Annotated in this window: 56 protein-coding genes and 1 pseudogene (2 of these 57 running past the window's edge); 31 read left to right on the forward strand and 26 right to left on the reverse strand. The window is 63.9% G+C overall.

Annotation, left to right across the window (positions count from 1 at the left end; genetic code table 11):
* From L0977_RS00280 to L0977_RS00315, 8 genes are all read right to left on the reverse strand, one after another.
* Positions 1–1,217, reverse strand: partial view of an HlyD family secretion protein gene (locus L0977_RS00280; RefSeq protein WP_234262726.1) — the 5' portion only. The gene continues 67 nt to the left of window position 1, outside the view; 1,217 of the gene's 1,284 nt are visible here — the first part of the coding sequence; it begins with the start codon at positions 1,215–1,217; its stop codon lies beyond the left edge, outside the window.
* 458 nt (positions 1,218–1,675) lie between these two features.
* Positions 1,676–2,584 carry a LysR family transcriptional regulator gene (locus tag L0977_RS00285; protein WP_020226663.1) on the reverse strand — a complete coding sequence of 303 codons (909 nt, stop codon included), beginning with the start codon at positions 2,582–2,584 and terminating at the stop codon, positions 1,676–1,678.
* A 148-nt stretch (positions 2,585–2,732) separates the two neighbouring features.
* Positions 2,733–3,092 (reverse strand): rhodanese-like domain-containing protein, encoded by a 360-nt coding sequence (locus tag L0977_RS00290; RefSeq protein ID WP_198363187.1) that lies wholly within the window; start codon positions 3,090–3,092, stop codon positions 2,733–2,735.
* A gap of 17 nt (positions 3,093–3,109) precedes the next feature.
* The gene (locus tag L0977_RS00295) at positions 3,110–4,522 is read right to left on the reverse strand and encodes a TolC family protein (protein WP_234262727.1); all 1,413 of its coding nucleotides are present in this window, start codon (positions 4,520–4,522) and stop codon (positions 3,110–3,112) included.
* The gene (gene trxA / locus L0977_RS00300) at positions 4,519–4,950 is read right to left on the reverse strand and encodes a thioredoxin (RefSeq protein ID WP_034398873.1); all 432 of its coding nucleotides are present in this window, start codon (positions 4,948–4,950) and stop codon (positions 4,519–4,521) included. The genes L0977_RS00295 and trxA overlap by 4 nt, the downstream gene beginning before the upstream one ends.
* Before the next feature lie 2 nt (positions 4,951–4,952).
* Positions 4,953–5,162, reverse strand: a complete 210-nt coding sequence (locus L0977_RS00305) for a YgaP family membrane protein (RefSeq protein ID WP_034398876.1) — start codon at positions 5,160–5,162, stop codon at positions 4,953–4,955.
* Entirely contained in the window at positions 5,159–8,491 is a 3,333-nt protein-coding gene (locus L0977_RS00310; protein ID WP_096450786.1) for an efflux RND transporter permease subunit, read from the reverse strand. Before L0977_RS00310 ends, L0977_RS00305 begins: the two co-directional genes overlap by 4 nt.
* A gap of 8 nt (positions 8,492–8,499) precedes the next feature.
* Entirely contained in the window at positions 8,500–9,567 is a 1,068-nt protein-coding gene (locus L0977_RS00315; protein ID WP_096450783.1) for an efflux RND transporter periplasmic adaptor subunit, read from the reverse strand.
* A gap of 162 nt (positions 9,568–9,729) precedes the next feature.
* Here L0977_RS00315 and L0977_RS00320 point away from each other — a divergent pair, with 162 nt between their 5' ends.
* From L0977_RS00320 to L0977_RS00345, 6 genes are all read left to right on the forward strand, one after another.
* Positions 9,730–10,089: an ArsR/SmtB family transcription factor gene (locus tag L0977_RS00320; RefSeq protein WP_020226656.1), complete on the forward strand. Its 360-nt coding sequence runs from the start codon at positions 9,730–9,732 to the stop codon at positions 10,087–10,089.
* Between the two features lie 329 nt (positions 10,090–10,418).
* The gene (locus L0977_RS00325; RefSeq protein ID WP_020226655.1) at positions 10,419–11,063 is read left to right on the forward strand and encodes a peroxiredoxin; all 645 of its coding nucleotides are present in this window, start codon (positions 10,419–10,421) and stop codon (positions 11,061–11,063) included.
* Positions 11,064–11,290: 227 nt separating this feature from the next.
* Positions 11,291–11,896, forward strand: a complete 606-nt coding sequence (petA, locus tag L0977_RS00330; protein ID WP_020226654.1) for a ubiquinol-cytochrome c reductase iron-sulfur subunit — start codon at positions 11,291–11,293, stop codon at positions 11,894–11,896.
* A gap of 106 nt (positions 11,897–12,002) precedes the next feature.
* Positions 12,003–13,148: an NAD(P)/FAD-dependent oxidoreductase gene (locus L0977_RS00335; protein ID WP_024000745.1), complete on the forward strand. Its 1,146-nt coding sequence runs from the start codon at positions 12,003–12,005 to the stop codon at positions 13,146–13,148.
* The gene (locus L0977_RS00340; RefSeq protein WP_020226652.1) at positions 13,145–13,690 is read left to right on the forward strand and encodes a hypothetical protein; all 546 of its coding nucleotides are present in this window, start codon (positions 13,145–13,147) and stop codon (positions 13,688–13,690) included. The genes L0977_RS00335 and L0977_RS00340 overlap by 4 nt, the downstream gene beginning before the upstream one ends.
* Positions 13,691–13,732: 42 nt before the next feature.
* On the forward strand, positions 13,733–14,155 hold the full coding sequence (locus L0977_RS00345; RefSeq protein WP_020226651.1) for a hypothetical protein: 423 nt from the start codon (positions 13,733–13,735) through the stop codon (positions 14,153–14,155).
* 40 nt (positions 14,156–14,195) lie between these two features.
* Here the strand turns inward: L0977_RS00345 and L0977_RS00350 are convergent.
* The 3 genes and pseudogenes from L0977_RS00350 to lysA all read right to left on the reverse strand — a co-directional run bounded on the left by L0977_RS00350 (position 14,196) and on the right by lysA (position 19,248).
* Positions 14,196–17,169, reverse strand: a pseudogene (locus tag L0977_RS00350) (Tn3 family transposase).
* 2 nt (positions 17,170–17,171) lie between these two features.
* Positions 17,172–17,729 carry a recombinase family protein gene (locus L0977_RS00355; protein WP_001162010.1) on the reverse strand — a complete coding sequence of 186 codons (558 nt, stop codon included), beginning with the start codon at positions 17,727–17,729 and terminating at the stop codon, positions 17,172–17,174.
* Between the two features lie 268 nt (positions 17,730–17,997).
* Positions 17,998–19,248, reverse strand: a complete 1,251-nt coding sequence (gene lysA / locus L0977_RS00360) for a diaminopimelate decarboxylase (RefSeq protein ID WP_094865109.1) — start codon at positions 19,246–19,248, stop codon at positions 17,998–18,000.
* Between the two features lie 18 nt (positions 19,249–19,266).
* Here lysA and L0977_RS00365 point away from each other — a divergent pair, with 18 nt between their 5' ends.
* Positions 19,267–20,226, forward strand: coding sequence for a LysR family transcriptional regulator (locus tag L0977_RS00365; protein WP_222116174.1), 960 nt, complete (start codon positions 19,267–19,269; stop codon positions 20,224–20,226).
* A gap of 45 nt (positions 20,227–20,271) precedes the next feature.
* On the opposite strand, the gene L0977_RS00370 is transcribed toward L0977_RS00365, so the two are convergent.
* From L0977_RS00370 to L0977_RS00435, 14 genes are all read right to left on the reverse strand, one after another.
* Positions 20,272–20,886, reverse strand: a complete 615-nt coding sequence (locus L0977_RS00370) for a recombinase family protein (protein ID WP_094865111.1) — start codon at positions 20,884–20,886, stop codon at positions 20,272–20,274.
* Between the two features lie 60 nt (positions 20,887–20,946).
* Positions 20,947–22,164, reverse strand: coding sequence for a TniQ family protein (locus tag L0977_RS00375; protein ID WP_054485448.1), 1,218 nt, complete (start codon positions 22,162–22,164; stop codon positions 20,947–20,949).
* A complete protein-coding gene (locus L0977_RS00380; protein WP_234262728.1) occupies positions 22,161–23,069 on the reverse strand; it encodes a TniB family NTP-binding protein in 909 nt (302 codons plus the stop codon). Before L0977_RS00380 ends, L0977_RS00375 begins: the two co-directional genes overlap by 4 nt.
* Before the next feature lie 2 nt (positions 23,070–23,071).
* On the reverse strand, positions 23,072–24,751 hold the full coding sequence (locus tag L0977_RS00385) for a Mu transposase C-terminal domain-containing protein (protein ID WP_141351555.1): 1,680 nt from the start codon (positions 24,749–24,751) through the stop codon (positions 23,072–23,074).
* A gap of 161 nt (positions 24,752–24,912) precedes the next feature.
* Positions 24,913–26,400: an efflux transporter outer membrane subunit gene (locus L0977_RS00390; protein WP_003056103.1), complete on the reverse strand. Its 1,488-nt coding sequence runs from the start codon at positions 26,398–26,400 to the stop codon at positions 24,913–24,915.
* Complete coding sequence (locus L0977_RS00395; protein ID WP_003056106.1) at positions 26,387–26,860, reverse strand: cytochrome c; 474 nt, start codon at positions 26,858–26,860, stop codon at positions 26,387–26,389. The genes L0977_RS00390 and L0977_RS00395 overlap by 14 nt, the downstream gene beginning before the upstream one ends.
* A 28-nt stretch (positions 26,861–26,888) precedes the next feature.
* Positions 26,889–27,599 carry an ABC transporter ATP-binding protein gene (locus L0977_RS00400; protein ID WP_003056107.1) on the reverse strand — a complete coding sequence of 237 codons (711 nt, stop codon included), beginning with the start codon at positions 27,597–27,599 and terminating at the stop codon, positions 26,889–26,891.
* A 1-nt stretch (position 27,600) separates the two neighbouring features.
* On the reverse strand, positions 27,601–28,806 hold the full coding sequence (locus L0977_RS00405) for an ABC transporter permease (protein ID WP_003056108.1): 1,206 nt from the start codon (positions 28,804–28,806) through the stop codon (positions 27,601–27,603).
* Positions 28,803–29,954 (reverse strand): efflux RND transporter periplasmic adaptor subunit, encoded by a 1,152-nt coding sequence (locus L0977_RS00410; RefSeq protein ID WP_234262729.1) that lies wholly within the window; start codon positions 29,952–29,954, stop codon positions 28,803–28,805. Before L0977_RS00410 ends, L0977_RS00405 begins: the two co-directional genes overlap by 4 nt.
* Positions 29,951–30,559, reverse strand: a complete 609-nt coding sequence (locus L0977_RS00415; protein WP_004393990.1) for a TetR/AcrR family transcriptional regulator — start codon at positions 30,557–30,559, stop codon at positions 29,951–29,953. The genes L0977_RS00410 and L0977_RS00415 overlap by 4 nt, the downstream gene beginning before the upstream one ends.
* A gap of 345 nt (positions 30,560–30,904) precedes the next feature.
* A complete protein-coding gene (locus L0977_RS00420; protein ID WP_232516686.1) occupies positions 30,905–31,249 on the reverse strand; it encodes a YidH family protein in 345 nt (114 codons plus the stop codon).
* Between the two features lie 40 nt (positions 31,250–31,289).
* Positions 31,290–31,982 (reverse strand): class I SAM-dependent methyltransferase, encoded by a 693-nt coding sequence (locus L0977_RS00425; RefSeq protein ID WP_198363184.1) that lies wholly within the window; start codon positions 31,980–31,982, stop codon positions 31,290–31,292.
* Positions 31,983–32,333: 351 nt separating this feature from the next.
* Positions 32,334–32,534: a YgaP family membrane protein gene (locus L0977_RS00430; protein WP_020226641.1), complete on the reverse strand. Its 201-nt coding sequence runs from the start codon at positions 32,532–32,534 to the stop codon at positions 32,334–32,336.
* 113 nt (positions 32,535–32,647) lie between these two features.
* Positions 32,648–32,899, reverse strand: coding sequence for an ArsR/SmtB family transcription factor (locus tag L0977_RS00435; protein ID WP_020226640.1), 252 nt, complete (start codon positions 32,897–32,899; stop codon positions 32,648–32,650).
* A gap of 144 nt (positions 32,900–33,043) precedes the next feature.
* Here L0977_RS00435 and L0977_RS00440 point away from each other — a divergent pair, with 144 nt between their 5' ends.
* The 8 genes from L0977_RS00440 to L0977_RS00475 all read left to right on the forward strand — a co-directional run bounded on the left by L0977_RS00440 (position 33,044) and on the right by L0977_RS00475 (position 42,476).
* Positions 33,044–33,913, forward strand: coding sequence for an MBL fold metallo-hydrolase (locus tag L0977_RS00440; protein ID WP_020226639.1), 870 nt, complete (start codon positions 33,044–33,046; stop codon positions 33,911–33,913).
* Between the two features lie 32 nt (positions 33,914–33,945).
* Positions 33,946–35,691: a thiol reductant ABC exporter subunit CydD gene (gene cydD, locus L0977_RS00445; RefSeq protein ID WP_020226638.1), complete on the forward strand. Its 1,746-nt coding sequence runs from the start codon at positions 33,946–33,948 to the stop codon at positions 35,689–35,691.
* Complete coding sequence (cydC, locus tag L0977_RS00450; protein ID WP_034689643.1) at positions 35,681–37,396, forward strand: thiol reductant ABC exporter subunit CydC; 1,716 nt, start codon at positions 35,681–35,683, stop codon at positions 37,394–37,396. Before cydD ends, cydC begins: the two co-directional genes overlap by 11 nt.
* A gap of 43 nt (positions 37,397–37,439) precedes the next feature.
* Positions 37,440–39,026 (forward strand): cytochrome ubiquinol oxidase subunit I, encoded by a 1,587-nt coding sequence (locus L0977_RS00455; protein WP_020226636.1) that lies wholly within the window; start codon positions 37,440–37,442, stop codon positions 39,024–39,026.
* A 20-nt stretch (positions 39,027–39,046) separates the two neighbouring features.
* Positions 39,047–40,201, forward strand: coding sequence for a cytochrome d ubiquinol oxidase subunit II (gene cydB, locus L0977_RS00460; RefSeq protein ID WP_096450773.1), 1,155 nt, complete (start codon positions 39,047–39,049; stop codon positions 40,199–40,201).
* Between the two features lie 33 nt (positions 40,202–40,234).
* Complete coding sequence (gene cydX, locus L0977_RS00465) at positions 40,235–40,363, forward strand: cytochrome bd-I oxidase subunit CydX (RefSeq protein ID WP_096450771.1); 129 nt, start codon at positions 40,235–40,237, stop codon at positions 40,361–40,363.
* Positions 40,364–40,395: 32 nt separating this feature from the next.
* Positions 40,396–41,634, forward strand: coding sequence for an MFS transporter (locus L0977_RS00470; RefSeq protein ID WP_096450768.1), 1,239 nt, complete (start codon positions 40,396–40,398; stop codon positions 41,632–41,634).
* Positions 41,635–41,861: 227 nt separating this feature from the next.
* Positions 41,862–42,476, forward strand: a complete 615-nt coding sequence (locus L0977_RS00475; protein ID WP_096450766.1) for a class I SAM-dependent methyltransferase — start codon at positions 41,862–41,864, stop codon at positions 42,474–42,476.
* A gap of 38 nt (positions 42,477–42,514) precedes the next feature.
* Here L0977_RS00475 and L0977_RS00480 read toward each other — a convergent pair whose 3' ends face one another.
* Positions 42,515–44,161 carry a SulP family inorganic anion transporter gene (locus tag L0977_RS00480; protein WP_234262730.1) on the reverse strand — a complete coding sequence of 549 codons (1,647 nt, stop codon included), beginning with the start codon at positions 44,159–44,161 and terminating at the stop codon, positions 42,515–42,517.
* Between the two features lie 239 nt (positions 44,162–44,400).
* Here L0977_RS00480 and L0977_RS00485 point away from each other — a divergent pair, with 239 nt between their 5' ends.
* The 16 genes from L0977_RS00485 to L0977_RS00560 form a co-directional block, all read left to right on the forward strand.
* Positions 44,401–44,727, forward strand: coding sequence for an ArsR/SmtB family transcription factor (locus L0977_RS00485; RefSeq protein ID WP_096450762.1), 327 nt, complete (start codon positions 44,401–44,403; stop codon positions 44,725–44,727).
* Positions 44,728–44,781: 54 nt separating this feature from the next.
* Complete coding sequence (locus L0977_RS00490; RefSeq protein WP_198363370.1) at positions 44,782–46,098, forward strand: NAD(P)/FAD-dependent oxidoreductase; 1,317 nt, start codon at positions 44,782–44,784, stop codon at positions 46,096–46,098.
* Between the two features lie 12 nt (positions 46,099–46,110).
* Entirely contained in the window at positions 46,111–46,482 is a 372-nt protein-coding gene (locus L0977_RS00495; protein WP_009521537.1) for a DUF5368 domain-containing protein, read from the forward strand.
* A gap of 15 nt (positions 46,483–46,497) precedes the next feature.
* On the forward strand, positions 46,498–46,875 hold the full coding sequence (locus L0977_RS00500) for a carboxymuconolactone decarboxylase family protein (RefSeq protein WP_009521538.1): 378 nt from the start codon (positions 46,498–46,500) through the stop codon (positions 46,873–46,875).
* A 9-nt stretch (positions 46,876–46,884) separates the two neighbouring features.
* Positions 46,885–47,310 carry a hypothetical protein gene (locus L0977_RS00505; protein WP_009521539.1) on the forward strand — a complete coding sequence of 142 codons (426 nt, stop codon included), beginning with the start codon at positions 46,885–46,887 and terminating at the stop codon, positions 47,308–47,310.
* Between the two features lies 1 nt (position 47,311).
* On the forward strand, positions 47,312–48,697 hold the full coding sequence (locus L0977_RS00510) for a dihydrolipoyl dehydrogenase (protein ID WP_096450758.1): 1,386 nt from the start codon (positions 47,312–47,314) through the stop codon (positions 48,695–48,697).
* Positions 48,698–48,776: 79 nt separating this feature from the next.
* On the forward strand, positions 48,777–49,148 hold the full coding sequence (locus L0977_RS00515; protein WP_009521541.1) for a DsrE family protein: 372 nt from the start codon (positions 48,777–48,779) through the stop codon (positions 49,146–49,148).
* Positions 49,149–49,263: 115 nt separating this feature from the next.
* Positions 49,264–50,097: a TlpA disulfide reductase family protein gene (locus tag L0977_RS00520; protein WP_096450756.1), complete on the forward strand. Its 834-nt coding sequence runs from the start codon at positions 49,264–49,266 to the stop codon at positions 50,095–50,097.
* Between the two features lie 264 nt (positions 50,098–50,361).
* Positions 50,362–51,276, forward strand: coding sequence for a LysR family transcriptional regulator (locus L0977_RS00525; protein ID WP_009521543.1), 915 nt, complete (start codon positions 50,362–50,364; stop codon positions 51,274–51,276).
* Between the two features lie 292 nt (positions 51,277–51,568).
* A complete protein-coding gene (locus tag L0977_RS00530; RefSeq protein ID WP_442786597.1) occupies positions 51,569–52,567 on the forward strand; it encodes an ATP-binding protein in 999 nt (332 codons plus the stop codon).
* Positions 52,568–52,695: 128 nt separating this feature from the next.
* Positions 52,696–52,914 carry an AlpA family transcriptional regulator gene (locus L0977_RS00535; protein ID WP_009521545.1) on the forward strand — a complete coding sequence of 73 codons (219 nt, stop codon included), beginning with the start codon at positions 52,696–52,698 and terminating at the stop codon, positions 52,912–52,914.
* A gap of 39 nt (positions 52,915–52,953) precedes the next feature.
* A complete protein-coding gene (locus L0977_RS00540; protein ID WP_009521546.1) occupies positions 52,954–53,820 on the forward strand; it encodes a ParA family protein in 867 nt (288 codons plus the stop codon).
* Positions 53,804–54,061: a hypothetical protein gene (locus L0977_RS00545; protein WP_009521547.1), complete on the forward strand. Its 258-nt coding sequence runs from the start codon at positions 53,804–53,806 to the stop codon at positions 54,059–54,061. Before L0977_RS00540 ends, L0977_RS00545 begins: the two co-directional genes overlap by 17 nt.
* Positions 54,054–55,724, forward strand: coding sequence for a ParB family protein (locus L0977_RS00550; protein ID WP_234262731.1), 1,671 nt, complete (start codon positions 54,054–54,056; stop codon positions 55,722–55,724). The genes L0977_RS00545 and L0977_RS00550 overlap by 8 nt, the downstream gene beginning before the upstream one ends.
* A 13-nt stretch (positions 55,725–55,737) precedes the next feature.
* Positions 55,738–56,298 carry a DUF2857 domain-containing protein gene (locus L0977_RS00555; protein WP_096450754.1) on the forward strand — a complete coding sequence of 187 codons (561 nt, stop codon included), beginning with the start codon at positions 55,738–55,740 and terminating at the stop codon, positions 56,296–56,298.
* 3 nt (positions 56,299–56,301) lie between these two features.
* Positions 56,302–56,812 carry the 5' end (the start) of an STY4528 family pathogenicity island replication protein gene (locus tag L0977_RS00560; protein WP_096450752.1) on the forward strand. It continues 740 nt past the right edge of the window, so only the first 511 of its 1,251 coding nucleotides appear in the window; it begins with the start codon at positions 56,302–56,304; its stop codon lies off the right edge, out of view.

Below are 56,812 nucleotides of genomic sequence, written 5' to 3' on the forward strand. Positions count from 1 at the left end.
TCCTGCAGGATGTCGGCGTCGAGCAGCATGCCGGCCTGCAGCGGGCGCGGCTGGCCGTTGGCCTGGACCTGGCCCGTTTTGAGCCGCACCTGGATGGCGAACACCGGCTCGCCCGGGGCCAGGCCGGTGGCCGGCAAGGTGGCCAGTTCGGCGGGCCCCACGGCCGAGCTCGACACCGACTCCACCACGCCTTCGTGCTGCCCGAACTTCTGGTACGGGAACGCCTGGTAGCGCAGCAGCACCGTGTCGCCCGGCTGCACGAAGCCGATGCTGCTGCTCGGGGCGTACAGCCGGGCCCGCAGTTCGCCGTGCAGCGGCACCAGCGTGACCAGCGCCTGGGTGGTTTCGGCCACCTGGCCGATTTCGGCCTGCACCAGCGTGGCTCGGCCGGCTTCCGGTGCCGTCACCAGCACGCGGCGGCGCGCCTGCACTTCGGTCAGTTGTTCTTCGGTGCTGGAGACCTCGCGCTGAATCTGCGCGAGCTGGTTTTCATGGCGCCAGCGGGCGGAGTCGAGATCCTGGCGGACCTGCGCGGTTTCGCGCTGCACACCGAGGGCATCGCGTTCCAGACCGCGCAGCCGCGAGCGCTGTTCGCTCAGATCGATCTGCTTTTGCAGCAGCTCTTCGCGCGCGATGTAGTCCTGGTCGGCCAGGCCGCGGTAGCGGCGCTCGGTGTCTTCGGCGATGCGCACGCGGTCTTTCTGCTGTTCGATCTGGGCGGCGATCGCCGCCGTTTCGGCCCGCAGCGTGTCCAGCCGGCGTTGCAGGCCGGCGGTTTCATCGGCCTGCACCTGGCGCGAGCGGCGGATGTCGTCTTCCAGCGACTGCTTGCGCGCGCCCACGGCGCGGGCGATGTCGGCCTGCACCTCGCGCGCGCCGTCACCCAGCCGGTCGCTGCTGAGCACGTAGAGCAGTTCACCCTTGTTCACGGCCTGGCCGTCGGTCACGTGTTTTTCCAACACCACGCCGGCCTGGGGGGTGTGCACGCGGATCACCCCGGCGGCGGGCACCAACTGGCCATTGACGGTCACGCGCCGCGTGTAGCTGCCGAAGATCATGAAAGCGACCACCGCGACGGCCATCAGGGCGGCCAGCAGGCTGACCCAGAAGCTCGACAGGCGCGGGGTGAGCACGATGCGGCCCACGGTGGACGCGCGTTGGGCGTCCAGGGCTTCGTCACGGAACAGGCGCGCGGAGCGCTCGGCGTCTGCTGGCATGGTGGTGATGGGATGGGGCCGGGATGTCCGGAAGGCCGGGAAGGAGTACCAATTGATACAAATTGGCCGGTCCGAGTGTACGGCTTTCATACCCGCATCCGGCGTCGCAACCGGGCAGGGTGCCAAGGATTGCACGCGGTGAGGCTGCACCGATGAGCCAGCGGCATCGGTCCAGCGCGGCCGGGATCATGTCGCGCCGGGCGAAAAGAAAAGGGCACCGCCGTGAGGGGGTGCCCTTTCGATGGGGACGCGCGGCGCCCGATCAGGTGGTGCGCCGCAGCCAGATGTCTGGAGCGGGTGAAGGGAACAAGTCCAATCAACCAACCCATTGATTAATAACGGGTTTTTCCTGTTAGCTCCACAGGAAATGACCACATATTGTACCAGCGGCGCACGCTAGTCACCGCGCGGCGTCCATCGGTGTCTGCCCGCGACCAACAACAGCCGACAAGGATCGCTCAGGCCCCGCCCTCGTCAGGTGTCGGGGCGTTCAAGCGTTTCACTCGACTGATGAACCGCTTCAACGGCTCGGAGGGCTCGCCCCCACGGCGCACCAGGTAGGTCGAGAGCATCGGTGGCGTGCCCGCTAGCGGCCGTGTCGCAATGTCCGGCCGGTTCAGCGCCTCCACCTGCGAGGCAATCGCAAAGCCGATCCCGTATCCTGCCCCAACCAGCGTGAGCATCACGCCCAAGCTGGTGACATGATCGACCACCTTCAGCGGCAGCGCCGCACCATCGAGCACCGCCTGGATCTGGTCGTGGCAGCCCGAGGCTGCGTCCGGGTGGCACAACACCACCGGAAACTTCAGCGCGTCGGCGAGCTTGACCTCCTTGTGGACCAACAGCGGGTGGCGCGCCGACACGATCACCGAAAGTGGATCGGTCCACACCGGTTCGGCCACTAGGCCGCCATTGACCGAACCCGACAACGCGAAGCCCACGTCCAGTAGATCGGTGTGCAGGCCCTTGAGCTGCTGCGATAACGGAAGCTCGAAGATGCGAATTTCCAGTTCCGGCTCTTCCTCGCGGTTGCGAGCGAGCAACGCGGCGATCCTGGGCTGGGCCAGGCTGTCGCAGATCGCGATGCGAAGGTAGCTCTGGTACCCCTGCGCGGCGCCCTTGGTAGCCTGGATCGCCTGGTCCAGCGTAGCGAGAACGCGCCGGCACTCCACCAGCAGCACTTGGCCGGCCCAGGTCAGGCGCGTCTGCCGGCTACTGCGGTCGAATAGCGCCACACCCAGCCCTTGTTCGAGATCGCGCATCGCGCGCGACAGTGGCGACTGATCGATGCCCAGCCGATCGGCTGCGCGCGCCAGGTGCAGTTCCTCGGCCACTGCCACGAAGTAGCGCAGCAATCTCAGTTCCATTGCGTGCTCCTTGTTCGTCTTGTTCTGGTTCGGCCGATCCGACCCGCCGGATTCAAATCGATGCCCGCTACTGTTCTCTTGGTCGCCTCCTACCAAAGCTCGATACCTGGCTCCTCTCGTCAGCCTACCCGTTCGTGAATGAACAGCGTCACGGCCCACCAACGACCGGCCGGTTCAATAACTTCGAAAGTGCGCCCACCCCGCCTCCGTTGATCGCATGGCTATATCCCATCTGCTCAACGATTTTGCAGGCACGTTGGGAGCGCGCGCCCGAGCGGCAATACAGGATCAAAGGCTGGGTCCGAGTGGGCACAGCGGTCGCAACGTCTAAGTGGATACGGTCAAGCGGTAGCCACAGCGCTCCTTCGATGTGCCCTGCAGCGAACTCCCCGGCGGAGCGGACGTCAACCAAGACGGCGCCGGCCGACAGCATTTCGGCGGCCGATTTACCCGCCGATCGACCAAAACGGGAACAAGAAGCCCCAAGAATCTTCGCTAACCAACTCATGCGATCAATTTCCAGTGTCAGTTCAAAGGTGACGCAGCAAGTTCGCCATCGGCTACTTGCAAAGCAGCCTCATCCAGGCGGCCGATCAGCGCGGCCAGTCGCAGCCGGTCCATCAACAGACCGATGCGAGCTTGCGCAAGCGCAAGGCTGGATGTGGCGGATTCGTTTTCGGCATTGAGAAGGTCCAGCGTGGTGCGCTGGCCGACCTCGCGTCCCAGGCGCGTGGCGTCGAGCCTTGCCAGGCTGGCACTGAGCGCCTGTTCCAGCGCCCTGACACGTTCGGCGCCAACGCTCAGCCCCAGCCAGGCCAAGCGCACCTGCTGCGCGACTTGCTCTCGCGTGCGCTCTACCTCGGCTGCGGCCTTTTCCGCCAGTCGCAGCGCCTCTTCTTCCTTGGCGCTGCGGTATCCGCCGGTGAAAAGCGGCATCGAGAACTGGATGCCGATCATCCAGTTCGTGCCCGTGTTGCTGGCCGACCCAAAATCGCCACTGCCGCTCAGTCGATCACGTCCCACCTGGGCGACGAGATCGACGGTGGCGGACGAACTCCGGCCGTACTTCGTCGCCTCTTGCCTCGCGACATCGGCTGCCAGCAACTGGGTGCGAATTTCAGGGTTGCGCGACTGCGCCTCATCCAGCCAGAACTCCAGCGGCTGGAGCGATGACGTCTGGCCTGCGCTGGGGCCAGGAAGACGGGCCGCCAGAGAACCGGGAGGCAATCCCGTGGTGTTCGCCAGCAGGTTGCGCTTGACCAGCACGTCGCTCTCGGCCGCCAGTACCTGCGCGCGAAGTGCTGCCAGGCGTGCGCCTGCCTCATGGGTATCGGTAATGGGGACGTCCCCGAGCTTGAAGCGGTCTTGCGCTTCGACCGCCGCCTTCTCGACGGCATCGAGTTGCTGTCTATGCACGCGCACGGTTTCCTCGGCAAGGGCGAGATCGAGATAGCGCTCCACCGTGCGGAGCATCAGCGTCTGTCCTGCTGCCTGCCATTGAAGGTCTGCCAGGTCGGCTGAGGTGGAAAGCTGCTGCTGCTCGGCGCGCCGCTTCGGGTTGTAGAGCGGCTGCGTCGCTGCCACGGCCCAGCGCGAGGCGGTGCCGTTGGTCACGGAGGTGCTGAAGCCTACGCCACTGGATTGTCCGAACCCAGGGGCGCTGAACTGCGCACCTCGCGTTTCGGACTCGTTCGTGGCTACCCCCACCGAGCCGACCACGCCGACAGTCGGTCGCCACAGCGCCGCGGCCTGGTCACGGCGCGGCTGGGCTGCTGCATGGGCCGCGCGGGCGACAGCGTATTCCTTGTCGTTCTGCGTCGCCGCTTGCCAAGCCTCCATGAGCCCTGCGGCCATCGCCACTTGCGTCTGGCAATACAGGGGCGCAGCCAGCAACGAGATCCACAAAGCCTTTGACATGCGCTTCTTCATGGACTTCATCCCTTCTGCGTGAGGTTTTTGCGGACCCAGCGCACCAGGTCGCCTGCGACCATCGCCCCCGAGTGGCGCGCCAGCTCCTTGCCGGCGCGGTACAGGATGAGCGTTGGGACGCTGCGAATGGCGCTGGCCGCCACGGCCTGCGGATTGGCATCGATGTCGAGCTTGGCGAAACGGACCTCGGGGAGCTTCGCAGCCGCATCGTCGAAATGCGGCGCCATCATCTTGCAGGGGCCGCACCAACTGGCCCAGAAGTCCACCAGCACCGGCGGATCGGTGCGCGTGATGTAGCGCTCGAAGGTCGCATCGCTTAGCGATGCGGGCTTGGCCGCCATCAGTTCAGCGCCGCAACGACCACAGACCGGCTCGCCGGACGGGCGTTCGTCGGGGACGCGATTGATCGTCCCGCAGGCGGGGCAGCCGACATGCATGATCAGGCTCCCTGGCGCACGCCGAGCTTGCGCAGAATGGATTCCATCAGGCACCACTTGGTCAGCCCGCTTTGCAGCAGGTTCACCCCGACGAAGGCGGTGAAGGCCAGCCACCATTGATTGACGAAGATCGGGCTGCCAGGGATGCCCAGGGCCAGCGACAGCAGGATGAAGGTGCCTGCGATGACGCGAACGAGTTGCCAGGAAGTCATGGTGTTTCTCCTTGAGTGGACAGGGTTGCAGGGGTTGGCGTGAGGGGTTCCTCGGGCTCTTCGCGGCCCGCGATCGCGTCCAGCCGGTTCCGGTACGCGATGAAGTAGAGGATCGGAATTACGACCAGCGTCAGCACGGTCGAGACGAAGATGCCGAAGATCAGCGAGATCGCCAGGCCGTTGAAGATCGGGTCGTCGAGGATGAAGAAGGCGCCCAACATGGCAGCCAGCCCGGTCAGCACGATGGGCTGCGCGCGCGTGATGGCGGAGCGCACGATGGCCTGCTTGAACTCCACGCCTTCGCGCACCTGCAGGTTGATGAAGTCCACCAGCAGGATGGAGTTGCGCACGATGATGCCGGCGAGCGCGATCATTCCGATCATGCTGGTGGCGGTGTACTGCGCGCCCAGCACGGCGTGGCCTGGCATCACGCCGATGATGGTCAAGGGGATCGGCGCCATGATGATCAACGGTGTTAGGTAGGACCCGAACTGCGCCACCACCAGCAGGTAGATCAGCACGAGGCCAACGCCATAGGCCAGGCCCATGTCGCGGAATGTTTCGTAGGTCACCTGCCACTCGCCATCCCACTTCAGCGCGTAGTCGCGGTAAGCGTCATCAGGCTGGCGGATGAAATACTCCTGCAGCGTCCCACCGCCGGGCGTGGCGATCTTGGTGAGTTCCCCACGCATCTGGAACATGCCGTAGAGCGGGCTGTCGAGCGCGCCGGCCATGTCGGCCACGACGAAGTTCACCGGCAACAGATCCTTGTGGTAAATCGGCTGCTCGCTCACCTGGTCGCTGAGGGTGACGAGTTCCCGGATCGGCACCAGTTTCCCATCGGCGCTGCGCACCGTGAGCTGCAGCAGGGCGTTCAGGTCGCCGTGCTGCTCGGGCGGCAATTGCAGCACCGCGGCCGCCGGGTACTTGGTCTCGTCATGCAGAAAGGCCGTGGCCTCGCCGGCCAGTCCGGCGCGCAGCGTGGTGACGATGGCCTGCTGCGGCACGCCGAGCATGGAGGCCTTCTGCCGGTCCACCAGCAGCATCGTCTTCGGTGCCGCAGCGATGCTGCTGTCGTCCACGTCCACCACGCCAGGCGTGCGCTCGAACACGGCGCGCACGGCCTTGGCGACCTGATGCCGACCGGCCGCATCCGGGCCATAGATCTCCGCCACGATGGGAGAGAGCACCGGCGGGCCCGGCGGCACTTCGACCACCTTGACGTTGGCGTCGAAGCGCTCACCGATCTTCTGCAGTTCTGGCCGCACGCGGGTTGCGATGGCATGGCTCTGGTCCTTGCGCGCGGTCTTGTCCACCAGATTGACCTGCAGGTCGCCGACGTTGCCGCCGGCACGCAAATAGTATTGGCGCACCAGGCCGTTGAAGTTGATCGGCGCCGCGGTACCGGCATAGGCCTGGTAGTCGGTGACTTCGGGCACTGTCGCCAGGTAGCTGCCCAGCTCGTGCAGGACTGCGGCCGTCTGCTCCACCGGCGTGCCGGCGGGCATGTCAACGATGACCTGGAACTCCGACTTGTTGTCGAAGGGCAGCATCTTCAGCAGCACCAGGCCGGTGGCCGGCAGCGCCAGCGATGCAGCGATCAGCAGCGCGACCCCCAGGGCCAGCAGGCTGCGGTTGCGCGAGCCACGCCGCTCGTCCAGCAGTGGGCGGAAGATCCGCTCAAAGACCGGCGCGATCTTCGCGGCCAGGCCGGAGTGGGTCGCCGTGTGCGGCCCGCCGTCGCCATGCGCAGCAGCCGGTACCGCCTTCATCCACAGCCGAGCCAGCCAGGGCGTGACGACGAAGGCGATGGCCAGGGACAACAGCATGCCCATGCTGGCATTGATCGGGATCGGGCTCATGTACGGGCCCATCAAGCCCGTCACGAAGGCCATGGGCAGCAGCGCGGCGATCACGGTCAGCGTCGCCAGGATGGTCGGCCCCCCCACTTCGTCCACGGCACCCGGGATGATCGCCGCCAGCGACTTGCCGGGGTAGAGCTGCTGGTGCCGATGGATGTTCTCGACCACGACGATGGCGTCGTCCACCAGGATGCCGATCGAGAAGATCAGCGCGAACAGCGATACGCGGTTGAGCGTGAAACCCCAGGCCCAGGACGCGAACAAGGTCACCGTCAGCGTCAGCACCACCGCGCTGCCGACGATGGCCGCCTCGCGCCGGCCGAGCGCGAAGAAAACCAGCGCCACCACCGACGCGGTGGCGAACAGCAGCTTCTTCATCAGCGTCTGCGCCTTGTCGTTGGCGGAGGCGCCGTAGTTGCGCGTTTCCGCCACCTGGACATCGCCGGGGATGACGGTGTTGCGCAGACCTTCCACCCGCTTCATCACGGCGTTGGCCACGTCGATGGCGTTCTCACCCGCCTTCTTCGTCACCGCGACCGTGACCGCCGGATACTCGGCCGGCGCGGCGCCGTCCTTGCCGGCAACGCCATGCCAGACATAGCGGCTGGGTGGAAGCGGACCGTCACGAACCTGTGCCACCTCCCGCAGAAAGACCGGCTTGCCGGCCCGCACGCCGACCACCAGATCGGCTACCTCGTGGGCGTGGCGCAGGAAAGGCCCGGACTCGATGGCCACCGAACGGTTGCCTGCGATCAGCTCACCCACAGGAAGCCCCAGATTGGCCGACAGCAGCGCCTGCCGCACCTCCGGCACCGTGACGCCGACGCCGCTCATGCGCACCGGGTCGATTTGCACCATCACCGCTCGGCCCGGGCCACCGATCGTGGTCACTTCGCGGGTGCCGGGCACACGCTTGAGGTCCGCCTCGACACTGTGCGCGACACGCTCCAGGTCGAATGCGCCGGTCTGCGCGTTCTCGCTGAACAGCGTCAACGTAACGATTGGCACATCATCGATGCCCTTGGGCTTGATGATCGGTTCGAGCACACCAAGCCCCTTGGGCAGCCAGTCGGCGTTCGAATTCACCGTGTCGTACAGCCGCACCAGCGCCTCGGTGCGGGTCACGCCGACCTTGAACTGGACGGTCAGCACGGCCAGACCAGGACGGGACACCGACATCACATGCTCGACGTCCAGGATCTGGCTCAGCACCTGCTCTGCCGGCACGGCCACCATCTGTTCCACGTCGCGCACCGCAGCCCCCGGGAAGGGGATCAGCACATTCGCCATCGTGACGTTGATCTGCGGCTCCTCTTCGCGTGGGGTCACGCCCACGGCGAACAGGCCGAGCAACAGCGCGAGCAGTGCCAGCAGTGGCGTAATCTGTGCCCGCTGGAAAAAGGCGGCGATGCGGCCCGAAACGCCCATGGCAGGCGCGCCGGTAGTGGTGGATCGTGTTTTCGTCATGACCGGCCTCAACGCACGCGCGCGGCGGATTGCGGATCGGTCACGACCTGCTCACCGGGCATCAGTCCGGACAGGATCTCGACGCGGCCATCGGTGGCCCGCCCGAGGCGGACTTGGCGCAGCACGGGCTTGCCCTGCGGATTCAGTACATACAAGCCGGTGAGTTCGGCGCGACGCACGATGGCTTCCACGGGCACGGACAGGAGAGCGCCTGGCGCTGTACCGGGGGCATCGCTGCGTGCCAGCGGCAGCCACAGCCGCGCGAACATGCCAGGCGCGACGGTAGCGTCCACGCCACCAGGCAGTTCGGCACGCAACTGCACAGTGTGCGTCGCTGCATCGACGGTGGGCAGCAGTTGGACCTTTCCAGGGACCACCCATGCACTCGCCGCCGACAGGCCGGGCAGTTCGATGCGCAGCTTCGGATCGGCCGGCATGCGCGCCGTCACCGACTGCGGCACAGCCGCCGTGACGCGCAGAGCCGTCGGGTCATACAGGGTGAGCAGAGGCCGGCCAGGCATGGCCATGTCGCCCAGGGATACCGGCACTTCGGACACCACACCCGCGAAGGGTGCGCGCACGACGTAGTAGCCGCTCTGCGTGCGCGACGCACTGGCCTGCGCGAGCAGCGCATTGGCCTGGGCTTGGGCCGACTTGTAAGCCGACTCGGCGCGCTCCATGGCCGCCTGGCTGATGTAGTTCTTCTGGAACAGCCGCTGCTGACGCTCAAAGTCCTTCGTCGCCAGATCCAGGGATGACCGTGCTGCCTGCACCTGGGCATCGCTGGCGGCGGCATTCTGCTCAGCCGCCCGGGCGTCGATGCGCAGCAGCACCTGGCCCGCTTTCACACGATCGCCTACTTTGACATCCAACTGGATGACCGCACCGGGCACCTGCGCCGCGATCACCGTCTGGCGAACAGCTTCGACGACGCCATCGAAGGCCGAAGTCGTCGTGCCCGCAGTGGCCACTGCCGCGGTAGCCTTCAACGGCTGGGGCGGCGTCTGGGCGGAGGCAGTCAGGCTCGCCATCAAGGCGAAAGCCGCGATGCAAAGGGTGTAGCTGGTGTGGCGCATGGAGGGCACTTTCTGTTAGGAGCGCTGTCGAGTGCGAAGAAATTTCAGTCATTATTTGCGCACATAGCTAAATAGTCAAGTACCATGATGCTCACAGACAAGCAGATCATCAAGATCCGAGGCATCATGTCTACCCATCTATCCTTGGCATGCTCAACACATATGGAAGACCTTCCCGACGAGGCGCTGGAACAGGTGGCGGCGTACTTCCAGGCGCTGTCCGAGCCAACGCGGCTGCAGATCCTCAACCTGCTGCGCAAGCAGGAGCGCAGCGTGGGCGAACTCGCCCAGTTGTGTGGCTACAGCTCGGCCAACATCTCGCGGCACTTGACGCTGCTGACCCAGCACGGTCTGGTGGCACGCGAAAGCCGCGGAAACAGCGCCATCTACAGCATCGCGGACAAGTCCGTTTATTCCTTGTGCGACCTGGTCTGCGGCAACATCGCCAGGCAGTTCGAGCGCAAGGCGAAGGCGCAGGCCGCCTTCGCCGGAGCCCCACACAGGCGAACCAAAGCGCACTGAGCTGGGTCTGCCGCCATCGATCGCAGACCGCCCGCGCGGGTGAACGGAGGAGACTGCCGCAGCCCAGGCCTAGACAGGTTTCATCCTGCTTGTCACCGCACGTCAACATGCCGAGGTCTCCTCGGCGCTTGGCCGGCCGTGCTGCCGCCCCTACTCGGTCCTGCGCCCCCAGGCTTGGTGTGCACTCCTGGCTGTCTGCCCGCTACATCGTTGCTCCTTGATAGGCGACAACAATGACTTCAATACTTTTATTTCAATATCTTCTAATTTAGAATCAACTAATATATGATGGTCACTTCGACACACAACCTTCAACTGAAGAGGTCATCATGCAAGACATCGCACCTGTCGCCTTCCCCCGTCTCAACGAACCTGCCCCGGACTTCAAGGCCAAGACCACCCACGGCGAGCGCAGCCTGGCGGACTACAAGGGCAAGTGGTTGATCCTGTTCTCGCACCCGGCTGACTTCACGCCGGTCTGCACCACCGAGTTCATCGGCTTCCAGAAGGCCGCCGACACGTTCCGCGGCATGAACTGCGAACTGATCGGCCTGTCCATCGACAGCCTGTACTCGCACCTGGCCTGGACGCAGAACATCCAGGAGAAGTTCGGCGTCGAGATCAGCTTCCCGATCATCGAGGACATCAAGATGGACGTGGCCCGTGCCTATGGAATGGTGCACCCGGGCGCAGCCGACACGCAGGCCGTGCGCGCGACGTTCTTCATCGATCCGAACGGCATCCTGCGCGCCATGGTGTATTACCCCATGAGCAACGGCCGCTCGATCGACGAGTTCGTGCGCCTGCTCACGGCCATGCAAACGAGCGACGCCAACCAGGTGGCGACCCCCGAGGGGTGGACGCCGGGATGCGATGTGATCGTTCCCCCACCCAAGAGTCCCGACGCCATCAAGCAGCGTATGGGCGAAGGCTACAAGACCACGGACTGGTACTTCTCGACGAAGAGCCTTTAAGTCCGCCGCTGCGACCGAAAGGCCGCAGCCCCGCGCCGTGGGATCTGGGCTGCCGGAGGAGGCTGGGCGCGTCATCTGCGCTCTCGCGTCGAACCGCCGTCCAGCCTGCGGCCGGTGTCCGGTGTCCGGTTCAGCCTGTGCCGCGCAAGCGCTTTGGCGCACCGGCCACCGGACCAGCCCTCAGCCCCTATGCGGTTGCATCGTCAGCCGCGCACCAGGAGCCCGACATGAGCGACCTTGCCCTTCCTCCTTCCAGCGCCATGGATCCTGAGCGCCGCGCATGGCTGATCGCCACGACTGCGGCCGGCGGTGTTGCGGCCGCGGCGACCGCCATCCCCTTCGTCTCTAGTTTCGCGCCCAGTGAACGGGCAAGAGCAGCGGGCGCGGCGGTCGAAGTCGACCTGGCGGACATCCCGCCCGGCGGATTGAAGACGGTCGAATGGCGGGGCAAGCCCGTATGGATCATGCGACGCACGCCGGAAATGATCGCCGCACTCAGCGGGCAGGACGACAAGCTCGCCGACCCCAACTCCAGCAAGGATGCCTTGCCGGAAGCCCTGCGCAATCCCGGCCGCTCCGAGCGACAAGACCTATTCGTTGCCATCGGGATCTGCACCCATCTCGGGTGTTCTCCCAGCGCGGTGGCTGCGGGCACTTCCAACCCGAGCGTTGGCGAAGACTGGCAAGGGGGGTTCTTCTGCCCCTGCCACGGCTCGACCTTCGACCTCGCCGGTCGGGTGTTCAAGAACAAGCCGGCACCCACCAATCTAGAAATCCCGCCACACCGTTTTCTGAGCGACGCACGTATCGTCATCGGCGACGAGTCGGCCTGAGAGGGAATCCAACCGTGTCGCAATCCATATCCCTGTCCGGCGCGAGGTTCACCGCGTTGCCCCCGGTGCCTGCTGATCTTGCAGGGGACGCCTCGAACGCACTGCCATGACGACCGCGCAGAATCCCCGACACATTGTGGTCCTGGGTGCGGGCTTTGCCGGCCTGTCGACGATCCGCGAACTGCGGCGCCGTGATCCCGCGGCGCAGATCACGCTGGTCGCACCGCGCCCGGAACTGCACTACCTTCCAGGCATCATCTGGATCCCGAGCGGCTTGCGCCGCCGTGAGGATCTGATCGTGCCGTTGGACGGCTTTCTGCAGCGCCAGCGCGTGCGCTTTGTCCCGGCCGAAGTCACGGGCCTCGCCGATAACGGCCGCACCGTGCAGACGAGCACCGGCGATGTCGTCAACGACGGCCTGGTTCTCGCCACCGGCGGGCGCTTCATCAAGAAGCTGCCCGGCATCGAGCATGCCATCACACCCTGCGAAGGCATCTCAGCGGCAGAACGCATCCGCGATCGACTGCGCGAAATGACCGGCGGCACGATCGCCGTCGGCTTCGCGGGAAATCCGAATGAGCCCAGTGCGGTGCGCGGCGGCCCGATGTTCGAGTTCCTGTTCGGCATCGATGAGCAGCTCAAACGGGAGGGCCGGCGCCAGCACTTCGATCTCGTTTTCTTCAACCCGTCCTCCGAGCCCGGCAACCGTCTCGGCATGAAGACGGTGAAGCACCTGCTCCGAGAAATGGAACGGCGAGGCATCCGGACCCACCTGGGCCACAAGCTGGTGCGGTTCGAGGCTGACCAGGTTGTGACGGAAGGCGGATCGTTCGCAGCGGACCTGATCCTCTTCATGCCCGGCATGACCGGCAACACCTGGTTTGATGCAACGACGCTCCCTCGGTCCCCAGGCGGCCTGGTGCAGGCCGATGCGCATTGCCGGGTGCCTGGCTTCGAGCGCGTGGTCGTGGTCGGCGACTCGGGCAGCTTCCCTGGCCCGGACTGGATGCCCAAGCAGGCCCACATGGCGGACCTGCAGGCGAAGGCCGCGGCAGCCAATCTGATTGCCGACCTGGACGGCCGCCCATCGAGCGAGACGTTCCGTGTCGAGCTGATCTGCATCGTGGATGCGATCGATCATGGAACTCTGGTGTGGCGCACCCCGCAGCGCAATGTACTGCTGCCTTCGACCCGTTTATTCCATTGGGCCAAGCGTGGCTTCGAGTGGAACTATCTCAGGCAGTACCGATGAATCCCCAAACCATCCCCTATGCACACAGACCGCTGGCGAAGGCCAACAGAGGTATCGCCCGCCGGCGGATCTCGCTGATCCTGCTCGCAGTGGTCGTTGGAGGCGCCTCCACCCCACTATTGGCAGCGCCCTTGGCTCCGGGAAGTCTCTTGCCAGCCCTGAGCGTTGTGGACAAGCACGAGCGCCAAGTGAGCATCGAGGCGTCCACTCGTTTTGTCGTTTTTGCGGCCGACAAGACGGCCAGCGACATCGTGAGCGGTGCGTTGCGTCCGCACCCATCCATTTTCGCTGAGCGTCGGCTCGTCTATATCGCGGACATCAGTGCCATGCCTGCGATGGTGACCCGCATGTTTGCGCTTCCCAAGATGCGTGATTTGCCCTTCCAAGTCGGCTTGGTCCAGAACTCCGAAATCACGAGTCATCTGCCCCGAAAGCCTAAGGAGGTCACGCTGATTGCGCTGGAGCAACAGCGTGTCCAAACCATCGAATACCTGCCCGACGCGGCATCGCTGCGCCGCAGCCTGGGCATTGCCCCGCCTTGACGGGGTGCCCGTGCGTGTTTCTTCCAACCAAGGAGCCTTCCTATGAAAAAGTCCATCGCACTCGCCCTCGCGCTCGCCTGCGCGGCCACAGCCGCCCAAGCCGAGGAACTCTTTGTGTCGATCCATTCATCAAGTCCCATGGCCCAGGGAGCCGGCCTGGTGCTGGCAGGTCAGGCCCTCGAACAGAAAGCATCGGTACGGGTGTTGCTCTGTGACGCGGCCGGCGACATCGCCTTGAGCAGCCAAGACGGCAAAGCTCAGCCAACCCTCAAGCCCCGCAACGTCACGCCGCAGCAAATGCTGCAAGGGATTATCAAAGGTGGCGCGAAGGTGGAAGTCTGCGCGCTGTACCTGCCCAACACCGGCAAGCAGCCGACGGACCTGCTGGCGGGTGTCACGGCAGCCAAACCTGCAGATGTGGCAGCCCATCTGCTCAAGCCCGGCGTGAAGACATTGGCGTTCTGACCTGCTAGAGGTCGTCTCAGAAAACGGAAAATAAAGCACGCTAAGCCGGTGGCAGCGGTCGCAATGGCCTGAACTTCCCCGCACCGACCTTGGCACTGCTGCGCCATAGGTAATCGCCGGTCAGGTTGATATGCTCCCACCCCAGCGGTGACAGATATTGCAGCAACGTGTCGTCCAGCGCCTTGCCGTGGGCACGCAAAGCACTGGTGGCACGCTCCAGATAGACCGTGTTCCACAACACGATGGCCGCCGTCACCAGATTGAGGCCGCTGGCCCGGTAGCGCTGCTGCTCAAAACTGCGGTCGCGGATTTCACCCAATCGGTAGAAGAAGACCGCCCTGGCCAGCGCGTTGCGCGCCTCGCCCTTATTCAGCCCCGCATGGACGCGGCGGCGCAGCTCCACGCTTTGCAGCCAATCCAGAATGAACAGCGTGCGCTCGATGCGCCCCAGCTCGCGCAGGGCGACGGCCAAGCCGTTTTGGCGCGGATAGCTGCCGAGCTTGCGCAGCATCAGCGAGGCACGTCACCGTGCCCTGCTTGATCGAAGTGGCCAGCCGTAGGATTTCATCCCAATGAGCGCGAATAGCCTTGATGTTCAGCCTGTCGCTGCTAATCATCGGCTTGAGTGCATCGTAGGCAGTATCGCCCTTGGGAATGAACAGCTTGGTGTCGCCCAGGTCGCGGATGCGCGGCGCGAACCGGAATCCCAGAAAGTGCATCAGGCCGAACACATGATCGGTGAAGCCCGCCGTGTCGGTGTAGTGTTCCTCGATACGCAAGTCAGACTCGTGGTACAGCAGGCCATCGAGCACATAGGTCGAGTCGCGCAAGCCGACGTTGACCACCTTAGCGCTGAAGGGCGCGTATTGGTCGGAGATATGGGTATAGAACGTCAGCCCAGGGCTACTTCCATACTTCGGATTGATATGCCCGGTGCTCTCTGCCTTGCTGCCGGTTCGGAAGTTCTGGCCGTCCGACGATGACGTGGTGCCGTCGCCCCAGTTTCCGGCGAAGGGTTGTCGAAACTGTGCGTTCACCAGCTCGGCCAGCGCCGTCGAATAGGTTTCGTCGCGAACGTGCCAGGCTTGCAGCCAAGACAGCTTGGCGTAGGTGGTGCCAGGGCAGGACTCGGCCATCTTGGTGAGCCCAAGATTGATACCATCAGCCAGAATCGTCGTCATCAGCAAGGTTTTGTCCTTGGCCGTGTCGCCGGTCTTCAGGTGTGTGAAGTGGCGCGTGAAGCCCGTCCATTCATCGACCTCCATCAGCAACTCGGTGATCTTGAGGTGCGGCAGCAACATCGCCGACTGGTCAATCAAGGCTTGCGCGGCGTCTGGCACCGCTGCGTCCAGCGGCGTGATCTTCAGGCCCGATGCAGTGGTGATGATGGCATCCGGTAAGTCGTTGGTCGCCGCCATGCGGTTGACTGTGGCGAGTTGCGCCTCCAATAATTCCAGTCGGTCATGCAGATATTGGTCGCAGTCGGTGGCCACGGCCAGTGGCAATTCGCTGGCCAGCTTCAGGGTGGCGAACTTCTCGATCGGCACCAGGTATTCGTCGAAGTCCTTGAACTGGCGCGAACCCTGCACCCAAACATCACCAGAGCGCAGTGCGTTCTTCAGCTCCGACAGGGCGCATAACTCGTAGTAACGCCGGTCAATACCCTCGTCGGTCAGAACCAGCTTTGCCCAGCGCGGCTTGATGAATGCGGTTGGCGCATCGGCGGGCACCTTGCGCGCGCTGTCGCTGTTCATGCCGCGCAGCACGTCGATGGCATCGAGCACACCCTTGGCGGTGGGCGCGGCGCGCAGTTTGAGCACGTCCAGGAACTGCGGCGCATAGCGGCGCAGCGTGGCGTAACTCTCGCCGATATGGTGCAGGAAATCAAAATCGGCAGGCCGCGCCAGCGTTTGCGCCTCGGTGACGCTGGCGGCGAAGGTGTCCCACGGCATGACCGCTTCGATGGCGGCGAACGGATCGCCGCCGCTTTGTTTGGCTTCAATCAGCGCCTGACCGATGCGCCCATACATCCGCACCTTGTCGTTGATCGCCTTGCCGGAAGCCTGGAACTGCTGTTGATGCTTGTTCTTGGCCGCATTGAACAGCTTGCCGATGATGCGGTCGTGAAGGTCGATGATTTCATCAGTGACGGTGGCCATGCCCTCGATGGCCAGTGCTACCAAGGTGGCGTAACGCCGCTGCGACTCGAACTTGGCCAGGTCGGCGGGCGTCATCTGGCCGCCCTCGCGGGCGATCTTGAGCAAGCGGTTTTGGTGTACCTGCCGTTCGATGCCAGCAGGTAAGTCAAGCGCCTGCCAGGCTTTGAGGCGTTCGATGTGTTCAAGCATGTGGCGCGAGTTCGGCTTGGCGGGCGATTGGCGCAGCCACGCTAGCCACGTCATTTTGCTACCATCCTTGCGCTTGAGCAGTTCGTCCAGGCGCTGGCGATGGACAGGTATCAAGGAATCGGCCAATGCCGCATGGATGCTCCGGTTGGCACGGGTAATGGCCTCGGCGCTTGCGCGCTCGATGGCATTCATGGCGGGTAGGATGATGCTCTGCCGCCGCAGGTTTTCAACAAGGGTGCTGGCCAGCACAATGCCTTTGTCTGTTTACAAGGCCAGTTCGGTCAATGTATGCACTGCTTGCCGGTAGTGACTCATGGTGAAGGGCTTGAATCCAAACACCGTTTGCAGCTCGACCAAGTGCTCCCGCCGTGTCTGCTCGCGCTGGCCGTAATCGTTCCAGCTTTCCACCGGCACCTTGAGTTGTGCGGCCACCATGCGCAGCAGGGGCGGAAATGGAGGTTCATCGACGCCCAAGAAGATGCCAGGGAATCGCAAGTAGCAAAGCTGCACGGCGAAGCCCAATCGATTCGCGGCGCCGCGACGCTGACGGATCACCGACAGGTCGGTTTCGTTGAACGTGTAGTGCCGTATCAGTTCGTCTTTGGCATCTGGCAGTGCCAGCAGACTTTCGCGCTCGGTGGCGGACAGGATTGAGCGGCGTGGCATGGTCAGTCTTCCCGCAGGTACTGATACAAGGTTTCGCGGCTGATGCCGAAGTCACGGGCCACCAAGGTTTTTTGGTCGCCTGCCGCAACTCGCCGTTTCAACTCGGCAATTTGTTCGCTGTTCAGCGATTTCTTTCGTCCCCGGTAGGCACCGCGCTGCTTGGCCAGCACGATTCCCTCGCGCTGACGTTCGCGGATCAGGGCGCGCTCGAACTCAGCAAAGGCTCCCATGACCGACAGCATCAGATTGGCCATCGGTGAGTCCTCGCCGGTGAACGTCAGCCCTTCTTTGACGAACTCCATGCGCACGCCCCGTTGTGTCAGCCCTTGGACGATGCGGCGCAGGTCATCAAGGTTGCGTGCCAACCTGTCCATGCTATGCACCACCACGGTGTCGCCCTCGCGGACGAAGGCCAGCAGCCTTTCAAGTTCGGGACGTTGTGTGTCCTTGCCTGAAGCCTTATCGGTGAATACCTTGCCGACTTCTATTTGTTCCAGTTGTCGATCAGGATTCTGGTCGAAGCTGCTGACGCGGACGTAGCCGATACGTTGACCTTGCAAGATGCCTCCAAAGGTAAAAATGTCAGGATGAAATCTATTACCCTTGGCTGAATGTGTCAATAAATATAAATTCACACTCTACTCTGACGTTGTTTGTGCTCAACATCTGACATCAGGTGTCGTTTTCAGAAGACGACTGCACGTAAGTTTAGAAGTGGGCTGCACTAACAATGCCGCATGTGAAGATGGCGCCAAGAACCATGTCGCAATCAGTCAAAACGTTCTACCGCCGCCTCAGGTTACGTTGCCAAGGCCATTGTGTGCTGCCTTACACCGCCTCCAGCACGAGCAGCTCAGCCACCGTCTGCCTTCGTCGAATAAGCCGGGGCTCACCATTTTCCATCAGCACTTCGGCAATCAGCGGGCGCGCGTTGTAGTTCGATGACATGGAGGCGCCATACGCACCGGTGTCGTGCAACACCAGAAGATCTCCCACCTGCGCCTGCGGCAAGGACCGGTGCAACACCACGCCACCTTCTCCCTGCGTAAACACATCTCCCGACTCGCACAGAGGTCCGGCAACCACCGTGTCAAACTGCAGGCCATTAACCGCTGTGCCATCAGAGTGGATCAACTCCATGCCGTGGTAGGCGCCGTATAGGGCCGGGCGAGCCAGATCACTGAAGCCGGCGTCCACCATCACAAAATGGTTGGCGCCCTGTTGCTTCGTGGCGCGTACCTCGGTGACCAGCACGCCGGACTCCGCCATTAAATAACGGCCCGGTTCTATTTCCAGTTTCACTGGGTGCTCCAGCAGCCGTTCCACGGCATGGCGCGCTGCATCCCATAATGAAAAGTAGTGCGCCGTATCAATCGTGGGTTCACCGGCCTGGTAGGGAACGGACAGACCGCCGCCCGCGGAGATGGCGTGCAGGTCCAAACCCTGCGTATTCACTACCTCTACCAGCTTCAGCATGGCACCGCACACTTCCTGCAAGTGCGCGTAGTCCACGCCTGAGCCGATGTGCATGTGCAGGCCCTGCAAGGCCAGGCCGTTGGACTTGATCTTTTCGCAGGCGCGTACCAGGTCGCCATGCCAGATGCCATGCTTGCTATGCTCGCCACCGGTATTTGTTTTCTTGGAATGGCCATGCCCGAAACCTGGGTTGATGCGTAGCCACACCGGGTGCCCTGGGTTGACCGCACCCAATTGGTCCAGCATGTCCATGGAGCCACAGTTCACGGGAATATTGAGTTCCACCACGCGCGCAAGCGTAGCGCGGTCCAGCAGATCGGCCGTGAACACGATGTCTGCGTGCCCGTTGTGCAAGCCCGGCGTAAAACCACCAGCCAACGCGCGTTCGATTTCACCCAAAGACACCGAGTCCACTACTGCGCCCTGTCGTTTCATGAGGCGAAGGATGTGTGTATTGGAGTTGGCTTTCTGAGCGAAACGCACTACGTCAAACAACCGCAGAGCGGCAATCTGGCGCGTAATGGTGTCGGCATCATAGATCCACAGCGGGGTACCGAACTGCTGGGCCAAAGGAGCGATGGTAGCGGGAGTAAAAGGGTTCATGGATGGATGATCCCCTTCATGGTCAATTCAATCAATGCTATTCTTGTCTGGCATCTATCCAATATTGATATGAATTTAACTCATCGCCAGCTGACAATGTTTCGCGCCATCATGCTGCACGGCAACCTGGGGCGTGCGGCTGACGCGTGCGCGTCAAGCCAGCCCACTTTGAGTCGCGAGCTGGGTCGTCTGGAGCAGTTACTGGGGTTTAACCTTTTTGACCGGGTGCGGGGCCGATTACGACCTACCGTGCGGGCACTTGCGCTGATGCAGGAAGTAGAACGCTCGTTTATAGGCTTGGAACAGATCGCAGCGCGCGCCAGCGAATTGCGCACGCAATCGACAGGTCGCTTGCGCATTGCGTGTTTGCCGGCATTGGCCCATGCCTTGGTACCCCGCGCACTGGTATATCTCTCACAGGCACATCCTGAACTAGGGGTCAGCGTGCATCCCTTAGAGTCGCCCTGGCTGGAGCAAGCCATGAGTGAACAGCGTTTTGACCTGGGACTGAGTGAGACCCAAGAGGCACCTGCGGGAGTTGCCTTGCAGCCCTTACTGAAAGTCAATGAAGTGGCTGTTTTGCCACGTGATCACAGCCTGTGCCGCAAGGCGCGACTGCAACCACTCGAATTTACAGGCGAGCGCTTCATCAGTCTCGCGGTTGGCGACCCGTATCGAACCGCCATTGATGCGATGTTCGAGGACGCTAAAGTACATCGCGCAACCCTGTTTGAAACCACGAGCGCAGTGGCTGTCTGCGCCATGGTGCGTCAGGGCCTGGGTGTTGCCATCGTAAACCCGTTCACCGCACTGGAACTCAGCGGACCGGACCTAGTAGTGCGGCCGCTTAGCGTTGCCATCGGTTACCAGGTGAATATGCTTCTTCCGGACATCGCAGCTCCGCACCCCCTGCAGGGCGTTCTCGCAGACACCGTCCGCAAAGCTTGTGCCGCCTTGAACCACCATCTCTCGCTATGAGTTCCATAGCTGGTCGGCCTTATGATTTCTTGTGGATGATGATGGCTAGGTTCGCGACAGCAACTTCGCTCCATCGGGGCGCAAGTCCCCCTTGGGTGAAATATGCCGGTACAGAGTCTGCCGGGTGATGCCGAGTTCCCGACATAGATCGCCGACCTTGGTTTCCGGCTGCCCCATCGCAGCCATCGCCAGACGCAGTTTGGCGGCGGTCATTTTGAACGGCCGGCCGCCTTTTCGACCGCGCGCCCGTGCCGACGCCAAGCCTGCAATGGTGCGCTCGGCGATCAACTCGCGCTCGAACTCTGCCAACGCCGCAAAGATGCCGAAAACCAGCTTGCCGGCGGCCGTCGTGGTGTCGATGGCCGCGCCGTGGCCGGTCAATACCTTGAGGCCAATGCCGCGTGCGGTAAGGTCGTGCACTGTGTTGATGAGGTGGCGCAAGTCACGCCCGAGCCGGTCCAGTTTCCACACCACCAGCGTGTCGCCTGGTCGGAGCGCCTTCAGGCAGCTCACCAAGCCTGGCCGGTCCTCGCGCTTGCCTGATGCTTGGTCTTCATAAAAATGTACCGGATCGACTCCGGCGGCAACCAGCGCATCGCGCTGCAAGTCAGTCGCCTGGGAGCCGTCCGCTTTCGATACCCGCATGTAGCCAATCAGCATGTCGCACTTGTCAAATATACGTTCGATTATGTGACAGTGTGATCCAGAAAGTTATGGCCGTCAAAAATTGTCACTTAACCCGTCATTCTGTCTAAGGCATGCAAAGGGTCCGTCAGGCATATAATGTGACAGAAATTCTGGAGGGATGCCCTCCTTTACAAACGTGACGCGCAAGCGCTCCAGCGACTCGGGGTCATGCCGTCCATAGGATGCGAGCGCGAACAGTGAGCGGGCGGTTTCGGGGTTGTGTCGCGCCTCGACAATGGCATCGCCGATTGCTTTGACGGCTTGCTGCCAATGATTGATCGGCTCGGTTTTCTGCACAACCGCTGGCAGGCCATTGGTGAACCCGGTCAACGGCTCTGGCAGGAACAGCACAGCCTGTTCCCCGCGCGGACTCAGCACCTTCGATTCGATCAGGTCGATGGCGATGGCCGCCGCCTCCAGCATCTGCAACTGTATCGTCGGGTCCAGAATCTCGTAGGGATGCCAAAGACTTTGCCCGGCGCGTAGCGGATGGCCGCAGCGCTCCCAGATATAGCGAATACTGCCGGCGCAAGTCCCGCAATGCGAGAGCGGGGTATTCAGCTCATCAAGCAGGGTGCGCAGCAACCGAAACCAGAGGCCGGCATGGATGCGTCGACGCGGCAATTCCACATACCCCAGCGTCAGCGCCTGCCAGGTACGCCGGTCCATCGTCGCGATGGCGTCGTTGGCTGGGCGCGGCGAAGCGTCGGCGTTCTCCCAGCCGAGAAAACGCCCCGGTACGCCCCAATAGGATTCCAGCCAGCAGCCATGCAGCGGACAGCTCAGCATCAGGGGCAGCTTCCAGGCGAGTAACACAGCTTGATCCGTTGGGTTATTCAGACAGAGCGGGCAGGCCCGATGGATTGACCGGCCGGGCAGCCACGCGCGCCAGCTCGTGATCGATCTCGTCTTGCGCTTGCGCTTCGGCAGCAATACCGAGAACTGGAACGCATAGGTTTCCAGGGCGGCCGGAGCACGGTCGTCGAGGCTGTCCAGCAGCCACGGCACCCAGCCGGCGACGCTCATGCCGCGCAGCCGGTCCAGCTCGATGCCGCTTCGCTGGGAGAGCATCGTCAGCAGCGCCAGTGGTGGTGCGGTGTCCAGATCATCGGCCTGGCCGTGCCCGAGATCGTGTTCCAGCAGGTCGAGCATATCCATCTGATAGCAGGCGGCGACGCGATTGAGCCATGAGGACAGGGCTTCGCCTTCTCTGGGAGCTGGATGCAGCGGCCAGCGTGGAGCCGATTTCACATCAGTTCCTGCTCGAACTGCCGACGCCGCTCGCTGGGGCCGGTGTAATCGGCCATGCTCAGCGTGCGATGGTTGATCGCTTCCTCGCCGCTCTCCACGGCGGCGAGGGCTGCCGCCATCAGCAAGTGCGTCAGTTCGCCGATGGTGCCTTCGCTGCGTGTGAGCAGGTAGCGGGCCATGTCCAGCGTGGCAATCGACGAGGGGCGCCGCAGTGGAAGCGAAGCGGCGAAGCTGGCGAGCAGTGAGCAGCAATCGTCGTTGGCCTCCCACACCGGCAGCATCATCGGCTCGAACCGATTTTCCAACTGGTCATCCGAGCGAATGGCGAGGTAGGCGTCGCGCGTGCCGACCCCGACCAGCGGGATACGTAGTTCGTTGCCGAGGAAGCGCAGCAGGTTGAGGAATTCCCGGCGGTTGACGCTGTTGCCGGCCAGGACGTTGTGCAGCTCGTCGATCACCAGCATGCGCACGCCGACCTTGCGCAGCAAGGCCAGCGCCAGTTGCTCCATTTCCGGCAGCCGTGGGCGCGGGCGCAGTGGCGCGCCCATCGCGGCGAGCAGTGCGACGTAGAAGCGGATCACCGACGGCTCGGACGGCATCTGCACGACCAGCACCGGGATGTGCTCCTGGTCGGCATCAGCACTGGCCGGATGTGTGCGCCGGAATTTCTCGACGATCATCGACTTGCCGTTGTTGGTTGGGCCGACCAGCAGCAAGTTGGGCATGCGTTGCTTATTCGGCCACGCATACAGGGTTTCCAGCCGGTTCAATGCCTCGATTGCGCGTGGATAGCCAATCCAGCGGTCGGCGCGAAAGCGCTGGATGCGCTCGTCCGCCGGCAGCCGAGCCAGCCCCTGCGCTGCCGACAGGAGGTGGGACAGGTCGATGATGGGATATTCGTCCACGGCTACCATTCCTCGATCTGGTCGAACGGTTTGGCCGGTGTCAGGTTATCTGCCTGCGGGTCGGCAACGTCCGTTTCCGGTGGAGTCGGCTTGTCCGGCGGAACCGACACCTTGAGGTGCTGGCGGCGATCCGCATCACGCCGCGCCTTGCGCGTGGCTTTCTGTGCGCTGGTCACGATCTCGCGCATCTGCCCGATCATGCGGAACAGCGCCGATTCATCCACCTGTTCGCGCCCTTGCTGCCGCAATTTCGCCAGCGCCTGCCGTTGTTCCCAGAGGGTGACTGCCGGGTGCGACAAGGTACGGTAGGGGATTTCCAGATAATGCTGCCCCTCCGGTTCCAGCACCCAGATACGGCTGATGTCACGCGGGTCGCGCCGAATCAGGAAGGCCGGCCAGCGCTCGCGCCGCGCGATCCACGGTTTGAGCGCATCGGCGTAATAGTGGATGTGGTCGAGGACGAAGCCGGTGCGGGTCAGGGTGCGGCGAATGATGGGCAGGAAATCGACCAGGAAAGCCGTAGCGCGGGTGACGACAGCCGGTACACCGACAAGCCCCACCGCCTCGGCCCAGCGCGCCGCCGGCGGCTGAAGCAGGCCGTTGTGCACAGAGCCGTGATAGGTGCCCACCGCCAACGTGAGCCAGCGCTCCAGCTCATGCAATGTCAGAGCGGCCTTGTTTTCGGAATCGTAGTCCCCGCGCTGGTCAGGGTTGGAGAAGGTCGTCCCTGGCAATTCATCGTGGATCATCTGCATCGCCGTGCCGATGATCCGTTCCACGATGCCGCCATAGTGCGGCTGCCCTGGGGGACGATAGTCCAACCGGATGCCGTGCTGTTCGCAGCCACGGCGCAGCGCCTCACTTTTGAACTCGGCCGCGTTGTCCAGGTAGAGCAGCCTGGGCTTGCCGCTCATCGGCCAATCCATTTCTATATTCAGACCCTCCAGCCAGGGACGCTTGTCGCAGGCAACATGCACAAGGCACAGGCCGACCGAAACGGATGACGGCGCTTCCAATGTGACCACCATGCCGAGCACGCAGCGGGTGAACACGTCGATGGCGAGGGTGAGGTACGGCCGGCGAATCGGTTGCCGGTCGCGCTCGTCCACCACGATCAGGTCGATGACTGTGTGATCGATCTGCACTTGTTCCAGTGGCGCGGTCATGGCGGGGGGCTCACCACCGACACCTTGCAGGCTGCGTGACGCATCCTGACCTTCCCGGCGGCGAGCGGCCTTGAGCGGATCGAGGCCGGCGATCCGCAGGGCCACAGTGTTGCGCGCTGGCACCCGTAGCTTTTGTGCTTTACAAGCCTGCGCGACCTCGCGGTGGAACGCCGCCAAGCTACGCTTCTGCTTGGTCAGGAAGCGCTTTTGCAGCAACTCGCGGATGATGCGCTCGACCGATTCCGGCAAGCGTCCCTTGCCTTTTCCGCCGCCGGATTGGCTGCGAGCCAAGTCAGTCACAAGCCCCGAGCCTTGCCGGGCACGGCGGATCAGGACATACACCTGCCGCCTGGACAGGCTAAGCGCGTGAGCAGCGGCATCGGCGGCTTCATGCCCGACCACATCAAGGGCTGCCAGCGGCCCGATGAATTCCGCCCGTTGCCGGGCCTGCGCCCATGCCGCATCGGGCAGGGTGGCCACGCCTTGCTCGGCAATCAATGATGTGTCTGACGGCATGCTCACACCTCGCTTTGGTGCACACGAGTATTGAGCATAGTCGAGATTGGTGAAGATGACTTCTGATATTTGGCTATCAGGAGCTGACTGCACTCCGGACGTTACGTCCAGTTAATTGGTGCAATCGTCTTCTGAAAACGACATCAGGTTAGGGCATAGCCTTAACTGACACCACCTCCCAGGGCCTGATATAAAGCAACACTATCGACTAGGCGTTGTGCCTGGGCCGCAACCATATTGATCCGGATTGACTGTGCCTGTTGCTGCGCGATGAGCAGTTGCAGGTAGCTGGCCGCGCCCAGCCGGTATTGCCGCTCGACCGACTGCAAGGAGGCCTGTGCAGCCATATCAGCGGCAGCGAGGGCAGTCAAAGTTTGTGCATCGCTTTCCACCGCGCGCAGGGTGTCGGCGACGTTACGCAAAGACTCCAATACGACGCTCTGGTAATTGGCTGCGGCGGCATCAAAAGCGGCGAGCGCCGCTCTTTTTTCAGCGGGTAGCCCTGGATTAAAAAGAGGCTGGGTGAGCTGCGCAACCAGGCCCCACACTGCCGAGCCACCACCGAACAGGGTACCGGTGGTCAGCGCTTGAGAGCCAAGGTTGGCGCTCAGGTTGATCTGTGGGTAGAGCTTGGCGACAGCCACACCATAGTCTGCATTGGCCGCATGCAACAGCGCCTCTGACGCCTGGATATCCGGTCGGCGGCGCACCAGTTCTGAGGGCACGACGAGCGGCATCTCGACGGGCAGAGTGAAATCGGCCAGAGTGAAGGCCGGGATGCCACCCGTGCCTGGGGCACGACCGGCTAGCACCGCCAGTAGATGTTCGGTTTGTTGCAGTTGTTTACGCAGCGCAGGCAGTTCTGCCCGCGTTTGCTCCGCCTGAGCTTGTAGGCTCAACGCTTCATCAGGTGAGGCCTGACCGATACGCACGCGTTCATGGGCTAGGCGCAGTTGCTCATCCTGCACGCGCAAAATGGCAGTAGTGGCTTCTAGTTGCGCGGCGAGGCGTGCTCGGGTAATGGCAGCGGTTGCCATGTTGCCGGCAAGGGCCAGGCGCGCAGCATTCAGTTCGAAGCGACGGTAGTCGGCGCGAGCAGCCAAGGCTTCGAGTGCGCGCCGGTTGCCGCCAGCCAGATCGAGGTTGTAATGCACGCCAACGCTGGCGTTGTAGAGGCTGAATTGACGTGCGTCTCCGCTCAACCCTTGGCTACTGGGACTCATTTGCTGGCGCTGAGATCCCAGTGCGACATCTACCTGTGGATATTGCGTCGAGCCCGCCTGTGCGGCAAGAAGCTCCTGCGCCTGTCGCAAATTGGCGCTGATGCTCGCCAGCGTCGGGCTGACATGGAAAGCTTCGTTGATCAGTCCGTCGAGTGTGGATGAACCCAAGCTTTGCCACCATTGCGTTTCGATCGGAAGCCCTTCGACTAGACGTTGTGTTTCGCCGAACTGCGTGGGAGCGGACGCGGTTCTATCAGCCACCGGTGTTGCAGTGTAGCGAGCCACATCGGGTGCGGTGGGACGCTGAAAATCAGGGCCGGCGGCGCAACCGGCCAGACCGGCGGTGACCAGACCAGCTACCAGGTAAGTTGCCGCAAGCCGTCTTTCGAGGCTGATGGGGCGCTGGCATGTTTTAGCGTGCTCCATAAAAATGCTCCACGAAAGGTTTACGGAAAGCTTGGTGGCAGCCCAAGCAGCTTTCCTGCACGTGGGCGAATGATTGGATCACCGCCTTGCCGTCGCTGCTCGCAGCAGCCAGCTTCATGGCCAGCGCCGCCTCGTGAGTCTGCGCGTCAAAGTTTCTGAACTTGGTCGCATCAGCGCCGAGGTAAGCAAGGATGCGCATTTTTTCAGTAAGCGGTGGCTCGGGGTGTGCAGCAACTTTTGGGGCGAGCTGAACGACCTGAACCCATTCCTCCTGCGAAATCGCACCGGTAATAGCCTGCATGTTGCGCCCGAGTTCCTGCATGATCTTGCGTAGCGCCAGTGGCTCAACCTGGGTAGCGTCACCAGCCCAAGCTGGCAACTGAAAACCCCATAAAAGCAGGCAGGCCGTAACGGTCAGGGTGATAGTTCCAAATGCGTGGCTGTGTTTGCGGTGGGTCATGAAATTCTCCTGTAATTCAATCGTTCTCTCATTCGAACTCCCGCCCTTCGCCAGCTTCCTCATGGGTCACACCGTCGCGGATGTGGTAGATGCGCTTGAAAGTGGGGATGATCTTTTCGTCATGGGTGACGACGATGATGGCGGTCTCGAACTTCCGAGCCATGTCATTGAGGATGCGGATTACAGCCATGGCGCGCTCACTGTCTAGTGGAGCTGTGGGCTCATCAGCCAGGATCACCGGAGGGCGATTGACCAAACCTCGCGCAATGGCGACCCGTTGCTGCTCGCCACCGGAGAGTTGCGAGGGCATGGCGCGAGCCCGGTGTTGCACATCGAGCGCGGTGAGCAGTTCCAGTGCCTTCGCGCGCGACTCCCCATTCGCGACGCCTGCGAGCATCGGCAGTAGCGCCACGTTGTCGGTGACATCGAGAAACGGAATCAGGTATGGTGCCTGGAAAACGAAACCGATCTTGTCGCGCCGCAAGGCGCGCAAGTCGCGGACTTTCCAGCCATCGTCGTAGATCACTTCATCGCCCAGCGTCATGCGACCGGCGGTCGGATCAATCACCGCGCCCAGACATTTGAGCAGCGTGCTCTTGCCGGACCCGGAAGGGCCAATCAGGCCCACCACCTCGCCGGGTGCCACCTGCATGTCCACGCCTTTCAAGGCATTGACCGCGGTATCGCCCTCGCCATAACGTTTTCTCAAACCTTCGATGCGAATGCCTTTGCCACTCATCTCAACCTCCAATGGCTTCGGCCGGGTCGACCTTGAGTGCCATGCGAATGGCGACGATGCTGGCTAGAACGCAGATCACGAGCACGGCGAAAAAACCGGCGATGGAGTCGAACGGCATCAGCAGTACGTACTTGGGAAACAGGGGCGCTGAGAAAGTGGCTGTGATCTTGCCGACCACGAAACCAATCACGCCCAGGGCGAGCGCCTGCTGCATGATCATCGCGGCGATGGTTCGGTTGCGTGTGCCGATGAGCTTCAACACCGCGATCTCGCGGATTTTGTCCATCGTCAGCGAATAGATGATGAAGGCAACGATGGCCGCGCTAACGATGGCCAGAATCACCAAGAACATGCCGATCTGCTTGGCCGACGTGGCGATCAACTTGCCGACGAGGATGTCTTCCATCTGTGCCCGTGTGTAGACCGTCAAACGTTTCCAGCGCCGGATGGATTCGGCAACCTCGTCCGGCGCATGACCAGGTTTCAGAGTGACCAGCACTGCATTGACGAACGCGTTGGTGCTCTGTGAAGCAATCACGGCATCCAGCAAACCAGTAACACCGGGTCGATTGAAGGCCGGGTTGGCTTCGGTGCGACGCCGGCTTTGCCAAATGGCGTCGTTGTCCTTGAGGAACTGAGCCTCTTGGGCATCCTTGAGCGGAATGAATACCATCGGGTCGCCGCTGGACGACACCATGCGCCGTGTCAGCCCCACGACGGTGTAATGATTTCGGCGAATGGCAAGACGATCTCCCAGTTTGAAGCCGGTGGCGATGTCGGCCACCGCCTCGTAGTGACCGCGCGTGATCTGGCGTCCAGCGACGAGATAAGGAGGCCATCCGGGTGTAGCCCCCAACGCACCGGGCGCGATGCCGACCACCATGGTGCGTACATCACTCTCGCCCTTGCGTACCTGCATGGTCAGGTAGGTCACGTTCGCTGCCTGTGAGACTCCCGGCATGGCGAGAATGGCGCGATACACGTCATCGTTGAGGCTGGACGACTCCGCATAAGGACCCAGAGTATCCTTTTGCACCACCCAAAGGTCAGCGCCACTGTTGTCGAGCAACGCCTTGCCGTCGTCCACCATGCCTCGGTACACCCCAGCCATGACCAGGGTGACGCCGATCAGCAGACCCAGACCGATGCCGGTGAAGACGAATTTTCCCCAGGCATGGAGAATGTCGCGGCCGGCCAGGCTGATCATCGTGACACTCCTGGGATATGGTCGACCACATGGATGCGGCTGCGCGCCGTCAGTGCCTTTTCGCTATAGGTCACAACCTGGTCCCCATTCTTGAGCCCTTCGCGCACCTGCACGTAACCATTGAGGTCGGAAGTGCCGAGCTTGACCGGGGAGAAATGCAGATCACCATCCACGATTTGCCAGACACCAACTTTGTCGCCCTCACGCTGGACGGCAGCGTTGGGGATCAGTGGAGCGGCCGGGAGCGCCGGCAAGTCAACCGTGACTTCGGCCAGTTCACCCACCGGTGGCAAAGGTTCTGGTTTGTTATCGAATGTCACCTTGGCAAGCGTTTCCTCGGTTACCGCGTCGGCCTTGGGTTCCACCCGCAGCACGCGACCTTTCAAGGTCTGGCCACCACGCGAACGCAGGACGATAAGAGTCGGCAACCCCCCAGCCAGCCCCGATGCGCTGATCTGGTCGAAGCGCGCATTGATCCACAAACTCTTGGGGTCGATCACTTCCACCACGGCCTGGCCCGCGACGATGGTCGTGCCGGGATCGGCATCGCGCACGGCGACTACACCATCGACCGGCGCGATCAGGCGCAGATTGCTCCGCTGCGCGACGAGTCCTTCGCGGTCGGAGCGTGCCCGGACAATATCTTCCCGAGCGGCAGATAAGGCGGCATCGGCGATCTGCAGTTCCTGCCGCTTGGTGGTGACGATTTCCTCGCTGGTCGAGCGCACCGCAAACAATTGCTCGTAGCGGCGCGCCTGGGTTTGCGCGTAGGCTTGCCGGGCTTCTGCCTCGCGCAAAGCCGCTTCCGCACGCTTGAATGCCGACTCCTGTGAGCGCACCCGATCATCGAGGTCGACCGGCTCCATCTCGCCGAGCACCTGTCCGGCCTTGACCTGGTCGCCTACATGCACGTCCAGGCGTTTGACGCGCCCGGCAAACGTCGGCCCGATCTTGTAGGTGTAGCGCGCCTCCACCGTGCCGATGCCGAACAGCGCCGGTGAGATAGCCCGTGATTCCACGCTTGCCACCGTCACAGCGACCGGGGCGAGCGGCCCTGATCGCAGACCGACATAAATAAAAAGCACCAGCATAGGAATGATGACGGCAAGCAGCGCCAGGGTGCGGCCTTGCAAGGGTAACTTTTTCATTGCGCACTCCTTATGCCACGCCGATAAATTGCAAAGACGCGCGGCGCATCGCGGTGCATACGTCCCACATCACCCGCCAACAGCGATTGCATGACCAAGCCCTGGATCGTGCCAATGAACAGCGTTGCCGCCGCCTCGTTGTCAAGCGAGGGAGACAACTCGCCGCTGGCCTTGCCTTTCTCGATGAGACGATGCAAACGTTCGCCGTAGCGCTGAATCAAGGTTTGCACCATGCGCTTGGCCGGTGTCGATTCGGCACGCTGAAGCTCACCAAACATCATTCTTGGCACGCCTGGGTGCTCAGCTACGAATTCGATATGACTCATGAACATCGCCTCCATGGCTGCCAAGGGCGACTCGATTCCTTGTGCGGATCGATCGATTCTGGCTAATAGGCGCTCTGCTACCCACTCCATGACCGCCTGCCAAATGGCTTCCTTGTTCGGGAAGTGCCGAAACAGCGCACCCTGGGTCAAGTTCATGTGTTTAGCGATAGCTGCAGTGGTTATCTCGCTTGGGTTTTGTGAACCGGCAAGCGCCACGACGGACTCGACAGTTACGGCACGACGTTCATCGGCCGGCAGATGCTTTGGATGGGTGTCCACGAGCACTCCTTGTAAGATAGTAATTGATTGCTATCTTACCACAAGAGGCAACTCAAACAAGAGAAAACCCGACGTACTCGTCAATATCTAGCGTCTGCAATGGGCTTAACGTGCTTTATTTTCCGTTTTCTGAGACGTCCCCTGCTAGTCCTTCACAGTCGCAGGGACGACGTGGGCCAGTGCGGCGCTTGCGGCCCCCGGCCGTGTCGATGCAGGTGTCGGCATGGCCGAGGTCGCCAATTTTCTGGCGGGCCTGTCAGCAGCCAACCTGCGCCGGCCGCTGCTTCGGAGACCCCAGAGTAGCTCGGTCTTCTCTTGCCGGGGTTTCACGACCGCGTATACCGTTCATGCGCTGATCACGAAATACACCGTGAGCGCGAGCGCGACAACCGCCAGGATGAAGTTGAGCCAGATGCCCAAGGTGGTCCAGTAACCAGCGGGTATCTCCTTCTCGCCCAACCCACGCAAGACTCGGCGGAACTGCAGCGCAGAGGCAACCGCCACACCCGCGCCGAGCATCAACAACACGACCCCAAGCCACAATGAAAACCCGCGCTGAGCATCGGAGAGCGGCTGGTTGCTGATCATGCGCAGAAACAGTCCAAAGCGCTCGACGACGAAGCCGAAGCCCATCAGCGCTATGGCTGTGCGTTGCCAGGCGAGCAAAGTCCGTTCGGCGGCGAACAACACACGGGGATCATCTAAGTACGACATACCAGATGCCTCAGATTCACGGCCTGCGCGCCACAAGGCCCACAAGCGCCGAGCGCCCTGCGTGGCGCGCCCCTTCGCGCAACTCGGCTTCGTACTCGACCAATTCGACGATCTGCAGAGAGGCGAATGCGCGGCGGAGCAGGTCTGCGGTGTAGAGGTGCGACAGTGCCCCTGGGCCGCCTGTCTTGTACTCCAACTGCTTGGGCGTATAGCCCTGAAGGACCAGCAGGCCACCCGGTTTCAACGCTCGCACGATATTGGCGAAGAGCCGCTCTCGCATCTCAGGGTCAGCGAACTGGACGAACACCGCGACGACGAGATCGTAAGCATCCACGGCCCATGGCCACTCATCGCAGCCAGCGACATGGTAGGCCACAGACACCCTTGCTTCGTCAGCCAACCTGCGGGCCTTGGCCACGCCTGCCTGCGCCACATCGAATGCCTCGACGTGCAGGCCCTGGTGGGCAAGCCAGACACAGTTGCGCCCTTCGCCGTCGGCGACGCATAGCGCGCGGCTGCCAGGTGCGAACAGCGCCGCCTGGGCGCGCAGGTATTCGTTGGGTTCGCGTCCAAAAACGTAGTCTTCGCCGGAATATCGTTCGTTCCATGTCGCGGCAGCGGCGGCGATTGATTCAGAGGTCACGACATACTCCTGTCGAAGAAGGTAAAAGGCCCGGGAACAAGCGACAGGCTGTTGTGCCGTCAGCATTGCTCAATGACAGCACGCCAAGCTGCACAGCGGCCGTCCTGCGTCGCGGGTGTGTAAGACAGCGCGTAGTTCTCAGACACGGTCGCGCAAGGCGTCGGCAGAGCTAACCTGCGTTGGGTCCAGCCGATGCTCTGGCCTTGAGCACGCTTCGCTCCATCTCTGGACGGCATCGTCAGCAAGCTGTCTACCGCCACACCACGCTCGACGGCCATCCGACAGGTGCAGCCAAGTGCTCGCCGCGTGCGGCCAGGATGCCCCGGCTCCAAGCAGGCGAGCGCTGGTGCCAACCACGGGCCACACTTCAGCTAAAGATGCCGGCGCACTTCCGCCGGCAGCGCATCCTGGATGCGTTTAAGGTTGCTTGGACTTCACAGGGCAGGTGCTGAGACCCAGGAGCGGATACAGCGGGCAGAAGCTCACCAAGCCGGTCAGCAGGGGCACAACCCCCAGCCAACCCCACCAGCCCACAGTTCCCGTGGCGGCCAAGGCGATCAAGACGATGCCAAGGACGATGCGCAGGCCCCTGTCGATACCACCAACGTTGGATTTCATGTGCAAGCTCCTTTCTTCAACAAAAAAACGTTCCGACCGGCTTCACGGCCCGGTAGCAGCAGCGGCTACGCCCCTGCCAACCACCCCGACACCGGAGCGACTTCGATCAGCCATCACGGGCAAAACATGGCCTTGAGGGTCGTCATCAGCTTCTCCACATCGGGGTTGTCGATGCGGTAGTGCAAGGTCTGGGATTCACGGCGGAACGTCACGAGCCCCTCCTCGCGCATCTTCGCCAGATGCTGCGACAGGGCTGACTGGCTCAGCGACACATGCTCCAGCATCGCGCCCACAGTCAGTTCTTCGTGCTGGATCAGCAGACACAGCACCAACATCCGGTGCTCGTTGCCGATAGCGCGCAGCATCGCCGCCGCCTTGGCTGCACCTTCCTGGATGAATCGCTGGTCTCTCTTGTTCAGTGCCACGGATGTCCTCGACTTAGGTTCACTAATTTAGTAGATTCTAATATATAATGAATTCCAGATGTGTTTCTTTGTAAGGAGTCAAGCATGCAGCCTCAAGCCCGCATCCAAGCATTCTTCGACGAGCCAACCAGCACAGTGACCTATCTGGTGTGGGACCCGGCGACGCGGCAAGCTGCGGTGATCGATCCGGTTCTGGACTATGACCATCGCAGCGGCAAGGCCTCTACGGCGTCCGCTGACCGCGTGCTGGACGCTGCCCGCGCCGACGACCTGACCATCGCCTGGGTGCTGGAAACCCATGCCCACGCCGATCATCTGAGCGCCGCCCCTTATATCCGACAACGCACGAATGCGCGGGTGGCCATTGGCGAGCACATCCGCGATGTGCAGACGATCTTCCGGCCGGTCTTCAACCTTGACGATGTGTCAGGCGACGGCAGCGAGTTCGATCGTCTTCTCAAGGACGGAGAAACGCTCCAGATCGGGCAACTGACCATGGAAGTCCTGCACACGCCCGGCCATACCCCCGCTTGCGTCTCCTATCGCATCGGGGATGCGGTCTTCGTGGGCGACACGCTGTTCATGCCCGACTATGGAACGGCGCGCGCGGACTTCCCTGGAGGCAGTGCGCGGACCTTGTACCGATCCATACAGCGGCTGCTGGCGCTCCCGCCGCAGACCAGGATTTTCCTGTGCCATGACTACAAGGCCCCCGGACGCGACAGCTATGCCTGGGAAACGACCGTGGCCGAAGAGCGCGCGCGCAACGTTCATGTCCGCGAAGGGATCGACGAGGAAGCGTTCGTCGCAATGCGCCAGCAGCGCGACGCGACACTGGCGGCGCCCACACTGCTGCTGCCGTCGATCCAGGTCAACATCCGCGCCGGCCAACTGCCCCGCGCCGAGTCCAACGGCGTGCAATACCTCAAGATCCCTGTCCGGATGGCCGCATGAGGGGCGCAGCGCGACGCACGGTCCGTTGAAGCATGGCCCCTCCAGACAGACTGCAAGCCCCCAAGTCCGGACCGAGTTCGGACTTGCGGTTGGATGCAGCCTGCCTGCTCCATGCCGTCAGCCCGCTGCTGTGGCTGCCGCAGGCCGCATTGCTGGCGCTGGGCGTGGCACGGTTGCAGAGTGGCGCCGGCCTGAATGGCGTCGTGGGTCCGGCGGTGGGCATAGTACTCGCCGGCGTACTGCGCGCCTGGCTCGACGCCTGGAGCGCCGGGCGTATGTTCGATACGGCCCGCGAAAGCCTGAGCCACTGGCGCGGCCGCGCCATCGCTGCAGTTGCGGCGCGTTCTCCGCTGGATCGCGCCCGCGCGCACGCAGGTGCCGCGGCCAGCGCGCTGGCGGAACAGGCTGAGGCGATCCTGCCCTGGCAGACGCGCTACCGCGGCGCTGTCTGGCGCGTGCGCCTCATACCCGTGCTGATTCTGCTGCCCGTGGCCTGGTACTCCTGGGCAGCAGCGGCCGTACTTGTGCTGGCCGCGCCGTTGATCCCCATGTTCATGGTGATCGTGGGCTGGCGGGCCAAGTCCGCCAGCGAGGCTCAGTGGCTGCAAATGGGCAGCATGAATGCGTTCCTGCTCGATCGCCTGCGCGGCTTGCCGACGCTGCGCGCACTCGGCAGCGTCGAGGTCACGGCGCGCCGCCTGCGGGCCAGCGCCGAGGACCTGCGCCAGCGCACCATGCGCGTACTGCGCATCGCATTTCTTTCTTCGGCGGTGCTGGAGCTTTTCGCGGCGCTGGGCGTCGCCATGGTCGCCGCCTACGTCGGGTTCCATCTGCTGGGGCATCTGGATTTCGGCGCCTGGGGTCGGCGTCTCAGTCTCGCCGAGGGCCTCTTCATCCTGTTGCTGGCACCCGCCTTCTTCGAGCCCTTGCGGGAATTGGCATCCGTCTGGCATGACCGCGCTTCCGGCATGGCGGCAATGGATGCCTTGGACCGGCTCAATGCAGACGGGTTGCCATTGCCGGACGACGAGACGTCGGATCAGCCCAGGCAGGAAGCCCAGGCAGGGAACTCGGATGAAGACGGCAAGCGAGTTCGTCCGCCCCGCGTCAAGGTTCAGGACCTGGCATTCGCGTTCTCTGGCGAGACACCGGTTTTCAGGGACTTTGCGCTGGACGTAAAGCCCGGTGAGCACGTCGCCCTGATGGGTGGCAGCGGGGCGGGAAAGACCATCCTAATGTCGCTGCTGGCCGGATTGCTGCCCGCTTCGGCAGGCCGTATCGAGATCGCCGGCACTGCGTTGACCGCCGAATCCGCACGCGCGTTGCGCGGACGCATGGCCTGGATGGGGCAGCGGCCCCACGTGTTTTCTGGGTCGGTCCGACACAACGTCGCCCTCGGTCGAGCGGGCGTAAGAGATCAGCAAGTGCACCGCGCGATCCAGTGGGCACAGCTCGACAAGGTGGCTCAGGCCCGTCCGGGGACGTCGCTCGGAGAAGGCGGGACAGGCCTGTCGGGGGGCGAAGCCGCGCGTCTGGCGCTGGCTCGGCTGGCCGCCGCACCGCGCGCCGATCTGCTACTGGCAGACGAGCCTACCGCGCATTTGGACACCGAAACCGCCGAGCAGGTCATCGAATCCCTGGTGGCCCTGGCCCAGGGGCGCACCCTGATCGTGGCCACCCACGACCCGGCGCTCGCCGCGCGCATGGACCGCATCGTGCACCTGTCGGCACCGGTCGATGCCGCGCAGCCCATCCCGGGAGGATGGCATGGCGCGTAGAACCGCCCCGGCATCGATACTGCTGCCTGCTCTGCGGGCCGTGCTCGCAGCATCTTCCCGTCGCATGATCCTGGGCGCTGCGCTCGCAGCGCTGACCGTCCTCGCGGGCATGGGGCTGCTCGGCCTGTCGGGGTGGTTCATCGCCGCCACGGCCATCGCTGGACTGCAGGTGATCAGCGCCCTGACATTCGATGTCTTCATGCCTTCGGCCGGCATTCGCCTGCTGGCGCTGGGGCGCACCGCCGCCCGCTATGGCGAGCGGCTGATCACGCACGACGCCACGCTGGCCGCGCTGGCGCACCTGCGCGAGCGTCTCTTCCGGGGGTGGGCGGCTGCTCAGGACATCCGCGATCTGTTGCGCCGCCCGGCCCGGGCGCTGTTTCGCCTGACCAGCGACCTCGACGCTCTGGAATCCCTTTATCTGCGTCTGCTGGTGCCGGCCTGCGCGGCCCTGGGCGCCGCCGTTCTCGCTGCCTTGGTGATCGGCGTCATGGCCCCTTGGCTCGGCATCGCGCTGGGCGTCTGGCTGCTGGCCGTCGGCGTGGCCGTGACCGCGGGACTGTCGCTTCGGGCACGGCCGCCCGCCGTGCGCCGCGCGTTGATCACCGAGCGCCTGCGCGCGCAGGCTGTCGACCTGGTATCGGGCCAAACGGAACTGGTCATGGCTGGCCGTCTGGCAAGCCACTGCGAGGCGCTGCAACAGACAGACCGTCGTCTCGCGCGTGCAGACCGGCATCTGCACCGCTTGGACGTGGCGGCTGGCGCGGTCTATGGTGTGGCCGGCAGCCTTACGTTGGCGCTCGTGCTGCTAGGCGTGGGCATCCTGGCTGACCACGGGCGGATCGGAACCGCAGGCGCAGCGCTGGCCTTGCTGATCGCGTTGAGCGCCATGGAGCCCTTCGCTGCGCTGCGGCGGGGCGCCGTAGAGGCTGGCCGCACGTGGCTGGCGGCGCGGCGACTGTCGCCGCATTGTGGCGGCGATACCCAACAAACGATCCGGCCCGCCGAGCCACCCGAGCCACCCGAGCCGGGGCATGCGCTCAGCCTGCGCCAGGTATCCGCGCGCTACCCGGACAGTCCCGTGGACGCCCTGCAGTCCGTCTCCCTGACCCTGGCGCCCGGAGAACGTATCGCCGTGATCGGCCCCAGCGGCGCGGGCAAATCGACGCTGATGGCCTTGGCCGCAGGTGAGCTGGTGCCGCGCGAGGGCACCATCCGATCACTGCCTCACGCCTGGCTGAGCCAACGCACCGATCTTTTCCAGGACAGCCTGCGCGACAACCTGCGGTTGGCCCAAGCCGATGCCGACGACGACACCCTCTGGCGTGCGCTCGGATCGGCAGGCCTAGCGTCGGACGTGCGCGCCCTGCACGCCGGCCTGGACACCCGCCTCGGAGAAGGCGGGCTGGGACTGTCGGGCGGACAGGCGCGGCGCCTTGCCCTCGCTCGTCTGCTGCTTCAACCCCACACCTTGTGGTTGCTCGACGAGCCCACCGAAGGACTGGACGCGCCCACTGCCGCCGACGTGCTGGCGACGCTGCACACGCTGGGCTCCGGGCGGGCGTGGCTGCTCGCCACGCACCTGCGGCGCGAAGCCGTGCTTGCGGACCGCCTGGTGCTGTTGCGCGGCGGTCGCATCGAAGCCGAATTCCCGCGCGGCAGTCCGGGCTTTGACGCTGCATTGGCTGCCCTGCGGCCCGACTGATCCCTTCAAGCACACAAGATTCACATCGATAGAGGAACCCACCATGGACTTTGACATCGTCAGCCTGTCGCGATTGCAGTTCGCGATCACGGCGCTCTACCACTTTCTTTTCGTACCGCTGACGCTGGGCCTGTCCATCGTGATCGCCATCATGGAAACGGTCTACGTGATGACGGGCCGGACCATCTGGCGCGACATGACCAAGTTTTGGGGCGTGCTGTTCGGCATCAACTTCGCCATGGGCGTGGCCACCGGCATCGTGATGGAGTTCCAGTTCGGCATGAACTGGAGCTACTACAGCCACTACGTGGGCGACATCTTCGGAGCGCCGCTCGCCTTGGAGGGGCTGATGGCCTTCTTCCTGGAAGCGACCTTCGTCGGTCTGTTCTTCTTCGGCTGGGACCGGCTTTCCAAGGTGAAGCACCTGGTCGTGACTTGGTGCGTGGCGCTGGGATCGAACTTCTCGGCGCTATGGATTCTGATCGCCAACGGCTGGATGCAGAACCCCGTGGGCTCGCAGTTCAATCCGCAGACCATGCGCATGGAGATGACGGACTTCTTCGCCGTGCTGACCAACCCGGTGGCGCAGGCCAAGTTCGTGCACACCGTCTCGGCCGGCTACGTGACGGCCGCCATCTTCGTGCTCGGGATTTCGGCCTGGTACGTTCTCAAGGGACGGCACCTGCAGCTCGCCAAGCGCTCCATGACGGTCGCGGCATCGTTCGGCCTGGCTTCCGCGCTGTCGGTGGTGGTGCTGGGCGACGAGAGCGGCTACCTGTCCACCGAGCACCAGAAGATGAAGCTGGCCGCCATCGAAGCGATGTGGAAGACCGAGCCCGCGCCGGCCGCGTTCACCGCCTTCGGCTTTCCCGATCAGGCGGCGCGCGAGACGCACTATGCGGTGCACATCCCCTGGGCCATGGGACTGATCGGCACACGTTCGCTGACCACCGAGATTCCCGGCATCGACGAGCTGGTCGCGCGTGCCGAGACGCACATCCGGGACGGCATCGTGGCATACGACGCCCTGCAGCAGATCCGCGCCGTGAAGGGTGGCGCGGACGTCCCCCCGCAGGTGCAGGCCGCTTTCGAGGAGCATGGGCATACGCTGGGCTACGCGCTGCTGCTCAAACGCTACGTGGACGACCCCCGCCAGGCCACGCCGCAACAGATATCCCAGGCTGCATGGGACACCGTTCCACGGGTGGCGCCGCTGTTCTGGGCGTTCCGGCTGATGGTCGGCCTGGGCTTCTTCTTCATCCTGCTGACCGCCGTGTTCTTCTGGTTGTCGGCGCGGCGCAAACTGGATGCGCACCGATGGCTGCTCAAGGTCGCCGTGTGGTCCATCCCCTTGCCCTGGATCGCCGCTGAACTCGGTTGGATCGTGGCCGAAGTGGGGCGTCAGCCCTGGGTCATCGAAGGCGTTCTGCCGACGGCCGTGGCCGTCTCGAACTTGGGCGCATCGACCGTGCTGCTCACGATCGCTGGCTTCGTCGCGATCTACACCGTCCTGCTCGTCATCGAGATGAAGCTGATGCTCAAGGCGATCCGCAAAGGCCCCGATGACCATGCGCCGGCCCGCGTCGAAGGTCGGCCCGCCGCTTCGGCCGACCTGGCGCCTGCGCAGTAACACCCCAAGGAGAAACGAACATGATCCTGCACGAACTGATCTCCTACGATGTCCTGCGCCTGATCTGGTGGGCGCTGCTGGGGGTGCTGCTGATCGGCTTTGCCCTCACCGATGGTTTCGATCTGGGCACCGGAACGCTGCTGCCTTTCGTGGCACGCAGCGACGTCGAGCGCCGTGTCGTCATCAACACCATCGGCCCGGTCTGGGAAGGCAACCAGGTGTGGCTGATCCTCGGCGGCGGCGCGATCTTCGCGGCGTGGCCGCAGCTCTACGCGGTGTCGTTCTCGGGTTTCTACCTGGCGATGTTCGCGATCCTCGTCGCGCTGATCCTGCGGCCGGTGGCCTTCAAGTTCCGCAGCAAGCGCGAAGAGCCGGCGTGGCGCAGCCGCTGGGACTGGGTCTTGTTTGTGGGCGGCTTCGTGCCCGCACTGATCTTCGGGGTGGCGATGGGCAACGTGTTGCAGGGCGTGCCGTTCCGCATCGAGGACGACATGCAGATCTTCTACGACGGCTCTTTCTTCGGGCTGCTCAACCCTTACGCCTTGCTCGCCGGCCTGGTTTCGGTCGCGATGCTGGTCATGCACGGCGCCGCCTGGCTGCAGCTCAAGACGTCGGGCACCGTGGCCGAACGCGCGCGCCGTTTCGGGATCGTGGCGGCGCTTCTCACAACGGTGCTGTATGCCGTGGCGGGCGTGCTGCTGGCCTACTTCGTGACGGGGTATGCCATCACCGGCAGCATCGACACGTCTGGCGCCTCGAACCCTCTGCTCAAGAACGCCGTGGCGCAGGGCGGCGCGTGGTTCGCCAACTACGCCACCCATCCCGCACTGTGGGTGGTGCCGGCGCTGGGTCTGGCCGGGCCGGTGATCGCGGCGCTCTGTCTGGCCATGCGCCGGCCGCTGGCTGCGCTGCTCGCCGGCGGCGTCGGCATCGCGGGCATCGTCGCCAGCGTGGGCGTGTCCATGTTCCCCTTCATCCTGCCCTCGTCGGTCAACCCGTCGGCGAGCCTGACTGTGTGGGACTCGTCGTCGAGTCACCTGACGCTATTCATCATGCTCGTTTCAACGGTCATCTTCATGCCCATCATCCTGGCGTACACCAGTTGGGTGTTCTCGGTCCTGCGCGGCAAGGTCGACCCCGAGGCCATCCAGGACGGCAAGGGCCATGCGTACTGACGCACGCACACCATCATTCATAGGACATTGACCATGTGGTATTTCGCCTGGATTCTCGGCTTGCCCCTGGCAGCCGCCTTCGCCGTTCTCAATGCAATGTGGTTCGAGTTGATGGAGGACGAAGCGGTCCGGCGCGACCGCCTCGATCCCAAGGAATCTTGAACCGGGCTACGTGCCCGTCACGACACGAGCCCATGACAAGTTCCATCACGGCGACACCAGTAAATGCAGCCAACACCGCAGATGCCCAACGCAATGTTTGGCTGCTGGTAGCCGCCCAATCCCTGGGCGGTGCCGCGCCGCCCATCATCATTTCGCTGGGCGGCATCGTCGGGCAGATGCTCGCCAGCGATCCCACGCTGGCGACGTTGCCTGTCAGCCTTTATCAACTGGGGCTTGCGCTATCGACCATTCCCGCAGCAATGCTCATGCGCCGCCTGGGCCGGCGCGCGGCCTACGTGCTGGGCGCGTTGCTGGGCAGCGTCTCCGGACTGATCGCCACCTACGGTGTAGTGCAAGGCGACTTCGCTACCTTCTGCGTGGGCACCGCTATGGCCGGTTTCTATGGTGCTTGCGTGCAGAGCTACCGCTTCGCCGCCACCGACGCGGTGGAGCCATCGCAACGGGCGAAGGCCATCTCGCGCATCATGGTGGGCGGCCTGGTTGCCGCCGTCATCGGCCCACAGGTCGTCATCTGGACGCGAGATGCTTGGCCCATGGCGCCGTTCGCCGGCAGCTTTCTCGGCCAGGCCGGCCTGGCCTTGCTGGCCTTGCCACTGCTATGGATGCTACGTGCTCCGCCGCCTCAAGCTGCCGTGGCGGAAGGCACGGCGCGGCCGCTGGGCACCATCGCCCGCAGCCCGGCCTTCGTGGTGGCGGTCACCGCGGGCGTCGTCTCCTATGGACTGATGGCCTTCATCATGACCGCAGCTCCCATGGCCATGGTCGGATGCGGCCACACGGTCGGCGAAGCCGCGCTGGGCATCCAGTGGCACGTGCTGGCCATGTTTGCACCGAGCTTCTTCACGGGCCACTTGATCGCGCGCTTCGGCAAGATCGCCATCACGGCGCTGGGGCTCGTGTTGATCGCCGCCTCGGGTTTGCTGGCGTTGGCAGGGCTTGAGCTGTTGCACTTTTGGGGCTCGCTGATCCTGCTAGGCATAGGCTGGAATTTCGGCTTCATCGGCGCCACGGCCATGGTGACTGACACCTACACGCCCGCAGAGCGGGCCAAGGTCCAGGCGCTCAATGACTTTCTGGTGTTCGGCACCGTGGCAGTGGCGTCGTTCGGTTCGGGGCGCCTGCTGAACACCTCGGGATGGGAAACCATCAACACCCTGATGCTGCCGCTCATCGCGGTGGTACTGGTGATGCTGGGCTGGCTGACGTTGCGCCACCGTCGCACCACTACCTCGGTGACGGTCACGCGGTAAGGCTGGTTGTTCAGAAGCAACCACGGACGTGGCGAATATGCCGTCTTCATCGACCGGCCTTGTGTCTGACCCTGAATGACCCTCGCCATGTACCCCACGCAGCATCCGCAACGCGTCCTGCCGCACAATGAAGTCCGTGCCCGCCCGCCGCAGGCATTGGTGCTGGGTCCGGCCACTGGTCGAGTGGGCATGGGCGAAGTCAGCCGTACCGCATTCAGGAGCGCCAAGTGAGCAAGTCGCACTGGGAACAGGTCTATGGAAGCAAGTCGCCTAATGCGGTGAGCTGGTATGCCCCCCATCTCGATGAATCGCTGAGCTACATCCGCCGAACTGGCGTGGACCTCGCGGCCGCGATTGTCGACGTGGGTGGTGGAGAGGCCACGCTTGTCGACGATCTGCTTGAGGCGGGATATCGTGACATTGCCATTCTGGACATCTCGGAACGCGCATTGGAGGTTTGTCGAGAGCGACTGGCCGAACGATCCGCTCGGGTGAAATGGCTGGTGGGTGACGTGCTGGAGCAAGACTTTGCTCCGCGCTCCGTCGATGTGTGGCACGACCGGGCTGTCTTTCATTTCCTCACGGAGCATGCACAGCGCCAGCGCTATGTCGCTCGGGTATTGAAAGCGCTCAAGCCCGGCGGCTATGCCATCGTCGGCGCATTTGGCCCACAAGGTCCGACGCAGTGCAGTGGTCTACCCGTGGTGCGCTACTCGTCCGACGAACTGCATGACGAGTTCGGCAGTTGCTTCCTCCTCTTGGACCACTCGACGACCCTGCACACGACGCCGTGGGGGTCAACTCAGCAGTTCGTCTACTGCTACTGCAGACGTGAGCATTGACGCCAATGATGTGACTCGTGGCCGCGGCCCTCGCTGCCTCAGGCCAGGCTGTCGGGGGACAATTCCGCGATGGCTTGATAGTGGGTGAGGTAGATCCGTCCGCTGAGGCGCGTCAGAAACGGTGTGCCGGCGAGCTTGTCCATCACCGGCCCCTTCACTTCCGACAGATGGAGCCGGATGCCCGCCTCGTTCAACCGCGCCTCGATCGTTTCCAGGCTTTCGAGCGCGCTGGCGTCGATGTCGTTGATGGCCGAGCACTGAAGCACCACGTGCCGGAGTTCGGGGCGATCCGCGACAGCCTCATTGATGCGGTCCTCCAGATAGCGTGCGTTGGCGAAGTACAGGCTTTCGTCGACGCGCAGCCCCAGCACCTGCGGGCTCGTTAGCACGGAATGGCGAAGCACGTTGCGAAAGTGTTCGGTCCCGGGCACGAGCCCGACCACAGCCACATGCGGCCGGCTGCTGCGGTACAGATGCAGCATCAGCGCCAGGCCTACCCCGGCGATCAGGCCAGTCTCCACGCCCGCCAGCAGGGTCGCGGCCAGTGTGGCCGCCACCACAGTGAAATCGAAGCGTGAGTATTGCCAGGTCCGCTTGAGCATGCCCAGATCGACCAGCGAGAGCACCGCCACCACGATGGTTGCTGCCAGGGTGGCCTGTGGCAGGTGGTGCAGCAGCGGCGTGAGCAGCAAGGTCGCAACGGCGATGCCGATAGCGGTGTAGATCCCGGCCGCCGGCGTCTGCGCGCCGGCGTCAAAATTGACCACGGAACGCGAGAAGCCACCCGTTACCGGCAAACCACCCGTGAAGGCCGCTGCCACATTGCTCGTTCCCAGCGCGACCAGCTCCTGATCCGGTTCGACACGTTGGCGCCGTTTGGCCGCGAGCGTTTGCCCCACCGAGATGGATTCAACGAAGCCGACCACGCTGAGCAACAGCGCTGGCACGGCCAGTTCCGTCCACAGGGCCGGGTTCCACGCAGGAAGCGTGAACGGCGGAAGTCCCTGTGGCACCACCCCTACCACACGCACGCCGTGCGCGGCCAAGTCCCAGGCCCAGACTGCGACTGTGGTCGCCGCGATGGCTGCCACGGGTCCCGCCTTGGCGAGGGCATCTGCCCAGCGCTGCCCGATGCCGATGCGGCGCAGCCATGGCTTGAGCCCGCTGCGCGACCACCACAGGAACAAGAGCGCCGACAGCCCCAGAGCCACGGTTGGGCCATTGGTCTGGGGCAGACCTCGCCATAGCGCGGGAAGCAGTTCCGGCAGGGTATCGCCCGATGCCGCAATCCCCAGCACGTGCTTGGCCTGGCTCAAGGCGATCAGCACGCCGGACGCCGAGATGAAGCCGGATATGACCGGATGGCTGAGGTAGTTCGCCAGCCAGCCAAGCCGCAGCACGCCCATGAGGGTCAGCATCAGGCCAGACAGCAAAGCCAGCACCAGCGCCGCCGCCCAATAGTCAGCGGAGCCCGCCGCAGCAACCTGCCCGACGGCTGCGGCGGTCATCAACGACGTCACCGCCGCCGGCCCGACAGCCAGTGTGCGGCTGCTGCCGAACACCGCATAGGCAAGCAAGGGAAGCATGCTTGCATAGAGGCCCGCCTGCGGTGGCAGGCCAGCCAGCATGGCGTAGGCCAGGCTCTGGGGAATCAGCATCAGCGTGACGATGCCGGCCGCAAGCATGTCCGCGGACCATTGGCCTCGGTCGTAGGTTTTCCCCCAGGACAAGACCGGCAGCCACCGCTTGGCCGCAGAGGACCGTTGGGAGGTGGAAGCCCCGCTCATCGGTAGGCCTCGAAAGCCAACGAGAAAGGCACGCGGGCGAGCCCATCAGAAACCATCACATTCACGGGGATACCTCTGGAATGATTTACGAATTTACATATTATAATTTCTTCATTCGTTCAACAGCGAGAACCAAGATGCCACCGTTCAACAAGAGCAACCTAAAAGCGCCCGAGCAGCTGCGTGAGCACGCTGGCGAAGCGTGCGCCTTGCTCAAGGTTCTTGCGAACGAAGACCGCTTGATGCTGTTGTGCCAGATCGCGTCCGCTCGCCACAACGTGGGCGAGCTGGAAGCCATCACCGGCATTCGCCAGCCCACGTTGTCGCAGCAGCTGGCCGTGTTGCGTCAGGAGGGACTGGTCGAGACCGAGAAGGAGGGGAAGTACGTCTACTACCGGCTGGCCAACGACAACGTCGTGCGCGTCATGCGCATGCTCTGGGACATCTACTGCGCCCCGAAGTAAACGGGGTACGAGACCATGAATCACCACAAGAACCCTATCCAAGGAGACAAGGCAATGGATCAACCGCTCAATCGGCGCCGGGCTCTTCTGACGCTTGGTGCGGCCGGCGCTGCAGGCATTGCACTTACGCCGGGCATCGCCAACGCGGCGAACAAGGTCAAGACCACGGCCCGAATCGTCATCGCAGGCGCCGGCGCCGCAGGCCTGGCAGCAGCATCGCGTCTCTCAGAAGCGCTGGACGGCGCGAAGATCACGCTGATCGACGCGCGCAAGGAGCATTTTTACCAACCAGGTTTCACGCTGGTGGGCTCGGGCATCAAGCCCGCAGGCTACGTGGTGTCCACCACCGCCGAATACGTGCCCGCCGGCGTCGAGCTGGTGCAGGAACGCGTTGCCGAGTTCGATCCGGAAGGCAAGAAGGTCGTCACGGAAAGCGGCCAGGCCCATGCATACGACTTCCTCGTCGTCGCCACCGGCATGAAGCTGGAGTACGGCCTGATCGAAGGCATGGAAGAGGACCTGATCGGCAAGAACGGCATCGGCAGCATCTACCACAGCCCGGCCAAGGCCGAAGCCACGTGGCAAGCCATGTCGGCTTTCGCCGACAAGGGCGGCCGTGGCGTCTTTCTACGCCCCGGCACCGAGATGAAGTGCGCGGGCGCGCCGCTGAAGTACACCTTCATCACGGACGACTACCTGAGCCGGCGCGGCCAGCGCAGCAAGGCGGAGGTCGTCTACAACTCGAACAACAAGGCGCTGTTCAGCGTACCCATCGTCTCGGAGAAGGTGCGCATGCTGTTCCAGGAGCGCGGCATCCAGGTGAACTACGAGCGAGTTCTCAAGGCCATCGATCCGGGCAAGCGCATCGCCACCTTCAACACGCCGGCGGGAACCGAAGAACAGGGTTTCGACTTCATCCACGTCATTCCCCCCATGCGTGCGCCCGAGCCCATCCGCAACAGCCCGCTGCCCTGGCAAACCGGCGCGTGGGCCGCCGAAGGCTGGCTGGAGGTCGACAAGGGCACGCTGCGTCATGTGCGCTACCGCAACGTTTTCGGCGTCGGTGACATCGCCGGGGTGCCCAAGGGCAAGACCGCAGCGAGCGTGAAATGGCAGGTGCCCGTCGCGGTCGACCATATCGTTGCCGAGATCGCGGGCAAGACCTCGGACGCGCTTTACACAGGCTACACCTCGTGCCCACTGATCACGCGATTGGGCCGCGCCATGCTGGTGGAGTTCGACTACCAGAACAACCTGGTGCCATCCTTCCCCGGCGTGATCGCACCGCTGGAGGAGCTGTGGATCAGTTGGGTCATGAAGACCATGGCGCTCAAGCCCACCTACATCAGCATGCTGCGCGGCCGCGCCTAAGGAGACACCGCCATGAAAGAACTCGATCCCTTCATCCTGCTGGCTGTTTTCCAGGAAATGCTCGGCCCCTTGCTGTGGATTCTCCTGGCCGTCGTCGTCCTGGGCCTGGTCGCCTTCGTCGCCCTGCTGGTGCGCGAGAAAGGCCTCGTGTCACGCCGCCTGGTGCGTTCGGAGGCGCTGGGCATCGTCGGGGGAGCACTGGCTTTGGTCCTGATGGCCAAGGTGTCTTCCTCGGGCTTCACCGATGCCGCCGGCCCGGCCGACTGGTTCTTGATCGCCCTGGTGTTCGGTGCCGGCCTGGTCGGATCGACCATATTGGCCTACACCATCGCTGGCTGGTGGCCTGCTCGGCGGCAGCCGGCCGGCACCGCAAACGCCCATTGAGCCAGGGAAACTTCCATGACGACGACCAGCTACAAGAACGTGACGAAGCAGATCACCTCCAACCTGGCACCGCTGCGTGCCAGCGTTCCACAGGTCATGAAGAGCTTCACGGAAATGGGCAAAGCCGCCATCGCCGATGGCGCGCTGGACGCCAAAACCAAGGAACTCATTGCACTGGCGATTGGCATCGCGACGCGCTGCGACGGTTGCATCGGCTTCCACACCAAGGCCTTGGCTCGTCTGGGGGCCACGAAAGCCGAAGTGCACGAGACCCTGGGCGTGGCGGTCTACATGGGGGGTGGCCCCTCTGCGATGTACGCAGCCAACGCCGTGGCCGCCTTCGACGAGTTCATGGCTGAAACACCTCTCAGTTCGTTGCCGGCAGAGCAATAGAGCGCGTCCATGCGGCACTTGGCCAGCTACGTCGCAGCCATCCGACAGCGCCGCAGCCCGATGTGTATCGAGAGCATGACGCGCGATGCGTTGAGTTGGCAGGAGGATGGGTTCAAAGTGACCCAGGAGACGGTCACCTATCGGTTCACCGACGGCGCCACGATCTTCTGCACGACCGAGCAGGACTCGGTGCCGGTGGATGCCGATATCTGCCCGGAATGCTGGATCACCTACGAGGTCGTTTCAGATGGGCATTCCGACGAGCGGATCACGCCTGCGCGAGTGACTTTCAACTCGACCTGCCGGGAAGCCTTCTGGCTCAAGTACCACGCGCCGTCGTCTGACGACCTAAGCGACCTAACCGTGTCTGCATCGGCCCCTTGGTCGGCTGAGACGCGCTGCGACGATGCAGACACAACGAAGGAGAACCCCTAGCATGCCCTCGTCCATCACCACCGACGTTGCCATCATCGGAGCTGGCACTGCCGGTCTCACGGCTTTCAGCGAATTGCGTCGCCTCGGCCTGTCCGCCGTTCTGATCGACCATGGCCCTTTGGGCACGACCTGCGCCCGGGTGGGCTGCATGCCTTCCAAGGCAGCACTGCATGCCGGCCACCAGTGGGCCAACCTGCGCGCGCTGCTGAAAGAGGCCGCCGCACCTGCGGGCTCGGCCACTCCTGACGACTTGTGGAGCCACGCCCGCAGGACGCGCGACCTGCTCGCTGGTAACACCGCCAAGCGCACCCGCGAGGTCGCAGGAGATCGGCTTCTCACGGGAACGGCGCGTTTCACCGGTCCCAACACCGTGGACGTCAACGGCCAGCTCATTCACGCTCGGGCGTTCATCGTCGCCACCGGCTCCCGGCCGGTGGTTCCGCAGGCTCTTGCGGCGCTGGGCGATCGGCTGCTCACCACGGATAGTCTGTTCGACCTGGACACCCTTCCCGGGAGCGTCGGAATGTTGGGACTGGGCGCCATCGGGCTGGAAATGGGGTTGGCGCTGTCGCGGCTCGGGGTTCGACTGGTCGCCGGTGACATGAAGGCCTTGCCCGCAGGCATCACCGACCCCAAGATCGGTGCGCGTGCCATCGAGCACTTCAGCGGCGAGATCACCATGTGGCTGGGGCGGCCCGTCGAAGCCACTGCCCGGCAGCAATCAATCGAGCTGCGCAGCGGCGACGCTGTCGAACAAGTGGACGTCGTTCTGGCCGCACTGGGTCGCCGTCCCAATGTCGAAGGTCTGGATCTGCAACTGGCAGGCGTGCCGCTTGATGCACGCGGACAGCCGGTCCTGCATGCCAAGACCCTGCGTGCCGGCTCGTCCCTCGTGTTTCTCGCCGGTGATGTGAGTGCCATTCGGCCGCTGATGCATGAGGCCGTCGATGAAGGACTGATCGCAGCGCGTGCCGCTGCGCAATCGCTTGGTGGCTCCCCCCTTGCCGAACTCCCGCCACGCCGCACGCCGCTGGCGATCGTGTTCAGCGACCCCGACATCGCGACGGTCGGTCAAGCCTACGACACGCTGAATCTCGACCAGACCGTCATCGGCTCCGCGCAAGGCGACGCCAATGGTCGATCGCGCGTGATGGGTGCCGAAGGCAACCTCGTTCGCCTGTATGTGGACCGCGGCAATGGGCGCCTGCTAGGTGCCGGCCTGCTCGCCACGCGCGGGGAACATCTGGCCCACTTGCTGGCCTGGGCCATCCAGCGCGGGGAGACGGTCGAGAGTCTGCTGACGATGCCGTACTACCACCCCAGCATCGAGGAAATGGTGCAAAGCGCGCTCAAGGATGCAAGCCGGCAGTTGAAGGCTTCGGCATGAGCACCTTTGCCAAAATCCACGCAACCTCACCCCGTAGACCGTCCCACCGTTCTATTCATACACTGACCAGGAGCTGAACATGCAAACCACTGATTTCGTCGCGACCGTCTTCGACGGCACCAGCAATCCGAACAAGGTCACCGTGACCTTCACTATGGCCCTCAACGCCTTGCTCAAAGGCCACACGGCCACCATCATCCTCATGGTCGAAGCCGTCCAACTCGGCAAGCCCGGGGCCACGGCGGGCATGGCGATCGGCAAGCCGTTCGAGCCCGTGGCAGACCTGCTGGCCAAGTACCTCGAAAAAGGTGGTCGCATCGCCATCTGCGGCTCTTGCATGATTCACAACGGTCTGACGGCCGAGCAGATGGACCCGCGCTTCGAAGTCATCACGGCGCCGGATGTCATCGAGCTGCTCATGAATGCGAGGGGCTCCTTGCAGGTGACCTGAGGGCACACCAACCGTGCGATATGCAAGGCCGCCCATCGGCATGAAAGGGCCACCTCCTGCCCAGAAGCTGGCGAGCGGATGTTTCGGCCCGCTCGTTCAAGGCGGGAGCTAGAACTTGATTCATTCCGTTCAGATCGGACCAGTGTCACTGCCGCCCGGCCTGGTCCTCGCTGCGCTCGTCCTGACAATCGCTTTGTTGGTCGGAAATTGGCTTGGGCGTAAAGCCGGAGTCGAAGTAGAGAGTCGAATCTACCGCGGTCTGTTCATCAGCGCGATCTGCGCTCGCTTGGGGTTTGTGCTCCAGTACCATGAAGCCTATTCCAGCACGCCATGGAGCGTTCTTGATTTTCGTGATGGAGGATGGTCTCCCTGGGCTGGGCTACTTGCAGCATGGCTCTATGCCGCGACGGTCGTTTTACGTTTCCCGACAATAAGCAAGCCCCTGCTGTCGGGCTTGACTGCTGCAAGTGCGATTTGGATCGTCGGAACGGTGGTCCTGGCCTTGCCGTCTCGTGAAAGGCAGTTCCTGCCGGATTTCAACACGCTCTCCATAAAGGGCGACCATATCGCGCTGCAGTCCTACGTCGGAAAGCCTACGGTGGTCAATCTATGGGCCACCTGGTGCCCACCTTGCCGGCGCGAAATGCCCGTCTTCGAGCGCGCTCAGAACGAGCATCTTGACATCAACATCGTGTTTCTCAATCAAGGGGAGGCACCGGCCAAGATCCAGCAATTTCTTGCAGGAAGCAAGCTGTCGCTACGAAATGTGTTGATTGACACGCAGGGCGAAGTTGCCCGCTCAATGGGCCAAAAAGGCCTACCAACAACCCTGTTCTTTAACGCGGCTGGACGCTTGGTCGATGTTCGCGTCGGCGAGTTTTCTTACCCAACCCTCAACCAGCGTATTGATGCGCTCAGGCTCGGTCATGAGGCTGGCGGAAAGACGTGAGCCACTTTGGGATAAGCATCTGTAGTGCAGCAGTCACGGCACTACGGGAGGAGTTGATGCTTCACCAAAGTTATTCCGTCTGAGCCTGATCAACATACTTGTTCCATGATGTCGGCAGCCCAGCAGGCGTGATCGAGTTGGCGCGTTGCTGGTCAATGCATCCGGTAGGCATCGCGAGCTGCGAGGGGTGATTGCAACGGCTGCATTCTTCTCCTTAACTGCGACCAGGGCCATAGGCAGTGGCCCCACAGATAGGGAGAAAACATGAACTTGCGTCATATCGAGGCATTCGTCGCAGTGGCCGAGGAGCTGCACTTTGGCCGGGCTGCCAAGCGCCTGCACATCGAACAGTCGCCGCTGTCGCGCCGGATCAGCCGGCTGGAGGCGGACCTGGGCGTGACGCTGCTCCACCGCAACGGGCGTGGCGTGCGGCTGACCGTGGCCGGGCGCGTGTTCCTGGAAGATGCGCTGCGCGTGATGCTGGCCTGCGAGCAAGCCCAGGCCCGCGTTCGGGATGCGGCGGCGGGCTATCACGGCACGCTGCGCATCGGCTTGGCAGGCGACATCGGACGCACGCGCCTAGCCGCGCTGCTCGCGCTGTGCCGGCAGGAAGCGCCGGAGGTCAGCATCCGGTTGACGGAGGTACCGCTGGCCCAACTCCTGCACGGATTGGGCGTGGGTCTGTTCGACGCAGGCCTGGCGTCGGTAGGGCATGTGGAGGGCGAAATCGTGGTGGCGCCGCTGTGGCGCGATCCGTTCCTGGTGGCCTTGCCGGCGCGGCATCCGCTGCTGGCGTACAAGGAAGTGCCGCTGAAGGAGGTGGTGAAGTATTCGCTGGTGCTGTGCGACCCGCAGGTGTGTGACGGTTGCCAGCAGCAGCGCGAACACCTGTTCCGATCCATTGGCATTCAGCCAGCAGTGGCGGAGTACGTCAGCACCCATTCGCTGATGCTGGCCCTGGTGGCTGCGGGCTATGGCGTGGGGTTCTCCAGTGCAGCGCATCTCGAAGGCTGCACGCAAGCCGAAGTGGTGGCGCGACCGCTTGCGGAGCGGGACGTTTCGTTGACGACGTATCTGCTGCGGCCACAGGGGGACATCCTGGAACCGTTGCGCCAGTTCATCGACCGCGCGGAGCGTGTGGCAGGCACGCCAGTTGGCGGCGATCAACGCCTGGCATGAGGTGGGGAATACTGGATCGGTCGATGCATATTGGGTCTGGCGCAAGACCGGATTTGCATCACCGTTCGACCACCATGCGTCACGACGATAGGGGGCACATCGCTGGGGTAATCCGCATGGCATGAGAGACCGATGCCGGCGCGCTGCCGAAGTCAGTGTACTGACGCGGAACGCATGAGCTTTGCCTGGATGCAAACCGGCTCATCCGGCCGACGCATTGACGCTTTACCCCGCCCCATTTCCTAAGAAAGATTTGCCCTGGTTTTCTGGTTGAGCGCGGCATCCCTGATGGATGCGCGATATTTCAAACCGTTGCGCCGGTAACAAGACTTTTCGCAGGCGCATTATGGTGGAGGTGTATTGGGCATCGCAAGAAGTGTTTGCCTTTTATGCGACGCTCGGCTTCAGCGCCGAACCCAACGTTCACCATGTGCCGACCGGCCCGCGCTTGATCGGGTTCTGGGCAATCGTCGCGCCCACGTGGGCTGCGCGCGCTTGCCACTTGTCGATCCGACGATGGGAAGCGCACGACATGCCGAAATCGAGCAGCCTTGCCTTTGGCGCCAAGACTTACTACCGCCCGATGGAGGCGGCAATCCGCTGGTGCGGACTGCTGCGCTTCGAGCAACGCATCTTGCAAACGCTGGGGCGGCGCGCGATGCCGGAGGCCAACGAGTTTCCGCGCTGGCCACTGCTGCGCCTATATGCCGACCGCATCTTCGACGCGCTGACGCATGGCGAGCTGGCCGGTGGCAGGGACGGTATCGTAATGGACGGCCAACGGCCGGCGCTAGATGATCCGCAACTGACCGTGCGCCATGTGGACCTCAAAGCGTGGATGGCCCACTACTACCCCGGCGAGCGGCCGGGTTTTTTGTTTGACGACATCGAACGCGCGGTGCATCCGGTGGTGAGCGTGGACACGCTCAACATCCTGCTGGCCGACCGCGAGGCAACGAAGGTGCAGCTCGCCGAACTCTCGCAGGTGCGCGAGGCGCTGCGAGCCGCGCACGAAGCCTTGGCGAAGGTACAGGCGGCGCGCGGCGATGCCAGCGACACGTCGCGCGAGCCGGGCTTGCGCAGCGAGACGACCTACCTCAATATCATCGGTGGGCTGCTGACCTTGCTGCTGGGCAAGTCGCCCTCGGGCACGGCCTATTCGTCCTTCCACAGCATGGACGCGGTGGTGAGCGCGCTGCTCGCGCACCACGAAGGCCGGCCGGGCCTGAGCGAACGCACGCTGTGGAGCAAGCTCGCGCAGGCGCGGCGCCACCTCGAAGCGTCGCGCTGATTCAAGTCCCGGCCGCGCCCTGCAATTGCAGTCGCGCCTTCTGCAATTGCAGTGATTTCCGCGGCGGCCGTCTATTCAATGCGAGGCACTTTCCGAACAACGCCAATGAGCGTCAAGGAGTGTCTCTCATGTCTTCGCAGACGACAGCGCCGGTTACGCCGGCCGAGCACCGCATCCTGCGCCGCGCCGAAGTCGAGGCCAAGACCGGCTTCAAGCGCGCCCACATCTATTCGCTCATGAAGGAGGGCAGGTTCCCAAAGGCGCTGCGCCTGGGCGTGCGCGCCGTGGGATGGGACTCGGTGGAGGTCGAGCAATGGATCGCTGACCGCCTCAACGAGCGCGCCTGACGCTTCTTCCGGCACATGCCAATCAACCGGGAGAAGCCCATGCAGGTGGTGTCCATCATTTCGACCAAGGGCGGCGTGGGCAAGACCACGACGGCGGCCAACCTGGGCGGCTTCGCGGCCGACGCCGGGCTGCGCGTGCTGCTGCTGGACCTGGACGTGCAGCCCACACTGTCGAGCTACTTCACGCTGGCCGAGCGCGCGCCGGCCGGCATCTACGAGATGCTGGCCTACAACGAGCAGCGCGCCGAGCAACTGGTATCGCGTACCGCCATCGCCGGGCTGGACCTGGTGCTGTCGAACGACGACCGCGGCGAGCTGAACACGCTGCTGCTGCACGCGCCGGATGGCAGACTGAGGCTGCGCCACCTGCTGCCGACGCTCGCGCCGCGCTACGACCTGCTGCTGATCGACACCCAGGGCGCGCGCAGCGTGCTGCTGGAAATGGCGGTACTGGCCTCGGACCTGGCACTGTCGCCGGTGACCCCGGAAATCCTCGCGGCCCGCGAGCTGCGCCGCGGCACCTTGCAGCTCATCGAGGACATCGCGCCGTACCGGCACCTGGGCATCGAGCCGCCGCCGCTGCACCTGCTCATCAACCGCGTGCATCCGGTGTCGTCGAACGCGCGGCTGATCCAGCAAGCGCTGCGACAGGTGTTCCAGGGGCAGCCTGGCGTGCGCGTGCTGGACACCGACGTGCCGGCGATCGAGGCGTATCCGCGCGCAGCGACGCGAGGCTTGCCGGTGCACCGCGTGGAGTACCGCCAGCCGGCGGGCCGCGCCGCACCCGCGGCACTGGACACCATGCGCGCGCTGGCCGGCGAGCTTTTCCCGGCGTGGCAGGAGCGCTTCGCGCTCGTCACCGGCCGAGAGAACGCGGGAGGGGCCGGCCATGGCCAGCGCGCATGAACTGGCGCGCGGCCACAAGCGGCTGCGAGCGCTGATCGAGTTTGCCCTGGACGAGGGCTGGAAGGTGGTGCGCACCCGTGGCGGGCACCTGCTGTTCACGAAGCAGGGCTGCGCGCCGATCTACACCAGCTCGACGGCGAGCGACCACCGCGCCGAGCGCAATGCCCGTGCGCAGCTTCGCCGCGCCGACCGCCAGGCGCAGGCAGCCGCGGCATCGCCGCAGGAGCGCAGCCATGGCTGACATGACGCCGGACGACATGGCCGCGAAGCTGCTGGCCTCGGGCTTCGAGCGCAGCAGCCCTTCGGCCGCAGCCTTGACCGACCCCATCGCCGACACGCCGATGGTCGTCACGCTGGACCAGTTGCGCCCCTATGACCACGACCCGCGCGTGACGCGCAACCCGGCCTACGAGGACATCAAGGCGTCGATTCGCGAGCGCGGGCTGGACGCGCCGCCCGCCATCACGCGCCGGCCCGGCGAGCCGCACTACATCATCCGCAACGGCGGCAACACGCGCCTGGCGATCCTGCGCGAGCTGTGGAGCGAGACGAAGGACGAACGCTTTCTCCGCATCCCCTGCCTGTTCCGCCCCTGGCCGCAGCGCGGCGAGGTAGTGATGCTGACCGGGCACCTGGCCGAGAACGAGCTGCGCGGGGGATTGAGCTTCATCGAGCGGGCCTTGGGCGTGGAGAAGGCGCGCGAGTTCTACGAACAGGAGATGGGGCGGGACAGCGGCCAATCGCTGTCGCAGAGCGAGCTGGCACGTCGGCTCACGGCCGATGGCTTCCCGCTGCCGCAGTCGCACATCAGCCGCATGCAGGACGCGGTGCACTACCTGCTACCGGCGATCCCGAGCTTGCTGTACGGTGGGCTGGGCCGGCACCAGGTCGAACGGCTCGCGGTGCTGCGCAAGGCCTGCGAACGCACTTGGGAGCGGCGTGCGCTGGGCCGCAGCCTGTCGGTGGACTTCGCCACGCTGTTCCAGGACGTGCTTGCGCAGTTCGATGCGCAGCCGGACAACTTCTCGCCGCAGCGGGTGCAGGACGAGCTGGTCGGCCAGATGGCCGATCTGCTGGAAGCGGACTACGACACGCTGAGCCTGGAGATCGACGACACGGAGAGCCGGCAGCGTGCGCTGACCAGCGATCCGGCGCCGCCGCAGGCAGCAAGACCTCAAGCCCCGGCGTCGTCTGCGTCCGCGCCGGAACGGCCTTCGGTGCAGTCGTCAGCGCCTCCCGCTCCCGCGTCGGCAGGCGCCAACCAGGCGGCCTCGACCAGCGGCGCCGAAAGCGCGCAGCGGGGCGACGAGCAGCAGGACGACAAGCAACGCGATGAACGCCTGCAGGGCCACATCGTCTCCCCGGCGACGACCACCGACCGCCTGCAATCCATCCAGCGCATGGTGGCCGACCAGATGGGCGACAAGCTGCCCGACTTCGAGGCCGACGCGCTGCGCGCCATCCCCGTGCAGGCGGGCGGGCTCTATCCCATCTCGGACGTCTGGTACATCGAGCCCGGCCTGGACGTGCCGGATCGGCTGCGCGTGCACATCGCGCAGTTCGCGCGCGAGATCGCCGAGGAAGCCGCCGTGGCCGAACAGGTCGAGCCCAGCGACGGCGGCATCGGCTTCACCTGCACGGCGCCGCCGGCCCCGCGCGCCGTGCCGCCATTCGCACGGGCAGTGCTGACGCTGCTGCAGGCGCTGTGCGCCGCACGTGCCGCGGCCGGGCTCGATCGCGCCCGGCTGGCGGACGATCTGGCGCCGCTGCTGTGCGGCGGCGGTGCCCATCCACGCCTGAGCGATGCCGCTCTGGTGAAGCTGTTTCGGTTGCTGCGCCTGGCGCGGCGGCTTCTGGATTTGGAGACCGGCGCGGCCTCCAGCGACCCCGGCCGCGGCGCCTGAGCGGAGACCACCCATGTCCGCACCGCACCCGCTCAACCAGGCCGTCATCGCACAGGCGCTGCACGACCTGCGCAACGGGCAACTGCGACGCTGCAAGGCGATGGGCTTCGGCGAGGAAGAACTCGATGCGCTGAAGCATCCCGAACTCGTGAGCATGCTGGTCAATGCCACGGTCTCGTGGTGCTCGGTGTCGGTCAATCGCGAGGTGCTCAAGCGATTGCTGAGCCAGGTGCACGACGTGGAGCGCGAGATCGCCACGGTTGACCGCATGCTGCGCCTGGGCGCTAGCACCGAGATGGTCAGCCGCTTCTACGGCCTGACGCACCAGGAGGTGGCCCTGCGCCGCGACATACTCGGCCTGCCCAAGCGCAAGGGGCGGCATCCAGTGCTGGACGAGGCGCAGGACACGGCGTTGTGGAAGCAATGGAAGGCCGGCGTCACGGAGCGCGGCGTCGCGCTGGACGACGAGGTGGCGATGCTGGCGCTGACCATGGACCTGGCCGAGACCTTGAACCTGCCGATGTCGGTGATCTGGTCGGCGATACGCAACTGGATCGATCAGGGGCTGGTGTAGACCATGGCGACCGGCGGCTCACCCCGGCGCGATGGCCCCGTGGCGCTGTCGGCACTGTTCGACGACGCGCTGCGCGAACTGGTCCCCCCGACACCATCGGCACCGCCAGCCCCGCGCGGCACTGCCCCTGCGGCGCAGTCCGCGCCGGTCAGCGACGGTTTCCTGTACAGCGGCAACCGGCACGAGAGCGTGCCGCGCGCGCTGTTCCTCGACCGTCGCCTGACGCCGCTGGAGCGCAACGCCTGGCAGGTGTTCCGCCTGCAGCTCCAGAGCGACGGCGTGACGGCTTTCCCGACCTACGACCAGCTCCGGCCCTTTCTTGCCTCAATGCCATGCGCGGCACAAGCCTCGCACGAGACCGTGGCGCGCGCCTTGACGTTGCTGCGGCTGACGCGCTGGCTGAGCCTGGTGCGACGGCGCCGCGACCCGAAGACCGGGCGCATCCTGGGCAACCTCTACGTGCTGCACGACGAACCGCTGACACCCTTCGAGGCGATGCAGCTCGACCCCGACT

It is taken from the genome of Hydrogenophaga sp. NFH-34 (assembly GCF_021401345.1).
GTDB lineage: Bacteria > Pseudomonadota > Gammaproteobacteria > Burkholderiales > Burkholderiaceae_C > Hydrogenophaga > Hydrogenophaga electricum.

Excerpts from the sequence above, each read along its gene's own strand:
- L0977_RS00340 (WP_020226652.1), top strand. The coding sequence starts at position 13,145 with ATGAATCCCCAAACCATCCCCTATGCACACAGACCGCTGGCGAAGGCC.
- L0977_RS00315 (WP_096450783.1), bottom strand. The coding sequence starts at position 9,567 with ATGCGCCACACCAGCTACACCCTTTGCATCGCGGCTTTCGCCTTGATG.
- trxA (WP_034398873.1), bottom strand. The coding sequence starts at position 4,950 with ATGCATGTCGGCTGCCCCGCCTGCGGGACGATCAATCGCGTCCCCGAC.
- L0977_RS00385 (WP_141351555.1), bottom strand. The coding sequence starts at position 24,751 with ATGCCGTCAGACACATCATTGATTGCCGAGCAAGGCGTGGCCACCCTG.
- L0977_RS00425 (WP_198363184.1), bottom strand. The coding sequence starts at position 31,982 with ATGCTGACGGCACAACAGCCTGTCGCTTGTTCCCGGGCCTTTTACCTT.
- L0977_RS00505 (WP_009521539.1), top strand. The coding sequence starts at position 46,885 with ATGCGGCACTTGGCCAGCTACGTCGCAGCCATCCGACAGCGCCGCAGC.
- L0977_RS00530 (WP_442786597.1), top strand. The coding sequence starts at position 51,569 with ATGCGCGATATTTCAAACCGTTGCGCCGGTAACAAGACTTTTCGCAGG.
- L0977_RS00540 (WP_009521546.1), top strand. The coding sequence starts at position 52,954 with ATGCAGGTGGTGTCCATCATTTCGACCAAGGGCGGCGTGGGCAAGACC.
- L0977_RS00310 (WP_096450786.1), bottom strand. The coding sequence starts at position 8,491 with ATGACGAAAACACGATCCACCACTACCGGCGCGCCTGCCATGGGCGTT.
- L0977_RS00550 (WP_234262731.1), top strand. The coding sequence starts at position 54,054 with ATGGCTGACATGACGCCGGACGACATGGCCGCGAAGCTGCTGGCCTCG.
- L0977_RS00395 (WP_003056106.1), bottom strand. The coding sequence starts at position 26,860 with ATGACCCACCGCAAACACAGCCACGCATTTGGAACTATCACCCTGACC.
- L0977_RS00470 (WP_096450768.1), top strand. The coding sequence starts at position 40,396 with ATGACAAGTTCCATCACGGCGACACCAGTAAATGCAGCCAACACCGCA.
- L0977_RS00480 (WP_234262730.1), bottom strand. The coding sequence starts at position 44,161 with ATGCTTGCGGCCGGCATCGTCACGCTGATGCTGATTCCCCAGAGCCTG.
- L0977_RS00435 (WP_020226640.1), bottom strand. The coding sequence starts at position 32,899 with ATGCTGCGCGCTATCGGCAACGAGCACCGGATGTTGGTGCTGTGTCTG.
- L0977_RS00285 (WP_020226663.1), bottom strand. The coding sequence starts at position 2,584 with ATGGAACTGAGATTGCTGCGCTACTTCGTGGCAGTGGCCGAGGAACTG.
- L0977_RS00345 (WP_020226651.1), top strand. The coding sequence starts at position 13,733 with ATGAAAAAGTCCATCGCACTCGCCCTCGCGCTCGCCTGCGCGGCCACA.
- L0977_RS00295 (WP_234262727.1), bottom strand. The coding sequence starts at position 4,522 with ATGAAGTCCATGAAGAAGCGCATGTCAAAGGCTTTGTGGATCTCGTTG.
- L0977_RS00485 (WP_096450762.1), top strand. The coding sequence starts at position 44,401 with ATGCCACCGTTCAACAAGAGCAACCTAAAAGCGCCCGAGCAGCTGCGT.
- L0977_RS00495 (WP_009521537.1), top strand. The coding sequence starts at position 46,111 with ATGAAAGAACTCGATCCCTTCATCCTGCTGGCTGTTTTCCAGGAAATG.
- L0977_RS00440 (WP_020226639.1), top strand. The coding sequence starts at position 33,044 with ATGCAGCCTCAAGCCCGCATCCAAGCATTCTTCGACGAGCCAACCAGC.
- L0977_RS00535 (WP_009521545.1), top strand. The coding sequence starts at position 52,696 with ATGTCTTCGCAGACGACAGCGCCGGTTACGCCGGCCGAGCACCGCATC.
- petA (WP_020226654.1), top strand. The coding sequence starts at position 11,291 with ATGAGCGACCTTGCCCTTCCTCCTTCCAGCGCCATGGATCCTGAGCGC.
- L0977_RS00525 (WP_009521543.1), top strand. The coding sequence starts at position 50,362 with ATGAACTTGCGTCATATCGAGGCATTCGTCGCAGTGGCCGAGGAGCTG.
- L0977_RS00515 (WP_009521541.1), top strand. The coding sequence starts at position 48,777 with ATGCAAACCACTGATTTCGTCGCGACCGTCTTCGACGGCACCAGCAAT.
- cydD (WP_020226638.1), top strand. The coding sequence starts at position 33,946 with ATGGCCCCTCCAGACAGACTGCAAGCCCCCAAGTCCGGACCGAGTTCG.
- L0977_RS00400 (WP_003056107.1), bottom strand. The coding sequence starts at position 27,599 with ATGAGTGGCAAAGGCATTCGCATCGAAGGTTTGAGAAAACGTTATGGC.
- L0977_RS00405 (WP_003056108.1), bottom strand. The coding sequence starts at position 28,806 with ATGATCAGCCTGGCCGGCCGCGACATTCTCCATGCCTGGGGAAAATTC.
- L0977_RS00430 (WP_020226641.1), bottom strand. The coding sequence starts at position 32,534 with ATGAAATCCAACGTTGGTGGTATCGACAGGGGCCTGCGCATCGTCCTT.
- L0977_RS00320 (WP_020226656.1), top strand. The coding sequence starts at position 9,730 with ATGGAAGACCTTCCCGACGAGGCGCTGGAACAGGTGGCGGCGTACTTC.
- cydC (WP_034689643.1), top strand. The coding sequence starts at position 35,681 with ATGGCGCGTAGAACCGCCCCGGCATCGATACTGCTGCCTGCTCTGCGG.
- L0977_RS00290 (WP_198363187.1), bottom strand. The coding sequence starts at position 3,092 with ATGAGTTGGTTAGCGAAGATTCTTGGGGCTTCTTGTTCCCGTTTTGGT.
- cydB (WP_096450773.1), top strand. The coding sequence starts at position 39,047 with ATGATCCTGCACGAACTGATCTCCTACGATGTCCTGCGCCTGATCTGG.
- L0977_RS00455 (WP_020226636.1), top strand. The coding sequence starts at position 37,440 with ATGGACTTTGACATCGTCAGCCTGTCGCGATTGCAGTTCGCGATCACG.
- L0977_RS00545 (WP_009521547.1), top strand. The coding sequence starts at position 53,804 with ATGGCCAGCGCGCATGAACTGGCGCGCGGCCACAAGCGGCTGCGAGCG.
- L0977_RS00335 (WP_024000745.1), top strand. The coding sequence starts at position 12,003 with ATGACGACCGCGCAGAATCCCCGACACATTGTGGTCCTGGGTGCGGGC.
- cydX (WP_096450771.1), top strand. The coding sequence starts at position 40,235 with ATGTGGTATTTCGCCTGGATTCTCGGCTTGCCCCTGGCAGCCGCCTTC.
- L0977_RS00370 (WP_094865111.1), bottom strand. The coding sequence starts at position 20,886 with ATGCTGATTGGCTACATGCGGGTATCGAAAGCGGACGGCTCCCAGGCG.
- L0977_RS00325 (WP_020226655.1), top strand. The coding sequence starts at position 10,419 with ATGCAAGACATCGCACCTGTCGCCTTCCCCCGTCTCAACGAACCTGCC.
- L0977_RS00510 (WP_096450758.1), top strand. The coding sequence starts at position 47,312 with ATGCCCTCGTCCATCACCACCGACGTTGCCATCATCGGAGCTGGCACT.
- L0977_RS00490 (WP_198363370.1), top strand. The coding sequence starts at position 44,782 with ATGGATCAACCGCTCAATCGGCGCCGGGCTCTTCTGACGCTTGGTGCG.
- L0977_RS00305 (WP_034398876.1), bottom strand. The coding sequence starts at position 5,162 with ATGACTTCCTGGCAACTCGTTCGCGTCATCGCAGGCACCTTCATCCTG.
- L0977_RS00410 (WP_234262729.1), bottom strand. The coding sequence starts at position 29,954 with ATGAAAAAGTTACCCTTGCAAGGCCGCACCCTGGCGCTGCTTGCCGTC.
- L0977_RS00390 (WP_003056103.1), bottom strand. The coding sequence starts at position 26,400 with ATGGAGCACGCTAAAACATGCCAGCGCCCCATCAGCCTCGAAAGACGG.
- L0977_RS00365 (WP_222116174.1), top strand. The coding sequence starts at position 19,267 with ATGGTCAATTCAATCAATGCTATTCTTGTCTGGCATCTATCCAATATT.
- L0977_RS00500 (WP_009521538.1), top strand. The coding sequence starts at position 46,498 with ATGACGACGACCAGCTACAAGAACGTGACGAAGCAGATCACCTCCAAC.
- L0977_RS00555 (WP_096450754.1), top strand. The coding sequence starts at position 55,738 with ATGTCCGCACCGCACCCGCTCAACCAGGCCGTCATCGCACAGGCGCTG.
- lysA (WP_094865109.1), bottom strand. The coding sequence starts at position 19,248 with ATGAACCCTTTTACTCCCGCTACCATCGCTCCTTTGGCCCAGCAGTTC.